This window comes from uncultured Comamonas sp. (genome assembly GCF_964277875.1).
Taxonomy (GTDB): domain Bacteria; phylum Pseudomonadota; class Gammaproteobacteria; order Burkholderiales; family Burkholderiaceae_C; genus Comamonas; species Comamonas sediminis.
This window is the reverse complement of record NZ_CAXYJV010000003.1, coordinates 54,715-96,639: the sequence shown is the minus strand read 5'-3', so window position 1 is coordinate 96,639 and position 41,925 is coordinate 54,715. Positions and strand designations below refer to the sequence as shown.

Annotated in this window: 39 protein-coding genes and 1 tRNA gene (1 of these 40 only partly in view); 31 read left to right on the top strand and 9 right to left on the bottom strand. The window is 63.5% G+C overall.

Going from position 1 to position 41,925, the window contains the following annotated elements; genetic code table 11:
- The first annotated feature begins 10 nt into the window (after positions 1 to 10).
- Positions 11 to 87, top strand: a tRNA-Asp gene (locus ACHWUQ_RS02295).
- Between the two features lie 143 nt (positions 88 to 230).
- Here the strand turns inward: ACHWUQ_RS02295 and ACHWUQ_RS02290 are convergent.
- The 3 genes from ACHWUQ_RS02290 to ACHWUQ_RS02280 form a co-directional block, all read right to left on the bottom strand.
- Positions 231 to 989, bottom strand: a complete 759-nt coding sequence (locus ACHWUQ_RS02290; RefSeq protein WP_239811683.1) for a 3-hydroxyacyl-CoA dehydrogenase — start codon at positions 987 to 989, stop codon at positions 231 to 233.
- Positions 990 to 1,095: 106 nt separating this feature from the next.
- On the bottom strand, positions 1,096 to 2,139 hold the full coding sequence (locus tag ACHWUQ_RS02285; RefSeq protein WP_239811684.1) for an extracellular solute-binding protein: 1,044 nt from the start codon (positions 2,137 to 2,139) through the stop codon (positions 1,096 to 1,098).
- A gap of 343 nt (positions 2,140 to 2,482) precedes the next feature.
- Positions 2,483 to 3,040 carry a phasin family protein gene (locus ACHWUQ_RS02280; RefSeq protein WP_239811685.1) on the bottom strand — a complete coding sequence of 186 codons (558 nt, stop codon included), beginning with the start codon at positions 3,038 to 3,040 and terminating at the stop codon, positions 2,483 to 2,485.
- Positions 3,041 to 3,797: 757 nt separating this feature from the next.
- Here ACHWUQ_RS02280 and ACHWUQ_RS02275 point away from each other — a divergent pair.
- The 13 genes from ACHWUQ_RS02275 to ACHWUQ_RS02215 all read left to right on the top strand — a co-directional run bounded on the left by ACHWUQ_RS02275 (position 3,798) and on the right by ACHWUQ_RS02215 (position 18,303).
- Positions 3,798 to 4,256 (top strand): thioesterase family protein, encoded by a 459-nt coding sequence (locus tag ACHWUQ_RS02275; protein WP_239811686.1) that lies wholly within the window; start codon positions 3,798 to 3,800, stop codon positions 4,254 to 4,256.
- A 177-nt stretch (positions 4,257 to 4,433) separates the two neighbouring features.
- Complete coding sequence (pncB, locus tag ACHWUQ_RS02270; RefSeq protein WP_239811687.1) at positions 4,434 to 5,687, top strand: nicotinate phosphoribosyltransferase; 1,254 nt, start codon at positions 4,434 to 4,436, stop codon at positions 5,685 to 5,687.
- A gap of 126 nt (positions 5,688 to 5,813) precedes the next feature.
- A complete protein-coding gene (locus tag ACHWUQ_RS02265) occupies positions 5,814 to 7,244 on the top strand; it encodes a sodium:proton antiporter (RefSeq protein ID WP_394680232.1) in 1,431 nt (476 codons plus the stop codon).
- An 18-nt stretch (positions 7,245 to 7,262) separates the two neighbouring features.
- Complete coding sequence (locus ACHWUQ_RS02260; protein ID WP_312462673.1) at positions 7,263 to 8,258, top strand: D-glycerate dehydrogenase; 996 nt, start codon at positions 7,263 to 7,265, stop codon at positions 8,256 to 8,258.
- A 179-nt stretch (positions 8,259 to 8,437) separates the two neighbouring features.
- On the top strand, positions 8,438 to 9,922 hold the full coding sequence (gene rmuC / locus ACHWUQ_RS02255) for a DNA recombination protein RmuC (RefSeq protein ID WP_312529936.1): 1,485 nt from the start codon (positions 8,438 to 8,440) through the stop codon (positions 9,920 to 9,922).
- A 53-nt stretch (positions 9,923 to 9,975) separates the two neighbouring features.
- On the top strand, positions 9,976 to 11,238 hold the full coding sequence (locus ACHWUQ_RS02250; protein ID WP_394680231.1) for an MFS transporter: 1,263 nt from the start codon (positions 9,976 to 9,978) through the stop codon (positions 11,236 to 11,238).
- 75 nt (positions 11,239 to 11,313) lie between these two features.
- Positions 11,314 to 11,664, top strand: a complete 351-nt coding sequence (locus ACHWUQ_RS02245; RefSeq protein WP_312408835.1) for a single-stranded DNA-binding protein — start codon at positions 11,314 to 11,316, stop codon at positions 11,662 to 11,664.
- A 42-nt stretch (positions 11,665 to 11,706) separates the two neighbouring features.
- Entirely contained in the window at positions 11,707 to 12,402 is a 696-nt protein-coding gene (gene tmk / locus ACHWUQ_RS02240; RefSeq protein WP_394680230.1) for a dTMP kinase, read from the top strand.
- A 1-nt stretch (position 12,403) separates the two neighbouring features.
- On the top strand, positions 12,404 to 13,447 hold the full coding sequence (locus tag ACHWUQ_RS02235) for a DNA polymerase III subunit delta' (RefSeq protein WP_394680229.1): 1,044 nt from the start codon (positions 12,404 to 12,406) through the stop codon (positions 13,445 to 13,447).
- Positions 13,448 to 13,543: 96 nt separating this feature from the next.
- Entirely contained in the window at positions 13,544 to 13,918 is a 375-nt protein-coding gene (locus ACHWUQ_RS02230) for a PilZ domain-containing protein (RefSeq protein ID WP_239811695.1), read from the top strand.
- Positions 13,919 to 14,074: 156 nt separating this feature from the next.
- A complete protein-coding gene (locus ACHWUQ_RS02225; protein WP_394680228.1) occupies positions 14,075 to 14,881 on the top strand; it encodes a TatD family hydrolase in 807 nt (268 codons plus the stop codon).
- Positions 14,878 to 15,684 carry an ankyrin repeat domain-containing protein gene (locus ACHWUQ_RS02220; RefSeq protein ID WP_394680227.1) on the top strand — a complete coding sequence of 269 codons (807 nt, stop codon included), beginning with the start codon at positions 14,878 to 14,880 and terminating at the stop codon, positions 15,682 to 15,684. Before ACHWUQ_RS02225 ends, ACHWUQ_RS02220 begins: the two co-directional genes overlap by 4 nt.
- A gap of 120 nt (positions 15,685 to 15,804) precedes the next feature.
- Positions 15,805 to 18,303: a heavy metal translocating P-type ATPase gene (locus ACHWUQ_RS02215; RefSeq protein ID WP_394680226.1), complete on the top strand. Its 2,499-nt coding sequence runs from the start codon at positions 15,805 to 15,807 to the stop codon at positions 18,301 to 18,303.
- 70 nt (positions 18,304 to 18,373) lie between these two features.
- On the opposite strand, the gene fabI is transcribed toward ACHWUQ_RS02215, so the two are convergent.
- Positions 18,374 to 19,174: an enoyl-ACP reductase FabI gene (fabI, locus tag ACHWUQ_RS02210; RefSeq protein ID WP_312529917.1), complete on the bottom strand. Its 801-nt coding sequence runs from the start codon at positions 19,172 to 19,174 to the stop codon at positions 18,374 to 18,376.
- Positions 19,175 to 19,294: 120 nt separating this feature from the next.
- Here fabI and ACHWUQ_RS02205 point away from each other — a divergent pair, with 120 nt between their 5' ends.
- Positions 19,295 to 21,133: an extracellular solute-binding protein gene (locus ACHWUQ_RS02205; protein ID WP_394680225.1), complete on the top strand. Its 1,839-nt coding sequence runs from the start codon at positions 19,295 to 19,297 to the stop codon at positions 21,131 to 21,133.
- 134 nt (positions 21,134 to 21,267) lie between these two features.
- Entirely contained in the window at positions 21,268 to 22,293 is a 1,026-nt protein-coding gene (locus tag ACHWUQ_RS02200; RefSeq protein ID WP_373450232.1) for a microcin C ABC transporter permease YejB, read from the top strand.
- 52 nt (positions 22,294 to 22,345) lie between these two features.
- Here the strand turns inward: ACHWUQ_RS02200 and ACHWUQ_RS02195 are convergent, their stop codons facing one another.
- Entirely contained in the window at positions 22,346 to 22,819 is a 474-nt protein-coding gene (locus ACHWUQ_RS02195) for a DUF2127 domain-containing protein (RefSeq protein WP_373450231.1), read from the bottom strand.
- Positions 22,820 to 22,983: 164 nt separating this feature from the next.
- Between ACHWUQ_RS02195 and ACHWUQ_RS02190 the strand changes: the two genes are divergently transcribed.
- The 4 genes from ACHWUQ_RS02190 to ACHWUQ_RS02175 all read left to right on the top strand — a co-directional run bounded on the left by ACHWUQ_RS02190 (position 22,984) and on the right by ACHWUQ_RS02175 (position 27,365).
- A complete protein-coding gene (locus tag ACHWUQ_RS02190; RefSeq protein WP_394680234.1) occupies positions 22,984 to 24,129 on the top strand; it encodes an ABC transporter permease in 1,146 nt (381 codons plus the stop codon).
- Positions 24,122 to 25,759: an ABC transporter ATP-binding protein gene (locus ACHWUQ_RS02185; protein ID WP_394680224.1), complete on the top strand. Its 1,638-nt coding sequence runs from the start codon at positions 24,122 to 24,124 to the stop codon at positions 25,757 to 25,759. Before ACHWUQ_RS02190 ends, ACHWUQ_RS02185 begins: the two co-directional genes overlap by 8 nt.
- Before the next feature lie 71 nt (positions 25,760 to 25,830).
- Positions 25,831 to 26,616: an ABC transporter ATP-binding protein gene (locus ACHWUQ_RS02180; protein WP_312408844.1), complete on the top strand. Its 786-nt coding sequence runs from the start codon at positions 25,831 to 25,833 to the stop codon at positions 26,614 to 26,616.
- A complete protein-coding gene (locus tag ACHWUQ_RS02175) occupies positions 26,613 to 27,365 on the top strand; it encodes an ABC transporter ATP-binding protein (RefSeq protein ID WP_394680223.1) in 753 nt (250 codons plus the stop codon). Before ACHWUQ_RS02180 ends, ACHWUQ_RS02175 begins: the two co-directional genes overlap by 4 nt.
- Positions 27,366 to 27,595: 230 nt before the next feature.
- On the opposite strand, the gene ACHWUQ_RS02170 is transcribed toward ACHWUQ_RS02175, so the two are convergent.
- Positions 27,596 to 28,198, bottom strand: a complete 603-nt coding sequence (locus ACHWUQ_RS02170; RefSeq protein WP_394680222.1) for a lipocalin family protein — start codon at positions 28,196 to 28,198, stop codon at positions 27,596 to 27,598.
- Positions 28,199 to 28,419: 221 nt separating this feature from the next.
- Between ACHWUQ_RS02170 and ACHWUQ_RS02165 the strand changes: the two genes are divergently transcribed.
- A complete protein-coding gene (locus ACHWUQ_RS02165; RefSeq protein WP_239811707.1) occupies positions 28,420 to 28,590 on the top strand; it encodes a hypothetical protein in 171 nt (56 codons plus the stop codon).
- Positions 28,591 to 28,718: 128 nt separating this feature from the next.
- Here ACHWUQ_RS02165 and ACHWUQ_RS02160 read toward each other — a convergent pair whose 3' ends face one another.
- Positions 28,719 to 29,039 carry a MerR family transcriptional regulator gene (locus tag ACHWUQ_RS02160; protein ID WP_394680221.1) on the bottom strand — a complete coding sequence of 107 codons (321 nt, stop codon included), beginning with the start codon at positions 29,037 to 29,039 and terminating at the stop codon, positions 28,719 to 28,721.
- A gap of 2 nt (positions 29,040 to 29,041) precedes the next feature.
- Positions 29,042 to 30,004, bottom strand: coding sequence for a DnaJ C-terminal domain-containing protein (locus ACHWUQ_RS02155; RefSeq protein WP_312834436.1), 963 nt, complete (start codon positions 30,002 to 30,004; stop codon positions 29,042 to 29,044).
- 187 nt (positions 30,005 to 30,191) lie between these two features.
- Between ACHWUQ_RS02155 and ACHWUQ_RS02150 the strand changes: the two genes are divergently transcribed.
- The 7 genes from ACHWUQ_RS02150 to typA all read left to right on the top strand — a co-directional run bounded on the left by ACHWUQ_RS02150 (position 30,192) and on the right by typA (position 39,005).
- Positions 30,192 to 30,566 (top strand): thioredoxin family protein, encoded by a 375-nt coding sequence (locus tag ACHWUQ_RS02150; protein ID WP_239811709.1) that lies wholly within the window; start codon positions 30,192 to 30,194, stop codon positions 30,564 to 30,566.
- Positions 30,567 to 30,762: 196 nt separating this feature from the next.
- Positions 30,763 to 31,362 carry a ribosome maturation factor RimP gene (gene rimP, locus ACHWUQ_RS02145; RefSeq protein WP_394680220.1) on the top strand — a complete coding sequence of 200 codons (600 nt, stop codon included), beginning with the start codon at positions 30,763 to 30,765 and terminating at the stop codon, positions 31,360 to 31,362.
- Positions 31,363 to 31,431: 69 nt separating this feature from the next.
- Complete coding sequence (nusA, locus tag ACHWUQ_RS02140) at positions 31,432 to 32,916, top strand: transcription termination factor NusA (protein ID WP_230776252.1); 1,485 nt, start codon at positions 31,432 to 31,434, stop codon at positions 32,914 to 32,916.
- Between the two features lie 23 nt (positions 32,917 to 32,939).
- Positions 32,940 to 35,798: a translation initiation factor IF-2 gene (infB, locus tag ACHWUQ_RS02135; protein ID WP_312529890.1), complete on the top strand. Its 2,859-nt coding sequence runs from the start codon at positions 32,940 to 32,942 to the stop codon at positions 35,796 to 35,798.
- A gap of 6 nt (positions 35,799 to 35,804) precedes the next feature.
- On the top strand, positions 35,805 to 36,182 hold the full coding sequence (gene rbfA / locus ACHWUQ_RS02130) for a 30S ribosome-binding factor RbfA (protein ID WP_021027862.1): 378 nt from the start codon (positions 35,805 to 35,807) through the stop codon (positions 36,180 to 36,182).
- 4 nt (positions 36,183 to 36,186) lie between these two features.
- Positions 36,187 to 37,179, top strand: a complete 993-nt coding sequence (gene truB, locus ACHWUQ_RS02125; protein ID WP_312408850.1) for a tRNA pseudouridine(55) synthase TruB — start codon at positions 36,187 to 36,189, stop codon at positions 37,177 to 37,179.
- Positions 37,176 to 39,005, top strand: a complete 1,830-nt coding sequence (typA, locus tag ACHWUQ_RS02120; RefSeq protein WP_394680219.1) for a translational GTPase TypA — start codon at positions 37,176 to 37,178, stop codon at positions 39,003 to 39,005. The genes truB and typA overlap by 4 nt, the downstream gene beginning before the upstream one ends.
- A gap of 68 nt (positions 39,006 to 39,073) precedes the next feature.
- On the opposite strand, the gene ACHWUQ_RS02115 is transcribed toward typA, so the two are convergent.
- On the bottom strand, positions 39,074 to 39,970 hold the full coding sequence (locus ACHWUQ_RS02115; protein WP_394680218.1) for a LysR family transcriptional regulator: 897 nt from the start codon (positions 39,968 to 39,970) through the stop codon (positions 39,074 to 39,076).
- Between the two features lie 106 nt (positions 39,971 to 40,076).
- Between ACHWUQ_RS02115 and ACHWUQ_RS02110 the strand changes: the two genes are divergently transcribed.
- From ACHWUQ_RS02110 to ACHWUQ_RS02100, 3 genes are all read left to right on the top strand, one after another.
- Positions 40,077 to 41,279: a CaiB/BaiF CoA transferase family protein gene (locus ACHWUQ_RS02110; protein WP_394680217.1), complete on the top strand. Its 1,203-nt coding sequence runs from the start codon at positions 40,077 to 40,079 to the stop codon at positions 41,277 to 41,279.
- A gap of 62 nt (positions 41,280 to 41,341) precedes the next feature.
- A complete protein-coding gene (locus ACHWUQ_RS02105; RefSeq protein ID WP_394680233.1) occupies positions 41,342 to 41,779 on the top strand; it encodes a MaoC family dehydratase in 438 nt (145 codons plus the stop codon).
- Between the two features lie 66 nt (positions 41,780 to 41,845).
- Positions 41,846 to 41,925: the 5' end (the start) of a tripartite tricarboxylate transporter substrate binding protein gene (locus ACHWUQ_RS02100; RefSeq protein ID WP_313329422.1), read on the top strand. Its footprint extends 898 nt past the window's final position; only the first 80 of its 978 coding nucleotides appear in the window; it begins with the start codon at positions 41,846 to 41,848; its stop codon lies off the right edge, out of view.

Sequence of the window (41,925 nt, the reverse complement as noted above, 5' to 3'; positions counted from 1 at the left end):
CTGTCTGCCAGGAGTGGTAGTTCAGTTGGTTAGAATACCGGCCTGTCACGCCGGGGGTCGCGGGTTCGAGTCCCGTCCACTCCGCCAGATTCCAAAAGCCTTCTTGTCCTGTGGCAAGAAGGCTTTTTTCCATCGCTGCTGCTGCCCGGGTGCAGCGTGCAAGAAAAAGCCGATCGCCGGGTTGCCCCGCAGATCGGCTTTTTGCATCGCAAGGCCCGCAGGCCTTGCTATTACTTGGGTGCCAGGCGGATGGCGCCATCAAGGCGGATCACTTCGCCATTGAGCATATCGTTCTCGATGATGTGCTTGACCAGCTTGGCGTAGTCCTCAGGGGTGCCCAGGCGGCTGGGGAAGGGCACGCCAGCGGCAAGCGCATCCTGCACCTCTTGGGGCATGCCAAAGAGCATGGGGGTGCCAAAGATGCCGGGGGCAATGGTCATGTTGCGGATGCCGCTGCGCGCCAGATCGCGGGCGATCGGCAAGGTCATGCCGACCACGCCGCCTTTGGAAGCCGCATAGGCCGCCTGGCCGATCTGGCCGTCATAGGCGGCCACGCTGGCCGTCGAGATCAGCACGCCGCGCTCGCCAGTGAGCTCGGGCGCATTCTGGGCCATCGCTTCGGCGCAGAGGCGGATCATGTTGAAGCTGCCAATCAGGTTGACCGTGATGGTTTTGCTGAACAACTCCAACGAATGCGCGCCTTTTTTGCCGACGGTCTTTTCAGCCGGGGCAATGCCTGCGCAGTTGACCAGGCCAAACAGCTTGCCCAGCGATACCGCCTTGTCCACGACGGCCTGGGCCTGTTCGGCATTCGACACATCGCATTGCACAAATGCGCCGCCCAGCTGCTGGGCCAGCGCCTGGCCTTTGTCTGCCTGCATGTCGGCGATGACGACGGTGGCGCCTTCATTGGTGAGCATGCGGGCCGTGCCTTCTCCCAGGCCTGACGCGCCGCCTGTGACGATAAATACCTTCTTGGCGATTTGCATCGCTATGTCTCCCGGTTGTTGGATCGGTGCATCTTAGCCGAGCCCAGCGCGGTGAGCAGTCACAAAAAAAGCCCGCGAGCGGGCTTTTCGTGACAGCGTGCGCGGCTTACTGGAAGCCGGCGCGGTCCAGCATCTGCTGCACCTTGGCCATGTTGCTGCCCACAGCGCTGATCGGGATGGTCTCGCTCTTGAACGGCTTGTCCTGCGTCATCGCCTTCAGCGCCGGGTTGTCGGTCTGCACGTTCTTGGCTGCAGGCCACTCGTTGTTGCCGTTGGCGAAGTAGGTCTGGGCTTCCGGGCTGGCCAGGTACTCCAGGAACTTGACCGCGTTGTCCTTGTTCTTGCTGTACTTGGCGACTGCGCCGCCAGCGATGTTCAGATGGGTGCCCCAGCTGCTCTGGTTCGGGAACACGACGCTCACCTTGTTGGTGATCGCGACATCGTCGGGATTGCTCGAACGCATCAGGCGAGCGAAGTAGTAGCTGTTGGTGACGGCGATATCGCATTCACCAGCGGCAACGGCCTTGATCTGGTCGGTGTCACCGCCTTTGGGTGGGCGTGCCAGATTGTCCTTGACACCTTGCAGCCATTGCTGGGCCTTGGCTTCACCGATGTGTTCGGTGACGGCGCCAAACAGGCTCAGGTTGTAGGGGTGCGAGGCCGAGCGGATGCAGATCTTGCCCTTGTTCTTGGGGTCGGCCAGCTTTTCATAGCTGTCAACATCCTCGAGCTTGACCTTGTCCTTGTTGTAGGCGATCACACGGGCACGGGTCGACAGACCGAACCAGGTGATGCCGCCATCGGCTTCGGGCTGGGCGCGCAGGTTGGCGGGGATCACGTCCTCCAGCTTGGCCGAGCGGATCGGCAGGAACAGGTTGTCCTTCTCGCCGCGGTAGAGGCGGGCGGCGTCCACCATCAACACCACATCGGCAGGGGAGGCGGCACCTTCTGCCTTGAGGCGGGCCACAATGCCTGCGTCGTCCGAGTCCACACGGTTGATCTTGATGCCGGTCGCTTTTGTGAAGTTGTTATAGAGCGCCTCATCCGTCGCGTAGTGGCGGGCAGAGTACAAGTTGACCACTTCCTGGGCTTGTGCAGCAGCACCTGCCGTGATGGCGCAAGCCAGTGCAAGGATTTTGAAAGAATGCATAGGGCAAAACGTCTCTGTAAAGTTGGAGACGCGATCTTAATTGAAACAAGAATTGTTTCTATTTAATCCAGTGCAGGGTCTGTGCTTATTCAGCTGCCATTAAGTGACGCATTGTTCATGGCGCGCCAGCCGTGCTGGCCGCCGGACAGACAAAAAAAAGCCCGGCAAGGCCGGGCTTTAAAAGGATCCAAGAAACCAGGTTTCGAAAAGATCCAAGGAGACAACTGGGTGCACCGACAAAGTCAGTGCGATCTATGTATTCTAGGGTTTACCCTTGGCTTTGTCCAGGGGCTGGCCCTTTGCCGGGCTCAGTTGTGGGTATTGGGCCACAACCGGCGTCCGTTCAGCGGCGCTTGGCGGTCGCTGCGCTGACGGTACCAGCAGCCTTGACGGCGTTGTTGGTGATCGTGTTGAAGTTGGTCTCGGCCACTTCACCGGCTTGCTTCACGGCCTTTTGCACGGAGTCGTAGGCGTTGTTGGCAGCGGCAACAGCGGTCTTCATCACGGCAACGGCGCTTTCAGAACCGGCTGGTGCGTTCTTGGCAGCAGTATCGACAAAGTCATTGAACTTCGACTGGGCTTCCACGGCCTTGTTTTCGAACGCCTTGCTGAATTCCAGGCTGGTGGCAGCGGCGATTTCATACAGATGGCGGCTGTAGGCAGCGGTCTTTTCGGCCATCGGTTGCAGCAGACCGCTTTGCACGCTCAGCAGATCCTGGGCGCTCTTGGCATCGAGCACGGCCGAGGTGTTGGCCGAGACATCGGACAGCGCAGCGCGGGTAGCGGCCACATTCAGTTCCACCAGCTTTTCCACGCCTTCAAAGGCCTTGTTGGTCAGGCCCAGCAGGGTTTCCAGATTTGCCTTGTGTGCAGCCAGGATTTGGTCAGGGGTCAATGCCATGTTCATACTCCGTCTCGTTAGAAGTGGTGAAAATACCGGTCCGGACACCCATTGTGTACCGGAGGCTTGTGCATTGCTTTGAATTTGCTGCACTGCACAATGACTCTATTGTTGGGCATCTGCGGGTGTTTTGCAAGCCTTTTTTTGTGCAGTGCAGCAAAAAATCTTTTGTTTTGATTTCAATCATTTACCTTTTGTTTAATTAGTTGATGGGGTAACGAATTAATCGCCTGGCAATTGGCTCAAACCTGCTTGTTCTGACGTTGTAGCCGCCGCATGTGACAGCACGATGGCAGCGTCTGTGCTGGTCTGTCTCCGACAGTGCCGCGCTGCGGTGACGGCGGGTTCGGGCACTCGAAGAACGTGTTTACGATCTCCTCGCGCCGCGACAGCGGTTTTGCGGGATGGGAGGCGAGGGGGCGCCCAGCCGCGCAACACCGCAGCCATAGTCGCACTATCGCGGGGATTTGCAACGACGCAGACCGCCCCTAGTCGGGCACCCCTGCCCGGGCGGCCCTAGTCGGGCACCCCTAGTCGGGCACCCCTAGTCGGGCACCCCTAGCCGGGCGCCCGCAAAGCCACTGTCCGAAGGGTTGGAGTGAAATCGGGCGATTTCTGCGCGCTGGCCCTTGCTTGCACCCCGGTGCAAGCTGCAGACCATCGCTTCGAACTCATCCCGATTGCACTCCAACGCGGCCGCGTAGAGATCGCAAACACGTTCTACAATGCCTGCGAACTTCGTGACCAGGATGGCCAGATGTCTTCTTCGCAGCAGCACGCCGAGCGTCCCCAGCCGCAGCCCCGGTCGGCCTATGCCGAGTTTGTGCGCATAACCACCCGTTGGGCGGATAACGATGCCTATGGGCATGTCAACAACGTCGTTTATTACAGTTGGTTCGACACGGCCGTGAACCGCTTGCTGATCGACAATGGGCTGCTCGATCTGGAAAAGAGCACCAGTATCGGCCTGGTGGTGGAGACCCAATGCCACTATTTTGCGCCAGTGTCCTATCCGCAGGATGTCGATGTTGGCGTGCGGGTCGCGCATCTGGGTAAAAGCAGTGTGCGTTATGAGCTGGCGATTTTTGTGGCCGGTGCATCGCAAAGCGCCGCTTGCGGGCATTTTGTCCATGTCTATGTGGACCGCAGCAGCCGGCGCCCGGTTGCGCTGCCAGACGCCACGCGCTTGGCGCTCGACAGACTGCGCCTGCGATAAGCCTCCGCGGGGTTGCCTTGCCCTGCCTCACAGCAGGGCGGCGGTCAATCGCCTACACTTGCCGCTGTTGCGACCTTATGAAATAGGCGCTGGGTTGTGGATACGAGACATGGCGTCTGCCTGTAGCAGCCACATAGGCCGCTGCACGTGTGGGCGCGCAACCCTGTGCTGCCAACCATGATTATCCAAAGTCTGCTGGACACCGACCTGTACAAGTTCACGATGATGCAGGTGGTGCTGCACCAGTTTCCGGGAGCCCAGGTGGAATACAAGTTCCGCTGCCGCAACCCCGGCGTGCAACTGGCGCCGTATGTGGACGAGATTCGCGCCGAAATCCAGCATCTGTGCAGCCTGCGCTTTGCCGATGACGAATTGGCCTATCTGCAGTCGCTGCGCTTCATCAAAAGCGATTTCATCGATTTTCTGCGGCTCTACCAGCTCAAGGAAAAATACATCAGCGTGATGCCGCTGCCCAGCGGTGAGATCGATATCACGATCACCGGCCCCTGGCTGCACACCGTGCTGTTCGAGATCCCGGTGCTCGCCATCGTCAACGAGGTCTACTTTCGCAACACCCAGCCTGAGCCCGATTGGGCGGAGGGGCGCAGGCGCCTGGCGGGCAAGATCGAGGCCATGCGTGGGCAGGGCCTGGAGGCGCTCAAGATCGCCGACTATGGCACGCGCCGGCGTTTCAGCCATCGCTGGCAGCGCGAGGTGCTAGGCAGCCTGGTGGGTGGCCTGGGCGTGGCCACACATCCAGCGATGCCGGGCGAGCGCCGGGGCCAACTGGCCGGCACCAGCAACACCTTGTTTGCCAAACAACTGGGCCTGACCCCGCTGGGCACGATGGCCCATGAATACCTGCAGGCCTGCCAGGCGCTGGGACCGCGCCTGCGCGAAAGCCAAATCTATGGCTTTGACATGTGGGCCAAGGAATACCGGGGCGATCTGGGCATTGCGCTGTCCGATGTCTATGGCATGGATGCCTTCCTGCGCGATTTCGACCTGTACTTCTGCAAGCTCTTTGACGGCGCGCGGCATGACAGCGGCGACCCGTTCAGCTGGGGTGAGCGGCTGATTGCCCATTACAAGCTGCACAAGGTCGATCCGCTGAGCAAGATCCTGATCTTCAGCGATGCGCTGACGATACCGCGCACCATTGCACTGTTCGAACGCTTCCAGGGGCGCTGCCAGCTGGCCTTCGGTGTGGGCACCAACCTGACCAATGACCTCGGCTACGAGCCGCTGCAGATCGTCATCAAGATGACCCGCTGCAATGGCCAGCCGGTCGCCAAGATATCGGACACGCCCGGCAAGAGCATGTGCGACGACGAAAAATACCTGGCCTATCTGCGCCAGGTGTTCAACCTGCCCCCCAGCCAGCACATGCCGCCGCAAGGGGTGGCACCAGCCCCCGCACGTGCGGGTTAATCGGGAGGGCAGCTGTCACCCGCAGCCGGTCCTGGCGCATGGCCGCTGACTAAAATCACCGGCTGCACCCGTCTGCCAAGCGCGCACGGCTGCATGGGGAATAAGCACAAACACAAGGAGCAGCTTATGGCGCAGGTGGGGCAGCGGTATGGGGCGTGGGGCAGGGCGGCCGTGGGGGCCGCGGTGCTGGTACCGGGCTGGGCCAGTGCGGCCACGATCAATGGGGCTGATCTTTCTGTTTTATGGGGCATCCCTTTTGCCGGCATTCTGCTGTCGATTGCGCTGATGCCGCTGTTTTTGCCCCACTTCTGGCACCACCATTTTGGCAAGGTCGCCGCTTTCTGGGCGCTGGCCTTTTTGCTGCCGTTTGCTGCCGTCTTCGGACCGGGGTTGGCCGCTGGCAGCCTGGCCCATGCGCTGGTGGCTGAATACATTCCCTTCGTCATTTTGCTCACCGCCTTGTTCACGGTCTCGGGCGGCATCTACATCCGTGGCAACCTGCATGGCTCACCGGGCTTGAACACTGCCATCCTGGCCATTGGGGCGGTGCTGGCCAGCTTCATGGGCACCACCGGGGCGTCGATGCTGCTGATCCGGCCGCTGATCCGCGCCAACGATGCCCGCCGCAGTTGCGCGCATGTGGTCGTGTTCTTCATCTTCATCGTCTCCAACGCCGGTGGCTCGCTCACGCCGCTGGGCGATCCGCCGCTGTTCCTGGGGTTTTTGAAGGGTGTGGACTTCTTCTGGACCGTGCGCCACATCTTTGCCGAGACCCTGTTTCTGGTCGGCGCGCTGCTGGTGATCTTCTACCTGCTGGACCGCTACATGCTGCGCTTTGACGCGCAAAAGCCCCGCACCGATCCGACGCCCGACACCCACAGCCTGGGCTTTGAGGGCAAGATCAATTTTGTGCTGCTGGGCGCCGTGGTGGCCCTGGTGCTGCTCAGCGGCTTCTGGAAGTCCGACCTGCAGTGGGACATTGCCGGTGTAGCCGTTGGTCTGCCATCCATCGTGCGTGATCTGGGCCTGATGGTGGTGGCCGTGCTGTCCTTCAAGCTCACGCCCGCGTCGGCCCATGCCGCCAACCAGTTCGACTGGGGCCCGATGCAGGAAGTGGCCAAGCTGTTCGCCGGCATTTTTCTGACCATCATCCCCGTCATTGCAATGCTGCAGGCTGGTGCCGACGGGCCTTTTGGTGCCGTGGTACGTGCGGTGACCCGGCCCGATGGCTCGCCGGACCCGGCGATGTACTTCTGGGCCGCCGGCCTGCTCAGCAGCTTTTTGGACAATGCGCCCACCTATTTGGTGTTCTTCAATACCGCCGGGGGCGATCCCCAGGTGCTGATGACCTCGATGGCAACCACGTTGGCCGCCATCTCGGCCGGTGCTGTTTTCATGGGTGCGAACACCTATATCGGCAACGCGCCCAATATGATGGTCAAGGCCATTGCCGAAAGCCGCGGGGTGCGCATGCCCAGCTTTTTTGGCTACATGGCCTGGTCCTGCGCCATTCTTGTGCCGCTGTTTATCGTGATGACTTTTATCTGGTTCCGCTGAACCCCGAGGAAACTGCCGATGTCCCGCCCGAAAATTCTGATTGCCCGCGCCATCTCCCCTGAAGTGGTCACTGTGCTGGAGCAGCACTTCGAGGTCCAGTCCAACCAGGACGATGTCGCCTGGTCGCCCACCGAGCTGGCCGAGCGCCTGCAGGGCATCGATGGCGTGCTGACCACCGGCTCGCAGCGCATCGATGCGGCTTTGCTGGCCGCCTGCCCGCAGTTGCAGATCTGCGCCAACATGGCCGTGGGCTACAACAACTTCGATGTGGCCGCGATGACGGCAGCCGGCGTGCAGGGCACCAATGCGCCCGATGTGCTGACCGAGACCACGGCCGATTTCGGCTTTGCGCTGATGATGGCGGCTGCCCGCCGCATCACCGAAAGCGAGCATTTTCTGCGCGCCGGACAGTGGAAGGACTGGCGCTATGATCTGTTGGCCGGTGCCGAGGTACATGGCAGCACCCTGGGCATTCTGGGCATGGGCCGCATCGGCCAGGCCATTGCGCGGCGTGGTGCCCATGGCTTTGGCATGCAGGTGGTCTACCACAACCGCTCGCGCCTGAGCCCCGAGCTGGAGGCCGATTGCAAGGCCCGCTATGTGAGCAAGCAGGAGCTGCTCAGCACCGCCGACCACCTGGTGCTGGTGCTGCCCTACACCCCTGAGGCCCACCACACGATCGGTGCGGCCGAGATCGCCAGCATGAAGCCCACGGCGACGCTGACCAATATTGCGCGCGGCGGCATTGTTGACGACGCGGCGCTGGCCAAGGCCCTGGCCAACAAGACCATTGCTGCCGCCGGCCTGGATGTGTTCGAGGGCGAGCCTGCGGTGCACCCGGATTTGCTGGCACTGTCCAATGTGGTGCTGACCCCGCATATCGCCAGCGCCACGATGGGCACGCGCCGGGCCATGGCCCAGCTGGCGGCCGACAACCTGATCGCCTACCTGGGAGGCCAGGAGCCGGTCACGCCCGTCAACCACCTGGAGCACAGCCGCCGCAGCGCTGCCTGAACGCAAAATATTTCAATAAACATGGCTGTTTGTGCCCACCAGGCGGGTGCAAGCAGCTATTATTTTTGAAGTCTTCTCAAACACGGGGAACGCTTGTGAATCTGGATCTGGATCGGTCGCTGCTCAGCCTGGTGCTGCTGGCCTTGGTGTTGTTGGCGGTGCTGGCCAATCTGCTGGTCATGCTGCTGCGCCGGCCCAAGGCCGATCTGGGTGAGGTCTGGCTGCAGCATCAGGAGCGCCAGGCCCGGGACCAGCAGCAGACGGTGCAGGCGCTGGCGCGCAGCGAAGGGGCGCTCAGCCACCTGTCGCAGCACCTGACTTTGCAGCTGCGCGAACTGAACCAGGGCAGCCAGGATGTGATGGGCGAGTTCCGCGAATCGCTGGAGGCGCGCATGGCGCAAAGCCTGGCCGAATCCCGCCTGGGGCGCCAGGAACTGGCCCAGGCACTGGCCGGGTTCGAGGCCCAGCTGGCGCAGCGCCTGGCCCACCTCGATGCCGCCGTCAACCAGCGCCTGTCGGTGCTCGATACCTCGCTGACCCAGCGCGTCGATGCACTCACCCGGGCCAACCACCACAGCCTGACCACGCTCAAGACCGATGTGCAGTCGCACCTGAGCGGCATGCAGGATGGGGTGGGACGCCAGCTGGCGCAGCTGCTGCAGGCCAACCAGCAGCAGGCTGAGCAGCTGCGCGGTACGCTCAATGAGCGGCTGGCCAGCATCCAGAGCGACAACGCCAGCAAGCTCGAAGAGATGCGCAAAACGGTGGACGAAAAACTGCATGCCACCTTGGAGCAGCGCCTGGGTGAATCCTTCAAGCTGGTCAGCGACCGGCTGGAGCAGGTGCACAAGGGCTTGGGCGAGATGCAGACCCTGGCCGGCAGCGTGGGCGACCTCAAGCGTGTGATGACCAATGTGAAATCGCGCGGCACCTGGGGCGAGCTGCAGCTGGGCATGATCATCGACAACGTGCTGACCGCCCAGCAGTACGCCAGGAACGTCAAGACTGTGCCGGGCAGTGACGAGATGGTGGAGTTCGCGATCCGCCTGCCGGGCCACAGCGACGACAGGCCGGTGTGGCTGCCCATCGATTCCAAATACCCGGTGGAGCACTACCAGCGCCTGATGGATGCGCAGGAAAGCATGGACAAGGCGGCGATCCAGTCGGCCAGCATCGGTTTTGAGAACTCGATCCGCCTGGAGGCCAAGAAGATTTACAGCAAGTACGTCTCGCCGCCCAACACCACCGATTTTGCGGTGCTCTACCTGCCCACCGAGGGCCTGTTTGCCGAGGTGATGCGCCGGCCCGGCCTGGTCGAGGCGGTGCAAAACGACTGCCGGGTCATGGTCTCGGGGCCCGCCAACCTGGCAGCGATGCTCAACAGCCTGCAAATGGGCTTCAAGACGCTGGCCATCGAAAAGCGCAGCTCCGAGGTCTGGGCGGTGCTGGGCCAGGTCAAGACCGAGTTCAACAAGTTTGGCGAGGTGGTCGAGGCCACGCGCAAGTCGCTGGACCAGGCAGCCAAGAAGTTCGAGCAGGTCGATGTGCGCACCCGGGCGATCAAAAAGCGCCTCTCGCATGTGCATGAGACGCCTGCAGCCGGTGAGTTGGGCCCTCTGACCTCGGATACGGACGAAGGCGACAGCGCGGCAAGCCTTTCTTAGCCGACAATGCAGGCCAAGCAAGCGCCAAGTGCCCAAGGTGCTGAAGGGAACGCGTGAATCGCGAGTTGATACGGCTGATCATCGGCCAGTTTTTCGTCCATACCTGTATGACAGGCACGCGTTTGGCAGCCCCGCTGCTGGCCCTGCGCGATGGCCACACCCCCGGCGCCGTGGGGTTCTTGCTCAGTCTGTTTGCGCTCACGCAGGTGTTTCTGGCGCTGCCGGCAGGCCGCTACGCCGACCGGCATGGCTTCATGAAGCCGATGCTCGCGGCGATTGCGCTGGCCTTTGTCGGTACTGCCATCGGCGTCGCCTTTCCCCGCTTTGAAGTCCTGTGCCTGTCGGCGCTGCTGACCGGCGCGGGTTGCGGCATCTCCATCATTGCGCTGCAGCGCCACGCCGGCCGCGTCGCGCATGAGGCCAGCGAATTGCGCCAGATCTTCAGCTGGCTGTCATTGGGCCCGGCGATTGCCAATTTTCTGGGCCCGATGGTGACGGGCCTGATCATCGACCACTCCACCGGCCAGGCGGGCAACAACCTGTCCTACCGCATCGCTTTTGCGGTGCTGGCGCTGTTCTCGGTGGTCGCCTGGTGGTGCGTGCGCAGCGCGCAGGAGATGGAGCCGGCGCCGCCCAAGAGCGATGGCCAGCCGCACCATGCCTGGGATTTGCTGCGCGAGCAGTCCTTCCGGCGCCTGCTGATCGTCAACTGGCTGGTGGCCTCCTGCTGGGATGTGCACACCTTTGTCGTGCCGTTGCTGGGCCATGACCGGGGTCTGTCGGCCTCCGAGATCGGCGCCGTGCTCGGCGTGTTCGCGCTGGCGGCCTTTGTGATCCGGGTGCTGCTGCCTGCCATCTCGCGCCATCTGCGTGAGATGACGGTGGTGATGGCCGCGATGGTGCTGACCGCCGCCATCTTCGCGGTCTATCCGCTGATGCCCAATGCCTGGGCGATGGCCTTTTGTTCAGCCTTGCTGGGCATCGGCCTGGGCAGCGTGCAGCCGATGGCCATGAGCATGCTGCACCAGATCACTCCGGAAGAGCGCCATGGCGAGGCGGTGGGCCTGCGGCTGATGCTGATCAACGGCTCCAGCGTCTGCATGCCGCTGATGTTCGGTGCGGCGGGGGCGGCGATCGGTGTCGGCGGGGTCTTCTGGGTGATGGGCGCGCTGGTAGGTGCGGGCTCGCGCATGGCCTGGGTGCTGGGGAAAACGCCGCTGCCGACTTTCAAGGTCATCGACAGCAGTCCTGCGGCGGGGCCCGCCGTCCATGCGCTGGGTGAGAAGCCGGTGGCTATGCCGCCACGCGAGCCCTGATCGGTGGGCCCGACTTGCATTTGGCTCTGGCCCGAGCGGCTAAACTGCAGGGCTTGAATGGGGGATGCAAGCATGATGGATGGATTGGTTTCCGGGCGCATACTGGGCCAGCCGGTCGAGCGCACCAGTAAAACCGGAAAGCCCTACGCGCTGGCCAAGGTGCGTGCCAATGCCGGTGCAGGCGATGGCGAGATGCTGATTGTCAACGTCATCGCTTTCGACGATGCCCCGGTCGCCGCATTGCTGGGCCTGGGCGATGGCGACAGCATCTGCCTGTCGGGCAGCCTGACGCCCAAGGTCTGGGTGGACCGCGATGGCGTCGCCCGCCCCAGTGTCGATATGGTGGCCCACCAGGTGCTGACCGCCTACGCGGTGGCGCGCAAGCGCGGTGTGGCGGGCGACACGGACCTGGATCCTGCGGGCTGATCCCGTCCGGATGGCTGGCTGGCACGTACAATCTGCCGCAGCATGACTCCATCTTCTCCCATATCTTCCCCGGCTGCCTCGCTCGGTCTGTTCATCAGCTTTGAAGGCATTGACGGCGCTGGCAAATCCTCGCATATCCAGGGCCTGCACGACGCCTTTTTGGCCGCCGGCCGCCGGGTGGTGAGCACGCGGGAGCCCGGGGGCACGCCGCTGGCCGAGAAGCTGCGCGCGCTGTTCCTGCAGGAGCCCATGGATGCCCTGACCGAGGCCTTGCTGGTATTTGCCGGCCGGCGCGACCACCTGCAGCAGGTGATCGAGCCCGCGCTGGCCCGTGGCGACGTGGTGTTGTGCGACCGCTTTACCGATGCCACCTTTGCCTACCAGGGCGCAGGGCGTGGTTTTGACCTGCAGGTGCTGTCGGTGCTGGAGCACATGGTGCAGGCCCGGCCCGAGCTGGGCGAGGGCGCACTGCGCCAGCCCGACCTGACGATATGGTTTGACCTGCCCACCGAGGTGGCCGCCGAGCGCCTGGCAGGCGCGCGTGCCCCGGACCGTTTTGAGGCCGAACCCCAGCAGTTTTTTGCCCGCGTGGCCGCCGGTTATGCCGAGCGCGCGCTCGCGCAACCTGGCAGGTTTGCACGCATCGATTCTCACCAGCCCAAGCCGGCGGTGTGGCAGACAGTGCGCCAGGCCGTCGAGGCCCGGGGCTGGCTGAGCGCCAGCCGGGAGGAGGGCTGAGATGGCCACCGCCAAGAACACCACTGCGGCTGAGGCTGTCTCCGCCGCCCCCGCTCCTCTGGCACCTTGGATCGCCCAGCAGCGCGACCTGCTGCTGGCCCAGCGCGGCCATGCCTGGTTACTGCAAGGCCCCTCGGGTCTGGGCCAGTTTTCGCTTGCAATGGCCATGGTACGTGCCTGGCTCTGCGATGCGCCGACGCCGCAAGGGGCCTGCGGCCACTGCGCCAGCTGCCATGCCATTGATGTGCATGCCCATACCGACCTGTGTGTGCTGATGCCCGAGACCGAGATGCTGGCGCTGGGCTGGCCGTTGCCGGAAAAGGCCCAGGCGGACATTGACGACAAGAAGCGCAAGCCCAGCCAGGAGATCCGGGTGGATGCCATGCGCGATGCGGTGGAATTCACCCAGCGCACCTCCGGCCGGGGCAAGGGCAAGGCGGTCCTGGTGTACCCGGCAGAAAAGATGAATGCCGTCACCGCCAACGCGCTGCTCAAAACCTTGGAAGAGCCGCCAGGCGATGCCCGCTTTGTGCTGGCGACCGAGGCTGCGCACCAGCTGCTGCCGACGATACGCAGCCGCTGTCTGGCGCACACCATGCAGTGGCCTGATACGGCGTCGGCGCGCAACTGGCTGGTCGCGCAGGATGTACCGGCCGACCAGGTCGATGCGCTGCTGCAGGCTGCGGGTGGCCGCCCTGATGATGCACTGGCGCAGATGGAGGCCGGCCGCTCGCCCCAGGTCTGGAAGAAGCTGCCCAAGGACCTAGCCAATGGCCAGCCCGGCGCGCTGTCCAGCCTGTCCGCACCCGAGGTGGTCGATGCCTTGCAAAAGCTCTGCCATGATTTGCTGATGCTGCGTGTGGGGGCTACGCCACGGTTTTTTGAGGCGGCTGATCTTCCGGCCCCTCCGACACTGGCCGTATTGGCGCGCTGGAGCAAGGCGTTGACGCAGTCGATGCGCACGGCGTCACACCCTTTCAACCAGGGGTTGATGCTGGAGGCACTGGTGGCGCAGGCGGCCAGCGTGCTGCAGTCCCGCCGCTGAGCGGGGCCCGCCAGCGGTATAACAGCGCCGCTTTCTGTCCGCTCTTTGCGCTGGCATATGGGATGAGCTTGCAAAATTTGGTTATCCTTGCAATCTATGAACAGTCCCACTCCCGCAACAGGCACAGCGAGCGCGCGCCCCAGTGTGCTGCAACTGGCCATCAAGGAAAAAGCCGCGCTGTACGCCGCCTACATCCCCTTGTTCAAGGAAGGCGGCATCTTCGTACCGACGCCCAAGGACTATGCGCTGGGCGATGATGTCTACCTGTTGCTGACCTTGCCGCAGGACCCGCAGCGCTACCCCATTGCCGGCAAGGTCGGCTGGGTGACCCCGGCAGGCGCCAGCGGCAACCGCACCCAGGGCATCGGGGTACGCTTTCCCAAGGACCCCAAAACCGACGAATTGCGTTACAAGATTGAACAGATCTTGGGCACCGCCTTGCAGGCCGACCGCGCGACGCAGACGATCTAAGCACGCAGCTTCGACCCTGTCCCACCCGCATTTCTTAGCCGGGCTGACAGGGTTTTACGGTGGCAGGCACCGGCCACGGGGCCGGAGCGCGGACAATGGCAGCAGTTGTTTGTATTTGGACTGCGGCGCTCCGTTCGTCTGCAGCGTTGACGATTGATGTTCACCGACTCCCACTGCCACCTCAATTTTCCCGAGCTCGCCCAGGACCTGCCGGCCATCCGTGCCAAGATGGACGAGGCCCGGGTGACCCGCGCGCTGTGCATCAGCTGCACGATGGAAGAGTTTCCCGACGTGCATGCGCTGGCGATGCGCTATGACAACTTCTGGTGCAGCGTGGGCGTGCACCCGGATACCGAAGGGCTGACCGAGCCCAGCGTGCAGGACCTGGTCGAGCGCGCCGCGCTGCCCCGGGTGGTGGCGATTGGCGAGACCGGCCTGGATTACTACGGCATGGAAGACCGCAAGGGCGGCCGCACGATTGCCGATCTGGAATGGCAGCGTGAGCGCTTTCGCACCCATATCCGTGCGGCCCAGCAGGTGCGCAAGCCTTTGGTGATACACACCCGCAGCGCTTCGGAAGACACCTTGCGCCTGCTGCGTGAAGAGGGCGAAACCGGCGGCGCTGATGCTGCAGGGGGCGTGTTCCACTGCTTCACCGAGAGCATGGAGGTGGCGCGCGCAGCGCTGGATCTGGGCTTCTATATCTCGTTCTCCGGCATCATCACCTTTAAGAAGGCCCAGGATCTGCGCGATGTCGCGGCCTTTGTGCCGGAGGACCGCCTGCTGATCGAGACCGACAGCCCTTATCTGGCCCCGGTTCCGTTTCGCGGCAAGACCAATATCCCTGCCTACGTGCCCCATGTGGCCGCGCAGATTGCCGAGGTGCGCGGCATCAGCGTGGAAGCGGTGGCCGAGGCCACCAACCGCAATTTCGACCGATTGTTCAGCGGAGTGCTGTCATGAAGCCCAAGTCTCGTTCCCTGTCTGCGCTGCGTGCGGCCTGTGCCGCAGCCTTGTCGCTCGCCTGTGCAGTCGCGCAAGCGGGCTCCTACGACGATTTCTTCACCCGCATCATCCGCGACGATGCCAAGGGCATCGAGGCGCTGGTGCAGCGCGGCTTTGACCCCAACACCGTGAGCGAGAAGGGCGAGACGGGGCTGACCCAGGCGTTCAAGCTCGATTCCTACCGCGCAGCCAAGGGCATGATTGCGCTGCCGGCAACCAACGTGAACCTGGCCAATGCCAAGGGCGAAACACCGCTGATGATGGCCGCCATCAAGGGCCAGGTCGATCTGGCCAAGGCCTTGATTGCCCGGGGTGCCGATGTGAACCGCGAGGGCTGGACGCCGCTGCACTATGCCGTATCGGCTCCCAGTGAAGACGGCTCCGACCTGCAGATGGTGGCGCTGCTGCTGGAGCACCATGCCTATATCGATGCCGCATCACCCAATGGCACCACGCCGTTGATGATGGCCGCGCAGTATGGCACGCGCAGCGCCGTGCAACTGCTGATCAAGGAGGGGGCCGACCCCAAGCTGAAAAACCAGCAAGGTCTGACCGCCAGCGACTTTGCCTCCCGTGCCGACCGCTCGGAAGTGGTGACCTGGCTGACCCAGGCCGGCGCCGCTGCACCAGGCTCGGGTGCGCGCGCAGGCGCAGCAGCGGCGGGCAGCCAGGCCGCGCCCCAGCCGCAGCCTGGCGGCTATGTGCCGCAAAAGCCCGCGTTCCCGCAGGAAAGCCGGCGCAAGATCCAGAGCAACTGGTAAGGGGGCGGGCGGCGCTGCCCGCGCTGCCCCCGCTGCGTTTTCACCCGCTGTTGGCAGGGGCTTGACATTCACACCATGGCAATCTTTAAAGTGGCTGCCATGGATAGAAAGACAACCGCCATGACTGCCCCCACCATCTCCTCTGCTACCCCACTGCTGCAACTGCCGATCGAGGGCATGACCTGCGCATCCTGCGTCGGCCGTGTCGAGCGTGCGCTCCAGGCCGTACCTGGCGTGCTGAGCGCCCATGTCAACCTGGCCACCGAGCAGGCCAGCCTGCAACTGGGCGATCAGGCCCCCGCCGCCCAACTGCTGGAACAGGCCGTGGCAGCGGTGCACAAAGCGGGCTACAAGGTGCCTGCGCATGCGCTGGAGCTGGAGATCGAGGGCATGACCTGCGCCTCTTGCGTAGGCCGGGTCGAGCGGGCGCTGAAGGCTGTACCTGGCGTGCAGACCGCAGCCGTGAACCTGGCCACCGAGCGCGCGATGGTGCAGCTGACGGCGGGCGTGCAGGCCGAGCAACTGCTGGCCGCCGTGGCCAAGGCCGGCTATACCGCCCGCAGCCTGCCGCAGGTGGCAGACGCTGGCGGGGCAGCCGATGCCCATGATGCGCAAACCCAGCGCCAACAGCAGGCGCAGCAAGGCCTGTGGCGTGATCTGTGGCTGGCGGCCGTGCTGGCCGCGCCGGTGTTTGTGCTGGAGATGGGTGGCCACATGCTGCCGGGCTTTCACCACTGGGTAGGCCAATGGCTGCCGCAGCAGAGCAACTGGCTGCTGCAATGGGTGCTGACCAGCCTGGTGCTGGCAGGGCCGGGCCGCCGCTTTTACCGCCTGGGGCTGCCCGCGCTCGTGCGTGCAGCGCCGGATATGAATTCGCTGGTGGCAGTGGGCACCTTGTCGGCCTACCTCTACTCGCTGGTGGCCACCTTTGCGCCCGGCGTTTTGCCGGCCGGCACTGTGCATGTCTATTTCGAGGCGGCAGCGGTGATCGTGGTGCTGATTCTGCTGGGCCGCTGGATGGAGGCGCGCGCCAAAGGCAACACCTCGGCGGCGATCAAGCGCCTGGTGCAGCTGCAAGCCAAGACCGCCTGGGTGCTGCGTGATGGCGATTGGCAGTCGCTGGCCATTGACGCGGTGCAGCCCGGGGACACGGTGCAGGTGCGCCCTGGCGAGCGCGTTCCGGTCGATGGCCGGGTGACCGGGGGCGAGAGCTATGTCGATGAATCGATGATCAGCGGCGAGCCCGTGCCAGTGCACAAGACCCATGGCGCCCAGGTGGTGGGCGGCACCATCAACCAAAAGGGCGCGTTGACGCTGGAGGCCACCGAGGTGGGGGGCAATACCGTGCTGGCGCAGATCATCCGCATGGTCGAGCAGGCCCAGGGCGGCAAGCTGCCGATCCAGGCGGTGGTGGACAAGGTGACCATGTGGTTTGTGCCCGCCGTGATGGCCGCCGCCGTGCTGACCTTTGTGCTCTGGCTGCTGCTGGGCCCGTCGCCGGCGCTGAGCCTGGCCCTCGTCAATGCGGTGGCCGTGCTGATCATTGCCTGCCCCTGTGCAATGGGCCTGGCCACGCCCACTTCCATCATGGTGGCCACCGGCCGCGCCGCCCAGCTGGGCGTGCTGTTCCGCAAGGGCGAAGCCTTGCAGCTGCTGAAAGACGCCCGGGTGGTGGCTGTCGACAAGACCGGCACCTTGACCGAAGGCCGGCCCGCGCTGACCGACCTGGTGCTGGCCCCCGGTTTTGAGCGCGCCGCCGTGCTGGCGGCGGTGGCAGCCGTCGAGAGCCAGTCCGAGCACCCGATTGCGCAGGCCATTGTGCAGGCCGCGCAGGCAGAAGGCCTGCAACTGCCACCGCTGTCCGGCTTTGAATCGGTGACCGGATTTGGCGTGCGTGCCCAAGTGGGTAGCGCGCGGGTGGAAGTCGGCGCAGACCGCATGATGCAGCAGCTGGGCGCCGGTGTGGCGGTGTTTGCCGACGAGGCGGCCCGCCTGGGCGCCGAAGGCAAGACGCCGTTGTATGCGGCCATCGATGGCCAGTTGGCGGCCATGATTGCCGTGGCCGACCCGATCAAGCCGACGACACGGGCCGCCATTGAGGGCCTGCATGCGATGGGGCTGAAGGTGGCGATGATCACCGGCGACAACCGCCGCACCGGCGAGGCGATTGCCCAGCAGCTGGGCATTGACGAGGTGGTGGCCGAGGTGCTGCCCGATGGCAAGGTCGAGGCGGTCAAACGCCTGCGGACCGCACATGGTGCGCTGGCCTATGTGGGCGATGGCATCAACGATGCGCCCGCGCTGGCCGAGGCCGATGTGGGCATTGCCGTGGGCTCGGGCACCGATATCGCCATCGAGTCGGCCGATGTGGTGCTGATGGGCGGCGGCCTGCGCGGCGTCGTGACCGCCATCGGGCTCTCGCGCGCCGCCATGCGCAATATCCACCAGAACCTGTTCTGGGCCTTTGCCTACAACGTAGCGCTGATCCCGGTGGCCGCGGGCTTGCTGTACCCGATCAATGGCACCTTGCTGTCGCCGGTGTTTGCGGCGGGGGCGATGGCGCTGTCGAGTGTGTTTGTGCTGGCCAATGCGTTGCGGCTGCGCCGTTTTAGCGTCTAGACAATGCGGCTGGACATGAAAAAGCCCTGCAGGCTCCCAGCCTGCAGGGCTTTTGTTCAAGCGGAAGGGCTTAGACCTGGTCGGCCGACAGGCCTGCCGTCTGGCTGAAGCCTCCGTCCACATAGGTGATCTCGGCAGTCACGCCCGAGGCCAGATCGCTCAGCAGGAAGGCGGCGACATTGCCCACGTCTTCGATGGTCACGTTGCGGCGCAGCGGAGCGGCGTCGGCCACGCGGCCCAGCAGCTTGCCGAAGTCCTTGATGCCCGAAGCGGCCAGGGTCTTGATCGGGCCGGCGGAGATGCCGTTGGCGCGGATCGCGCGGCCGTCTTCGGTGCGGCCCACGGCCTCGGCCAGGTAGCGCACGGAGGCTTCGAGCGATGCCTTGGCCAGGCCCATGGTGTTGTAGTTCGGGATGGAGCGCAGGGCACCCAGGTAGGACAGGGTCAGCAGCGACGACTTGTCGTTCAGGTAGGGCAGTGCGGCCTTGGCCAGCGCCGGGAAGCTGTAGGCGCTGATGTCATGCGCAATGCGGAAGCCTTCGCGCGACAGACCCTCCAGGAAGTTGCCGGCAATCGCTTCGCGCGGTGCAAAGCCGATCGAGTGCACAAAGCCGTCGAACTTGCCCCAGGTGCCCGCCAGGTCGGCAAACATCTTCTCGATCTGGGCGTCATCGGCCACATCGCAATCGAACACCAGCGTGGAGTCGAACTCGGCAGCGAATTCGCTGATACGGTCCTTGAAGCGTTCACCCACGTAGCTGAAAGCCAGCTCGGCGCCTTGCTGGTGGCAGGCCTTGGCGATGCCGTAAGCGATGGAGCGGTTGGACAGCACGCCCGTGATCAGCAGTTTCTTGCCGGTCAGAAATCCCATTGTTCTTCTCCTGATGAGTTCCAGGCCATGAGGCATGGCCAAAAAAGACCTGGCACCGGGGCAGAGCGTTTCTCGGGGGTAAACGCTTGCACAGGTGGCCAGCTAGGGCAGAATTGTCGCATGCGATTCTGCCTTCCGCTGATTTTGTGGGCTGCTGCGGCAGCACCTGCCTGGGCCAACCATGCCTACGCCCTCTGGGGCGAGCCGCGCTACGGGGCGGATTTCAAGCATTTTGCCTATGCCAATCCTGATGCGCCCAAGGGCGGAGAGTTGCGGCTGGTCAGCGCGTTGCGCTACTCCACGTTTGACAAGTACAACCCCTTCACGATCAAAGGTTCGCCCCCGGCCTATCTGACCGAGATGCTGTTTGACAGCCTGCTGATCGCCAGCCTGGACGAGACGACGACCGGCTACGGGCTGCTGGCCGAGGACATCGATGTGGCAGCCGATGGCCTGTCCGCCACGTTCAAGATGCGCAGGGCGGCGCGCTTTCACGATGGCAAACCGGTGCTGGCGCAGGACGTGAAGCACAGCTACGAGGCACTGATCAGCCAGTACGCCGCGCCCGGCTACAAGACCTTGCTGGCCGATGTGGAAGGCTGCGATGTCATCGATGACCGCACGGTGCGCTTTCGCTTCAAGAAGCCCAACCGCGATCTGCCGCTGACCGTGGGCAGCCTGCCGGTCTTCAGCCGCGACTGGGGCCTGGGCGCCGATGGCAAGCCCAAGCGCTTTGACCAGATCGTGACCGATATGCCAATCGGCAGCGGCCCCTACAAGATCGGCCCGGTGGTGTTTGGCCGTGACATCACCTATGTGCGCGACCCCGGCTACTGGGCCAAGGACCTGCCGGTGCGCGTGGGCAGCGCCAATTTTGACCGGATCACGATCAAGATCTACAAGGACAACACCGCCAAGCTGGAGGCGCTCAAGGCCGGTGAATTCGATGTGATGCGTTTTTTCAGCGCCGGTGACTGGGCGCGGCGCCTGTATGGCAAGCGCTTTGACCGGGGCGAGCTGCGCAAGGGGGACTTTGCCAACAAGCTGCCATCCGGTTTTCAGAGCTATTTTCTGAACCTGCGCCGCCCGGTGCTGCAGGATGTGCGCGTGCGCGAGGCGCTGGGCCTGGCCTTTGACTACGAGTGGATGCAACGCCAGCTGTTCTACGGTGCCTACGAGCGCGTGCATGGCCTGTTTGGCAATACCGTGTGTGAGACCCACGGCAGCCCGAGCGACGCCGAGCTGGCCCTGCTCAAGCCTTTTGAGAAGGACCTGCCCGCCGGCACCTTGGGCCCGATACAAAGTCCACCACGTACCGACCAGGGCAGCAGCCTGCGCGACAACCTGCGCAAGGCGCAGGCGCTGTTGGCCGAAGCTGGCTGGAAGGTAGACGCCAACGGCGTGCTGCGCAATGCCAACGGCGAGGCGCTGGAGCTGGAGTTTCTGGACAGCAACGAAGGCGGCTTGCGCACCGTCTCGACCTGGATGCGCAACCTGGAAAAGCTCGGCATCAAGCTGCGGCTGCGGGTGGCCGATTACGCGCTCTACCAGCAGCGGGTCGACAAGTTCGACTATGACCTGATATCGGTCAACATCCCGGGCACCAATATCCCAGGCCAGGAATATGCCGAATTGTTTGGCAGCGCGGCGGCGGACCAGGAAAGCTCGGGCAACTTCATTGGCCTTAAAAGCCCGGCCGTCGACGCGATGATTGCCAAGATGGCCAGCGCCAAGAGCGAGCAGGAGCTGCTGCCCGCCTGCCATGCGCTGGAGCGCATCATCGTGGCGGGCCACTACCTCATCCCGCAGTGGTATGCGGCGAGCCACCGGGTGGTGTATGACGCCTGGCGCCTGGTGGAGCCGCCGCAGGTGCCCGCCTATGTGCCGGGCGAGACCTGGGTGATGTACTACTGGTGGGCGCGCATGCCGCCGATCACCGCTGACACGGCCAAGCCATGACCCGGTCTGAGGCAGGGCCCAGCCGTTATATGATCCCTCTCACCGCCCCGGCGCGCCTGCCGCGCTGCCCAGGCCTTTTCTGCCACAGTGCCACGGCGTTTGCCCGCCCGTGCTGACATTGGAGCCCGCACCGCATGTTTGCCTACATCCTCAAACGTCTGCTGCTGATGATTCCCACGTTGTTCGGGGTCCTGCTGCTGACCTTTGTGGTGATCCAGTTCGTGCCGGGCGGCCCGGTCGAGCAGTACCTGGCGGAGGCCAAGGCCGGTAACCGGGGGGCTGAAGGCGCAAGCATGGGCTACCGGGGCGCGCAGGGCATTGACCCCAAACGGCTCGAAGAGATCAAGGCCTTGTACGGCTTCGACAAGCCGCCCGTCGAGCGCTTTGTGCAGATGCTGGGCCAGTTCGCCCGCTTTGATCTGGGCAACAGCTTTTTCCAGAACAAGAGCGTCTGGCAGCTGATCAAGGACAAGCTGCCGGTCTCCATCAGCCTGGGGCTGTGGACCTTTTTCATCAGCTACCTGATTGCAGTGCCGCTGGGCATTGCCAAGGCGGTGCGCGCGGGCAGCCGTTTCGACATGGTCACCACGGTGATCGTGCTGGTGGGCTATGCGATACCCGGCTTTGTGCTGGGCGTGGCGCTGCTGGTGATCTTTGGCGGGCAGTTGCAGTGGTTTCCGCTGCGCGGCCTCACCTCCTCGGGCTGGGAAGAGATGGGCTGGGCCGCCAGGCTGGTGGACTATCTCTGGCACATCACCTTGCCGGTGACCGCCATGGTGGCTGGCAGCTTTGCGGTGACGGCCATGCTCACGAAGAACGCCTTTCTTGAAGAAATCCGCAAGCAGTATGTGATCACCGCCAAGGCCAAGGGCCTGAGCGAGCGCCAGGTGCTGTGGCGCCATGTGTTCCGCAATGCCTTGCTGCCCATTGTCACGGGCTTTCCGGCGGCCTTCATCGGGGCTTTCTTCACCGGTTCGCTGTTGATCGAAACCTTGTTCTCGCTCGATGGTCTGGGCCTGCTCAGCTACGAGAGCGTGCTGCGGCGCGACTACCCCGTCGTGCTGGGCACTCTCTATCTGTTTACCTTGATCGGCCTGCTCACCAAGCTGGTGAGCGACCTGTGCTATGTCTGGGTGGATCCGCGTGTCAAGTTTGACTGAGGCGCGCATGCCCGCATTGGCCACCCCAACCGCTGCAGCCTGCCGCCGCGCCTCAGTGCTTGCGCCGCAGGTAGAGGCGCCGCAGCAGCACGGCCACCACCACGATGTTGAGCAGCAGCACCACCGCCCCTTGCCAGTGGCGGTGCGCCAGCAGGTGCTGTATTTCCAGGGGAATGTACAGCCCCGAGGACAGCGCGCCCAGCCATTCGCCCCAGGCCTTGTCATGCCACAGGCCCCAGGCCTCCAGCCAGCGCAGCGCGATATAGGCCGCGCCCAGCAGTACCAGCGTATGGATGGAGGTGGCATTGACCTTGTCCACCCAGCCGATCAGTACGGCCGGGTAGCGTGCGTTAGGCGAGAGGCCGAAGTGCCCGATCAGCTCCAGCGCCAGGCGGTGCAGATCGTGGTGCAGCAGGCTCAGCAGCCCCAACAGGCCCAGCAGCGCGGCGAGGCCTTTGAGCGCTTCAAAAATGGCAATGCTTTTGAGCGCGGTGCGCAAGGCTGGGGGGCTGGTGCTGGCTGGCATGGCGCAGAGCATGGCCGATGGCGCGCCGTTTGGCTGTCGGCCAACAGCGACAACGCGGCTGCCAGTGCCATCGCCGCCACAGTTGTTACAGTCGCCCCCCAAGGCCCCAGGCCCCCCTATTCAGTGACAGGAGGGGGATGGTGCCCACACCGCCTCTGCAGACCATGACGATGACCGAGCCTGTTTCCCCACTCCCGCCGGGCCGCTCGCCCGCTGCCCGCGCCTGGCGCCGTTTCAGGTCCAACAAGCTGGGCTTTTACAGCCTGCTGCTGTTTGTGGTGCTGGTGGTGCTCAGCCTGTTTGCCGAGCTGATCAGCAACGACAAGCCGCTCGTCGTGCGCTACGAGGGGCAGACCTATTTTCCGCTGGCCAAGGACTACCCCGAGACCACGTTTGGCGGCGATTTCCACACCGCCACCGACTACCTGGACCCCTTCATCCAGCAGCAACTGGGCAAGGATGGCAACTGGGCGCTCTTTCCGCTCAACCGTTATGGCCCCAACACCATCAACTACTTTGCCAAGTCACCCACGCCGTCGGCACCATCGGCCGACAACTGGCTGGGCACCGATGACCGGGGGCGTGACCTGCTGGCCCAGCTGATCTATGGCTTTCGGGTCAGCGTGCTGTTTGGCCTGGCGCTGACGGCAGTGGGCACGGTGATCGGCGTGCTGACAGGTGCCATACAGGGCTTTTTTGGCGGCAAGGTGGACCTGATGTTCCAGCGCTTTACCGAGATATGGGGCGCCATGCCGGTGCTGTACCTGCTGATCATCTTCAGTGCCGTGCTGGCCCCCAGCGCTGCGCTGCTGCTGGTGCTGCTGGCGCTGTTCGGCTGGATGGCGCTGTCCGACTATGTGCGGGTGGAGTTTCTGCGCAACCGCCAGATGGACTATGTGAAATCGGCGCGGGCGCTGGGCGTGCCCAGTTGGAAGATCATGTGGCGCCACATTCTGCCCAACAGCATGACGCCGGTGGTCACGTTCTTGCCGTTCCAGATGAGCGCCTCGATTCTGACCCTGACCTCGCTGGATTTCCTGGGCTTGGGTGTGCCGCCCGGCACCCCCAGCCTGGGCGAGTTGCTGAGCCAGGGCAAGAACAGCATCGATGCGTGGTGGATATCGCTGGCCACCTTTGCGGTGCTGGTGGGCTCCTTGCTGCTGCTGACCTTTATGGGCGATGCGCTGCGGGATGCGCTGGACCCGCGCAAGCAGCTCAATGCGCCCCGTGCGGGCGCAGCGCCGGTGGCAGTGCCGGCCCAGCCAGCCGCACCAGCCGGCGCAGATGCCAAGGAGGCCCGCCATGCTTGAGCCAACACAAGCCCCGGTGGCGATGCCCGCGCCGCTATTGCAGGTCAACCACCTCCATGTGGGCTTTGGCGGCCAGGATGTGGTCAAGGACCTGAGTTTTTGCATCCAGGCTGGCGAGAAGCTGGCGCTGGTCGGAGAGTCCGGCTCGGGCAAGACGATCACAGCGCTGTCGCTGCTGCGCCTGGTGGGTGAGGCCCAGCTGCGCGGCGAAGCGCTGATGGGCGGGCGCAATCTGCTGCAGATTTCCGAGCGCGAGATTCAAGCAGTGCGGGGCGACGAGATTGCGGTGATCTTTCAGGAGCCGATGACGGCGCTGAACCCGCTGATGACCATGGGCGCGCAGATTGCCGAGGTGCTGCAGCTCAAGCAGGGCCTGGGCGACAAGGCGGCCTGGGAGCAGGCCGTGCAGCTGTTGGCGACCACCGGCATTACCGAGCCGCAGCGCCGCTCCGGCAGCTATCCGCACCAGCTCAGCGGTGGCCAGCGCCAGCGCGCGATGATTGCGATGGCGCTGGCCTGCCGGCCCAAGCTGCTGATCGCCGATGAACCCACCACCGCGCTCGATGTGAGCCTGCGCGGCCAGATCCTGGAGCTGTTGAGCGACCTGCAGCGGCAGACCGGCATGGCCGTGCTGATGATTACCCATGACCTGCCGCTGGTGCGCCATTTCGCCGACCGGGTCGCCGTGATGGAGAAGGGCCGGTTGGTCGAGCAGGGCGCCGTGGCCGAGGTGTTTGCCGCGCCCCAGCATGCCTATACCCAAAAGCTGCTGGCCAGCACGCCCCAGCGCCAGGTCGTGGCCCGCCAGCCCGACGCGCCGGCGGTGCTGCAGGCACGTGACCTGCATGTGGCCTATGCGACGCCGCTGCCGGGTTTTGCCGGTTGGTTCCGCAAGGGCCGGTTTGAGGCGGTGCGCGGCGCCAGTCTTCGCCTGGCCCGGGGCCAGACCCTGGGCGTGATTGGCGAATCGGGCTCGGGCAAATCCACCCTGGCCCAGGCGATCCTGGGTCTGCTGCCCAGCGAGGGTGAGCTGCGCATTGGCGAACAGGCCTGGCAGTTGCCGGCGCAGCGCAACAGTGCCGCCAACCAGCAACTGCGCCGCCAGGTGCAGGTGGTGTTCCAGGACCCGTTCTCGTCGTTGTCGCCACGCATGACGGTGCAGGAGATTGTGGGCGAAGGCCTGCAACTGGCGCAGCCCCACCTGGCCGCTGCCGGGCTGCAGCAGCAGGTGCGGGCGCTGCTGCAGGAGGTGGGCATGACCGAGGCCCAATTCCCGGGCCTGCTCGACCGCTATCCGCATGAGTTCTCGGGTGGCCAGCGCCAGCGCCTGGCCATTGCCCGCGCGCTGATCGTAGACCCTGACATTCTGGTGCTGGACGAGCCTACCAGCGCGCTGGATGTCACCATCCAGCAGCAGGTGCTGGCCTTGCTGCAGCGCCTGCAGCGTGAACGCGGCCTGAGCTATGTGCTGATCACGCACGATGTGGCGGTGATCCGCGCCATGGCGCATGAGGTGCTGGTGATGAAGGATGGCGAAGTGGTCGAGAGCGGCGAGGTCATGCAGGTGCTGGACGCACCCCGCCAGCCCTACACACAGCGGCTGATGGCGGCGAGCCTGGAGCTGGGCTGAACCGGCCCGAACGACACAGATTGACGTATCTGCAGGCGGCTCAAGGCGCCTGTGGTATTCCTTGGAAATCCATGACAGAACTACTGCAAGTGACCGGTTTGGGCAAGCGCTTTGGCGGCGTGCAGGCCGTGGCGGACGTGGGCTTTACGCTGCGCCGCGGCGAGGTGCTGGCGCTGATAGGCCCCAATGGCGCGGGCAAGACGACCACCTTCAACATGCTGGGCGGGCAGCTGGTGCCCGATGCCGGCAGCATGCTGCTCAATGGCACCGCCCTGGGCGGCAAGCGGCCCCGTGAGATCTGGCGCCTCGGAGTAGGGCGCACCTTCCAGATTGCCGAGACCTTCGCCTCACTGACGGTGGCCGAGAATGTGCAGATGGCCTTGCTGTCTGCTGCGGGCCGCACTTTTGGCCTGTGGCAGAAGGCTGCCGGCTTTCAGCGTGACGAAGCACTGGCGTTGCTGGCGCTGGTGGGCATGCAGGACCAGGCCGACCGCGCCTGCAATGCGCTGGCCTATGGCGATGTGAAGCGGGTGGAGCTGGCGCTGGCGATGGCCCACAAGCCGGTGCTGCTGCTGATGGACGAGCCCACGGCCGGCATGGCGCAGGCCGAACGCCTGCAGCTGATGGCGCTGACCCGGCAACTGGCCCGCGAGCGCGACATGGCCGTGCTGTTTACCGAGCACAGCATGGATGTCGTCTTTGCCTATGCCGACCGCATCATTGTGCTGGCGCGGGGCCGGCTGATTGCCGAGGGCCAACCGGAGGACGTGCGGCGCAACCCCGAGGTCCAGGCGGTGTACCTGGGCAAGGGCAGCACTTACGACAGTGACGGCATGCGCCAGGAGCCCGCCTTATGAACACGCAGACCCCCGATGCAACGGCTGAACTGCTGCTGCAGGTGAGCCGGCTCAACGCCTGGTACGGCGAGGCGCATATCCTGTTTGATGTGGGCCTGGAGGTGCGGCGTGGCGAGGTCGTGGCCCTGATGGGCCGCAATGGTGCGGGCAAGTCCACCACGCTCAAGGCCATCATGGGCCTGGTGGAGCGGCGCAAGGGCAGCGTACAGTTCATGGGCCAGAACATTGCGCAGGCCGACTCCTGGCGCATTGCGCGCCTGGGGCTGGGCTATGTGCCCGAAGAGCGCCGCATCTTCAGCGGTCTGACGGTGCTGGAAAACCTGGAGGTGGGCCGCCAGCCTGCCCGCCGCTGGGCCGATGGCAGCCAGGCCAGTGCGTGGACGGTCGACGACTTGCTGGCGTTCTTTCCCAATCTGGCGGCCATGCCGCAGCGGCCAGGAGGGCAGATGAGTGGCGGCGAGCAGCAGATGCTCACCGTTGCCCGTACGCTCATGGGCAATCCCTACATGGTGCTGCTCGACGAGCCCTCCGAGGGCGTGGCGCCTGTCATCGTCGAGCAGATGGCACAGATGATCCTGCAGCTCAAGCAGCGCGGCGTGAGCATTCTGCTGTGTGAGCAAAACCTGCACTTTGCGCGCCTGGTGAGCGACCGGGCCTATGTGCTGGAGAAGGGCGCGATCCAGTTTGCCGGCAGCATGCAGGCGCTGATCGACGAGGAGCGTGCTGGCGCCAAGCGGATCGGCGTCTGAAACGCCAACCGGCAAAGCAAAGCCTGCACGCGGCACGTGCAGGCTTGGGTGCCGCTGCAGCGATTGAAGGGGGCTGCGGCCGGAGCCGCTAACACGACCCAGCAAACCGAAGGTTTGCGATCGAAGCGGGGCGCCCCGACAAGGCGTCGAGCCGCAGGCAGTACACCAGTACGACCAGGCTTGGCGCGGCCGGCGAGGCAACGACGTGTCAAGGCTTGTGTTGGCGGCGCTTACCAGTGGCCCGTGGGATTGACGCCGTCCTGCATCACCCAATGGATGCGTGAGGTGTCCACGCCCATCAGTGCGGCCTGGTGCACCAGCATGTCGGTGGTCTTGCCGTCGAGCACGGGCTTGCGCGAGAGCAGCTTGAAGGAGTCGGTGGTGTCGCCCATCAGCATGGCCCAGCGGTACTCGGGATCGATCGCGACCACATGGTAGCCCTCGTGGAAGGGTCCCATGAACGAAGCTTTCATCGCGCCAAAGTGGGGCGCGCCGACAAAGCGGGCAATGCCATGGCCTTCCACCCAGCGGTGGGTGCCTGCATGAAAGCCCCGGGTGGTGATGCCCAGGCTGCCGTCGCTCAGCAGTTCGTATTCGACGCGTGAACGTGTCAGCGGCTTGCCCAGACCGCGTTCGATGCGGGCGATCTCATACCAGTCGCCGACAAAGCGCTCAACATCAAAGTCGGCCACCGGCTCAATCAGGTCGACCGGCACGACTTTGCGGGAGCGCTTGCTGGTCCACCAGTAAACGGCCAACGCTGCAACACCCGCTGCTACGGGGAGCCAGAGGGAGCGCTGCTGCGGTCGTTGTTGATGATCGAGCTCGTGCATAAGCAAATATTCCTTGTTTTGTTTTATGAATGCTAACCAGATGGCCGTAATTTACAAGCTGGTAGAGCGGGCCAAATGTAAGCAAAGCGCCTGATTTGCGGGCTCCGCTTGCGGCGTGCATGCCTAATTTCGCACCCAGCCATCGGAATTAGCAGGTATTTTTATCTGCTCGCCTGGCATCTGTGGCCTAATGTCGGTTTTGTTTATCGCGAGGTCCCAGGATGGGCAACAAAATCGTTACGGAAGCTGACCGCAAGTTCACCCCCCAACCGGCCCTGCCTAACGGCAAGAGCCTGCCTACCGCTGGCCGTGGCCAACAGGTCAGCCGTGCCCGTGGCACCGCTACCCGTTCCAAGAAGAACCCAGGCAAGCGTACGCACAAGGGCGGTTGATACCGCATACCGGTTTTGCCCCGTCCGCATGCCGCGCTTGCCACGATCAGGCGCGGCATGCGGATGGTGCCTTTTCGGTAAGAAAGAGCCCGCTTTGGCGGGCTTTTTTGCGTCTGTGCAAAGGGACTTCAGCGCTGCAGGCGGCGGCGCAGCTCCAGCACCTCTTCCATCAGGTCGACGGTCAATGCGGCCAATTGCGGGTCGGCGTCATAGGTGTGCTCCAGCATCGCAACGCGACGCGCGCGAACGATGCAGGTGGCGGCAAAGCGCCAGCTGGTGACCGCATCGGGGTTGCGCGTGCCCGCGCTGGGCGTCAGCACGCCATCGACGACACGGGCCTGCACCCAGTCCAGATTGCGTTGGCAGGCCTGCGCCAGGCTGGCGGCATCCAGGCTGTCGTCGTCGATGATCTGCACGGTGGTGGTGTGTACGGTGGTGGTGTGGGGCATGGTTACGCTCCTTGGCGAGGCTGGAACTGGGGAAAGGCCTGGGCAAAGGCGGTATAGGCGGCGCGTTCCTCCTCGGTGGTTGCTGGCGGGATGTGCAGCTGCAGCTCCAGGTACAGGTCGCCAGGTGTGGCAGCGGGCAGGCCCTTGCCCTTGATGCGCAGCTTGCGCCCGGCCGACCAGCCCGCCGGAATGCGCACCTCCAGCGTGCCTGCGGGGGTGTGCACCTCGGCGCTACCGCCCAGTGCCGCTTCCCAGGGGCTGACGGCCATCGGCATATAGACATCCTTGCCTTCGGCGCGCCAGCGCTTGTCAGCGCGAAAGTGCACTTCCAGCAGCAGATCGCCCGCCGGGCCACCCTGGTACCCGGGTCCGCCCTGACCGGCCAGACGAATCATCTGCCCTTCGCGCACGCCTGCGGGGATCTTCACCTGCAGCTGGCGTTCCTGGCTGCGCACCTCGCCCTCGCCGGTGATCTCCTGGCCGTGCAGGGTCAGCATGCGCTCGCTGCCGCGGTAGCTGTCCGTCAGGTCCAGCTCGATACTGGCATGCTGGTCTTCGCCCCGCATGGCGGCACGCGGCCCGCCCGCAGCGCCGCCGCGTTGCCCCCGTGCAGCGTCGCCAAACATCTGGCGAAAGAAATCGCTGTAATCCGCATCCCCGCCCATGCTTTGGCGGCGAAACTGGAAATCACCGCTGTCAAAGCCCTCGGCACCCCGGAAGGGGTTGCCCGCGCCGGACGCAAAACCGCGCGGAGCGTCGAGCATCGCGTCGTACTCAGCGCGCTTTTCCGCATCCGACAGCACGGCATTGGCCTCGTTGACTGCGGCCATGCGCTGCTGGGCGTCTTTTTCCTTGCTCAGGTCCGGGTGGTATTTGCGCGCCAGCTTGCGAAATGCCTTTTTGATCTCGTCTGCGCTGGCCTTTTTATCCACGCCCAGAACCTCGTAGTAGTTTTTGGAATCCATGCCTGCTCCCGAAGATGTGGCAGTTTGCCGTTGTACCGGCAACTGCCCATTGGTCAATCACTTTCTAGAACTTAGTTGCTTTTGACGCTGATGCAAGTCAGAGAAGCGCGTATTCACAAAGACGTTGGGCCCGTCGGATACCGCAATGGTGGTAAAAATACGCCTTTGTTTGCGGGATGGGCTTGGTATGACCGACGCTGCGAATGCGCGCTGGCTGGTGGTGTGTTTATGCGCGCAGTGGTGTGGTACCTGCAGCCAGTACCAGCCGGTGTTCGATGCGCTGGCCAAGGCGTGGCCCGGAATGGACTTTGTCTGGCTCGACGTGGAGGACGAGGAAGAGGCGTTGGGCGAGTTGGACATCACGACGTTTCCCACCGTCCTGCTGGGCCGCGGCTCCGACGCGCTGTTTCTGGGCCCGGTCCTGCCCCAGGCCGGTGTGCTCCAGCGCATGCTCGAGCGCTTTTCGCAGGGCGATGCGCCCGCATTGCCCGGCGGCGATGAGGCCCATGCGCTGCTGCACCGAACCCTGGCCATTGTGCAGGCCCGCAGCGCGCAGGCTTGATCGCCACTGCACCTAAAAGCCACCTTGCCTCATTGCATCGATACTGGTTTGCCCCTATAATTGATGTCTACACGACCAACTGGGCGGTGCCAACCGCCCATTTTTTTTTGGTCGCATGTTTTTCAGCTCGATGCTGCGGAATGTGTAACATTCCGTGGTTCTCGGGTTTTTTGTATTTGCGGGATAAATAGCACACGTGAGCTTGCAAGAAACCACCCTACAAACGGTGAGCGGCCTGGGCTACGACTTGGTGGAGATCGAACGCTCTGCCAGCGGCCTTTTGCGCATCACCATCGACCTGCCTTGGAGTGCGGATGACGTCCGCCCGGAAGGCGTGCCAGAACAGTTTGTCACGGTGGAGGATTGCGAGAAAGTCACCCGCCAGCTGCAGTTTGCGCTGGAAGTCGATGGCGTGGAGTACAAGCGCCTCGAAGTGTCCTCGCCCGGTATCGACCGCCCATTGCGCCATGAGCAGGATTTCATCCGCTTCACCGGCACGGTGGTGGACCTGACGCTGAAGGAGTCCATCGGTGCCGCTGCCGAAGGCACGACCATCAGCGCCAATCGCAAGAAGTTTCGCGGCACGCTCGAGCGTACCGAGGCCGGTGGCTGGCAGATCGTCTGGAGCGATGCGCCACCCGTCAAGCCTGGTGCCCGCGTGAGCAAGAAGCGCCCGCCCGCACCGCTGCAAAGCCTGGGCTTTACGCTCGATGAATTGCGTGAAGCGCGTCTGGCCCCCATCGTGAGCTTCAAGGGCAGGGCGGCGGCAGAGGCCGCCGACGATACCCAGGCCTGATTGGCCCCGCACATGGTGGCGCTGCTGATGCTGCCTTCTGGTTAAAGATTGAAATAGGAGAGTCGTCGCATGAATCGCGAATTGTTGATGCTGGTGGATGCCATCGCGCGCGAAAAGAACGTAGAGCGCGATGTGGTGTTTGGCGCCGTGGAATCTGCCCTGGCCCAGGCCACGAAAAAGCTGTATCCCGGCGAAGTGGATGTGCGTGTGGCTATCGATCTCGATACCGGCGATTACGACACTTTCCGCCGCTGGTTGGTGGTGCCCGATGATGCGGGCCTGCAAAACCCAGACGCCGAAGAAATGCTGATGGACGCGGTTGACCGCAAGGAAGATGTGCAGGTCGGCGATTACATCGAAGAGCAGATCGAATCCGTGCCTATCGGCCGTATCGGTGCGATGGCGGCCAAGCAGGTCATTTTGCAAAAGATCCGTGATGCCGAGCGCGAAATGCTGCTCAACGACTTCATGGCGCGCGGCGACAAGATCTTCAACGGCACCGTCAAGCGCATGGACAAGGGCGACATCATCGTCGAGTCCGGCCGCGTCGAAGGCCGCCTGAAGCGCGGTGAAATGATTCCGAAGGAAAATCTGCGCAATGGTGACCGTGTCCGCGCCATGATCATGGACGTGGACCTGACCCTGCGCGGCGCGCCGATCCTGCTGTCGCGCTCTGCGCCCGAGTTCATGGTCGAGCTGTTCCGCAACGAAGTGCCCGAAATCGAGCAAGGCCTGCTGGAGATCAAGAGCTGCGCCCGTGACCCAGGCAGCCGCGCCAAAATTGCCGTGCTCAGCCACGACAAGCGCATTGACCCGATCGGCACCTGCGTGGGTGTACGCGGCAGCCGCGTGAACGTGGTGACCAATGAGCTCGCCGGCGAGCGCGTGGACATCGTGCTGTGGTCCGAGGATCCCGCCCAGTTCGTCATCGGTGCACTGGCTCCGGCCAATGTGTCCTCGATCGTCGTGGACGAAGAAAAGCACGCCATGGATGTGGTGGTGGACGAGGAAAACCTCGCGATCGCCATCGGCCGTGGCGGTCAGAATGTGCGTCTTGCCTCCGATCTGACGGGGTGGAAGATCAACATCATGGACGCGGCCGAATCGGCCCAGAAGCAGGAAGAGGAAACCAGCACTTCCCGCAAGCTGTTCATGGAAAAGCTGGATGTGGATGAAGAAATCGCTGACATCCTGATCGAAGAAGGTTTCTCCAGCCTGGAAGAAGTGGCCTATGTGCCGCTGCAGGAAATGCTGGAAATCGAGAGCTTCGATGAAGAGACCGTCAATGAGCTCCGCACGCGCGCCAAGGATGCGCTGCTGACGATGGAAATCGTCCACGAAGAGAGTGTTGCCCGTGTTTCCCAAGAGTTGCGTGATCTGGAAGGGATGACGCCTGAGTTGGTAGCCCAGCTGGAAGCTGGTGGAATCCACACGCGTGACGACCTGGCCGATTTGGCCATTGATGAATTGACCGAGCTGACCGGACAGTCTGCCGATGACGCAAAAGCCTTGATCATGAAGGCCCGCGAACATTGGTTTGATGGACAGGAATAAGGTCAGGAGGCACGGAACAAGATATGTCGAGTAATACTGTCGCCGAGTTCGCTGTTGAACTCAAGAAATCACCGGATACATTGCTGGAACAACTGCAAGCTGCAGGTGTGTCCAAGCAAAATGCATCCGATGCACTGACCGAATCGGACAAACAAGCGCTGTTGTCCCATCTGCAGGCCGCCCACGGCGCTGCCGACCGCAAGAAGATCACATTGACCAAGAAATCTACCAGCGAGATCAAACAAGCCGACGCCACCGGCAGGGCACGCACCATTCAGGTGGAAGTGCGCAAGAAGCGTACCTTCGTCAAACGTGACGAAGTTGCCGAGCCCGATTCCGAAGAAGCGCTCAAGCACGCCGAAGCCAAGCAAAAGGAAGCCGAACACAAGGCTGAGCTGGTCAAGCGCGAAGAGGAAGCCCGCCGCGAAGCTGAGCTGATCAGCAAGCAGGAAGCGGACCTGGTGCAGCAGCGTGCCGATCGCACCGAACGCGAAGACCGCGAGCGCAAGGAGCGCGAGGCCGAGGAGCGCGCCGCTGCCTATGCGGCCAAGACGCAGGAGCGCAAGGCCCAGGAAGCTGCTGAGCAGGAAGAAGCTGCGCGCCGCCATGCCCAGGAGCTGGCTGCCCGCAACGAAGCGCAGGCTGAAGCCAAGAAAAAGGCTGAAGACGAATCCAAGGCCCGTGAGGCGGAGGAAACCGCGCGCGCTGTCGATCTGGACGAGCGCCGCCGCAAGGCCCTGGCCGAAGCGGAAGCCATTCGCGCGATGATGAACGCGCCCAAGAAGGTGCTGGTGGCCAAGAAGCCTTCGGAAGAGAAGAAGGATGTCAAGGCCGCTGATGCCAAGAAGGGCACCTTGCACAAGCCTGCCACCACCGGAACTGGCGCTGCCAAGCCTGCCGCTGGCGCAGCGCCTGGCAACAAGGAAGTCAAGTCGGCCAAGCTGTCGTCGAGCTGGAGCAACCAGAACGACAGCAATGGCAAGAAGAAAGAGCTCAAGACCCGTGGAGATTCCTCGGGTGGCGTGGCTGGCCGTGGCAACAACTGGCGCTCCGGCCCTCGTGGCCGCCGTGGCAACGATCGCAATGACAACCGTGGCGCGCAATCGGCTGCGCCGGTGGAAGCGCGCGTGCTCGACGTCTATGTGCCCGAGACCATCACCGTGTCCGAGCTGGCCCACAAGATGGCCATCAAGGCCTCCGAGGTGATCAAGTCGCTGATGAAGATGGGCCAGATGGTCACCATCAACCAGCCGCTGGACCAGGACACCGCGATGATCGTCGTGGAAGAAATGGGCCACAAGGCGCACATTGCTGCGCTGGATGATCCGGAAGCGTTCACCGCCGAAGAGGAATCCCAAGCCGAATCCGAAGCGCTGCCACGCGCTCCGGTGGTGACCGTGATGGGTCACGTCGACCACGGCAAGACCTCGCTGCTGGACTACATCCGCCGCAGCAAGGTGGCTGCGGGCGAAGCCGGCGGCATTACGCAGCACATTGGTGCCTACCACGTGGAAACGCCACGCGGCATGATCACCTTCCTGGACACCCCCGGTCACGAGGCTTTCACGGCCATGCGTGCCCGTGGTGCACAGTCGACCGACATCGTGATTCTGGTGGCCGCTGCCGACGACGGCGTGATGCCCCAGACCAAGGAAGCCATCAAGCACGCCAAGGCGGCTGGTGTTCCTATCGTGGTGGCCATCACCAAGGCGGACAAGCCCGATGCCAACCCCGAACGCGTCAAGCAGGAGCTGGTGGTCGAGCAAGTGGTGCCTGAAGAGTACGGTGGTGACTCGCCCTTCGTGGCCGTGTCGTCCAAGACCGGCCAAGGCATTGACGAGCTGCTCGAACAAGTGCTGCTGCAGGCCGAAGTGCTGGAACTCAAGGCACCGGTGGAAGCCAATGCCAAGGGTCTGGTGATCGAAGCCCAGCTGGACAAGGGCCGCGGCCCAGTGGCCACGGTGCTGGTGCAGTCCGGTACCCTGAAGGTCGGCGATATCGTGCTGGCAGGTCAAACCTATGGCCGCGTGCGCGCCATGGTCGACGAAGACGGCAAGGTCGCCAAGGAAGCGGGCCCATCGCTGCCCGTGGAAATCCAGGGTCTGTCGGATGTGCCGCAAGCCGGTGATGACTTCATGGTGCTGCCCGATGAGCGCCGCGCCCGTGAAATCGCCACCTACCGTGCAGGCAAGTTCCGCAACACCAAGCTGGCCAAGCAGCAGGCTGCCAAGCTGGAGAACATGTTCGCCGAAATGGGTGCAGGCAACGTGCAATCGTTGCCGATCATCATCAAGGCCGACACCCAGGGTTCGCAGGAAGCATTGGCTGCCTCTCTGCTCAAGCTGTCGACCGACGAAGTCAAGGTGCAGATGGTCTACACCGGCGTGGGTGGTATCAGCGAGTCGGATGTGAATCTGGCGCTGGCCTCCAAGGCGATCGTGATTGGTTTCAACGTGCGTGCCGATGCGCAGGCGCGCAAGACCGCCGAGAGCAACGATGTCGATATCCGCTACTACAACATCATTTACGACGCTGTCGATGAGTTGAAGGCAGCCATGTCCGGCATGCTGGCTCCCGAGCAACGCGAAGAGATCATCGGTATGGCCGAGATCCGCACCGTGTTCGTGGCTTCGAAGATCGGTACCGTGGCAGGTTCGTACATCACCCAGGGTCACGTTACCCGCAATGCACACTTCCGTCTGCTGCGCGACAACGTGGTCATCTACACGGGTGAGATCGACTCGCTGCGCCGTATGAAGGACGACGTCAAGGAAGTCAAGGAAGGCTTCGAGTGCGGTATCAAGCTCAAGAACTACAACGACATCAAAGAAGGTGATATGTTGGAAGTCTTTGAGATCAAGGAAATCGCTCGTACGCTGTAATTTCCGATGGCAACTCGCAAGAAAACTGCTGCGCCCAACCGCAGCTTCAAAGTCTCCGACCAGATCCAGCGCGATCTGTCGGAGCTGATCGCCCGTGAGTTGAAGGACCCACGTGTGGGCATGGTGACCCTGCAAGCCGTTGAGGTGACGCCGGACTATGCCCACGCCAAGGTCTATTTCAGCTTGCTGATCGGTGACCCTGACCAGACCCAGGACGCATTGAACCAGGCTGCTGGCTTTTTGCGCAATGGCCTGTTCAAGCGCCTGCACATCCACACCGTGCCGACCTTGCACTTCATCTACGACCGCACCACCGAGCGTGCAGCCGACATGAATGCCTTGATCGCCAAGGCAGTGGCATCGCGCGGTCCCGAGGAAGGCTGACCCGATGAATGCCTCTCGCACACGGGTGCAGCGGCGCCCTGTGCACGGGGTGTTTCTGCTTGATAAACCCATTGGCCTGTCCAGCAACGACGCTTTGCAAAAAGTGAAGTGGCTGCTGCGCGCCGAAAAAGCGGGCCATACCGGCACGCTCGACCCTTTGGCCACCGGTGTGCTGCCGCTGTGTTTTGGCGCGGCCACCAAGTTCAGCCAATTGCAGTTGGATGCCCCCAAGACCTATGAGGCCCTGGTGCACCTGGGCGCTACCACCACCACCGGCGATGCCGAGGGTGAGGTGCTGCAGACCTGGGAAGTGGACACACAGGCGCTGACCTCCGAAAACCTGGCTGCTGTGGCGGCCCGGTTCACCGGCCCCATCAGCCAGGTGCCACCGATGTACAGCGCGCTCAAGCGCGATGGCAAGGCCCTCTACGAATACGCCCGTGCCGGCATCACGCTCGAGCGTGAGCCGCGCGCCGTGACCATCTTGCATCTGACGCTCTCCCGCGTTGAAGAAGAGCAGGCGTATGTCGCGCTCAAGATGACGGTGCGCTGCAGCAAGGGCACTTATGTGCGTACGCTGGCCGAGGACATCGGCCAGGCGCTTGGCTATGGCGCGCATCTGCGCAGCCTGCGCCGCATAGAGACCGGCGGGATCGATCTGTCCCGCTGCATCAGCCTGCAAACCCTGGAAGCGACGCCCGACGCCGAGCGCCTGCAGACCGTGTTGCCCGTCGACACGTTGCTTGCAGCGCACACCCGTGTCACGCTCGATGGTGATAATGCAGGCAGATTTTTGTCCGGCTTGCGCCGGCGGGGTGAATGGGCCGATGCCGATGCAGTGGCCGTTTATGGAGAAGAGCCTCCTGCGCTTTTGGGTGTGGCACACATCCGGGCGCGCGAGCTCATTCCCGACCGCCTCCTGAGCCCCGTCGAGATTCAACAAATTTTGGAAGGAACGCCGCGCCCACAAGCCAGCGGCATTTTGGAAACATCATGAGCAAACAAATCCGCAATATTGCGATCATCGCCCACGTTGACCATGGCAAGACGACCATGGTGGACCAGCTGCTGCGCCAGTCTGGTACCTTCGCCGAACACGAAAAAGTCGTGGACACCGTGATGGACAACCACGCCATCGAGCGTGAGCGCGGCATTACCATTCTGGCCAAGAACTGCGCCGTGTCCTGGAACGGCACCCACATCAACATTCTCGACACCCCCGGTCACGCGGACTTCGGTGGTGAAGTGGAACGCGCGCTGTCCATGGTGGACGGTGTGGTGCTGCTGATCGACGCGCAAGAAGGCCCCATGCCCCAAACGCGTTTCGTGACCAAGAAGGCACTGGCCCTGGGTCTGAAGCCCATCGTCGTGGTGAACAAGGTCGACAAGCCCGGTGCCAACCCCGACAAGGTTGTCAACGCTGCGTTCGACCTGTTCGACAAGCTGGGCGCGACCGATGAACAGCTGGACTTCCCCGTGGTGTACGCCTCGGGCATCAACGGCTGGTCGTCGAAGGAAGAAGGCGAGCCAGGCGCGCAATGGGGTCCCGACATGTCGGCCCTGTTCGAAACCATTCTGGAACACGTGCCATCGGTGCAAGGCGATGCGACTGCACCGCTGCAGATGCAAGTCTCCGCACTGGACTACTCCACCTTTGTGGGCCGTATCGGCGTGGGCCGTATCACCCAGGGCACCCTCAAGCCCGGTCAGCAAGTGGCCGTGATGGCCGGCCTGGACGGCAAGAGCTACACCGGCAAGATCAACCAGGTCCACACCTTCCAAGGTATTGACCGCGTGCAAGCGAGCGAAGCTGGTCCTTCCGAAATCGTGCTGATCAGCGGTATCGAAAACATCGGTATCGGTGAAACCGTGACCGACCCGGCCAATCCACAGCCTCTGCCGATGCTGAAGATTGACGAGCCTACGCTGACGATGAACTTCTGCGTGAACACCTCGCCACTGGCAGGTCGTGAAGGCAAGTACGTGACCAGCCGCCAGATCTGGGACCGCCTGCAAAAGGAACTGCGCTCCAACGTGGCCCTGCGCGTCAAGGAAACCGACGAAGACGGTATCTTTGAAGTGGCTGGCCGTGGTGAACTGCACCTGACCATTCTGCTGGAAGAAATGCGCCGCGAAGGCTATGAGCTGGCCGTGTCCAAGCCACGCGTCGTGATGCAGATGATCGACGGCGTCAAGCACGAGCCTATCGAGCTGGTGACGGCCGACATCGAAGAAGGCCACCAAGGCGGCGTGATGCAAGCGCTGGGCGAGCGCAAGGGCGAGCTGGTGAACATGGAACCCGATGGCCGCGGCCGCGTCCGTCTGGAATACCGCATTCCGGCCCGTGGCCTGATCGGTTTCACCAACGAATTCCTGAACCTGACCCGTGGTTCCGGCCTGATCGCCAACATCTTCGACAGCTACGAGCCGCACAAGGGCGAAATCGGCGGCCGCAAGAATGGCGTGCTGATCTCGATGGACGACGGTGAAATCTTCACCTACGCGCTGGGCAAGCTGGACGACCGTGGCCGCATGTTCGTCAAGCCCAACGACCCCGTGTACGAAGGCATGATCGTCGGTATCCACAGCCGTGACAACGACCTGGTCGTGAACGCCACCCGTACCAAGCAGCTGACCAACTTCCGCGTGAGCGGCAAGGAAGACGCGATCAAGATCACGCCTCCTATCGAGCTGTCGCTGGAATACGGTGTCGAGTTCATCGAAGAAGACGAACTGCTGGAAATCACCCCCACCAGCCTGCGCGTGCGCAAGCGCCACCTGAAGGAACACGACCGCAAGCGCGCATCGCGCGAAAACGCATAACCTGCGTTGCGACGTGATCCCACACCAGCAAAGGCCGCATCTGCGGCCTTTTTTGCGTATTGGAGGCGTCAGCCCATAGGCTGGAGCTTGAGCAGCAGTTCCTTCAAACGCTGCGCCGTGGCCACCGGCTGGCGCTGGTTCAACGCCAGCGCAATGCCGATCTGGGGCAGGTGTTGGGTGTCGGTCAGTTCGCGGAAGACGACGCCTGGCGTGGCGGCCTTGGCGACGACGGCGGGCACCAAGGCGACGCCCAGGCCCGCGCCCACCAGGCTTACCAAGGTCTGTGCCTGCACGGCATGCTGCTTGATCTTCGGCATGAAGCCGGCGTTCTGGCAGGCCAGCACCACCAGCGCATGCAGGCCTGGCACCTCGCTGGGGCGGTAGTTCACAAAGGGTTGGTCGGCCAGGTCGATCAGTTGCAGGCTCTCCTTGATCTGCAGCGGGTTGCCAGCGGGCAGCGCGGCAATCAGGCGGTCGGGCTCGACCGGGGTGATGGACAGCTCGGTGGCCTGTGTCACCGGGTAGCGCAGCAGGCCGGCATCGAAATCGCCGCTGGCGACCTGGGCGCAAATCTCGCGCGTGGTCGATTCGGTCAGCACCAGGTCGATCGCAGGGTAGGCGGCCCGGAAGGCCTGCACCAGTTTGGGAATCAGCGAGAACGTGGCCGAGCCGATAAAGCCGATGTGCAGGCGCCCCAGCTCGCCGCTGGCAGTGGCCTGTGATACCGCCTGCACCTGGCGCGCATGGTAGAGCGCGAGCTTGGCGCTCTCCAGCGCAGCCCGGCCCGCGCCCGACAGCACGGTGCCGCGCCGGTCACGCTCGAACAGCTGCACGCCCAGGTCGTCTTCGAGCTTGCGGATCGACTGCGACAGCGGCGGCTGCGACATGTGCAGCTGCTCGGCCGCCTGGCGGTAGTTCAGGGTGTGCGCCAGGGTGACAAAGTGGCGCAGTTGGCGCAAGTCCATTGATATCTCCTGTGTATCAGTACCTGTCAATTGCGACATAGACACAGTTGTGAAACATATCAAATAATGCCATTCATCGCTATCACCACAAAGACGGAGACAAGCCTTGAGTGCATTGACAGGCCTGCGGGTGCTGGACCTATCCAGCGTGATTTTCGGGCCGCTGGCCAGCCAGGTGCTGGCCGATTACGGCGCCGAGGTGATCAAGATCGAGCCGCCCGGCGGCGACTCCACGCGCTACACCGGGCCGGCCGCCGAGGCCGGCATGTCGGCGCTGTTCATGGGCTCCAACCGCAGCAAGAAAAGCGTGGTGCTGGACCTGAAGTCGCCCGAGGCCCAGGAGGCGCTGCATGCGCTGCTCAAGACTACCGATGTCTTCATGCACAGCATGCGCCCGCAAAAACTGGCCAAGCTGGGGCTGGACCCGGTGCGGCTGCGCAGCCAGTACCCGCGCCTGGTCTACGTGGGCCTGCATGGCTTTGGCGAGGATGGCCCCTATGCCGGCCTGCCCGCCTATGACGATGTGATCCAGGGCATGAGCGGCCTGGCCGATCTGATGGAGCGCCAAACCGGCGAGGCCCGCTACCTGCCGACCATTGCCGCTGACAAGACCTGTGGCCTGGTGGCAGCGCATGCGGTGATGGCGGCCCTGTTCCAGCGTGAACGCACCGGAGAGGGCAGCTTTGTCGAGGTGCCGATGTACGAGACCATGGTGGGCTTCAACCTGGTCGAGCATTTCTATGGCATGCATTTTGAGCCGGCACTCAGCGGTGCCGGCTACCCGCGCGTGATGGCGCCCTGGCGCAAGCCCTATAAAACCCTGGATGGCCATGTCTGCATGATGCCCTACACCGATGGCCACTGGCGCCGCTTCTTTGCCGCCGTGGGCCAGCCAGAGCTGGCGCAGGACGAGCGCTTTGCCACCCAGGCCCAGCGCACCCGCCATATCGCGACCTTGCTGGAGACCATGAGCAGCTATGTCGCGCAAAAGGACACCGCCTACTGGCTGCAGACCTGCGAAGCGCTGGAGATTCCCGCCGCCCCCGTCGCGCGCATGGACGACCTGCCGTGCGACCCGCACCTGCAGGCCACCGGCTTTTTTGTCGAAAAGCACGATCCCGCCATGGGCACGGTGCGTTTTCCGCGCTCCTCGGTGCGCATCGATGGGGCGCAGGCTCCCATCGGCATGCCGCCACGCCTGGGTGAGCACACGCAGCAGCTGCTGCGCGAAGCCGGGTGGGGCGATGCCCGCATTGCCGCTTTGCAGCCCTCCGTGGCTGATGAACCGCTGAAAGAAAAAACGCCATGACCGCCCCTAACTGGATTTCTTCGACCGAGAACCGCGCCGCCACGCTGGCCGGCACCGCACGCATGGGCCAGGGCTTTGTCTGGCAGGACCTGCAGGTTGGCCAGCAGCTGCGCACCTTTCGCCGCACGGTGACGGAGACCGACCTGGTCAACTTCATCAACACCACCGGCATGCTCGAAGCCATCTTTATCGAGGACGGCTACGACGGCGGCGCGATCCGGGGCCGGCCGGTACCCGGTGCGCTCACCTACACCTTGATCGAAGGCTTCATCCTGCAAAGCATGATCCAGGGTACGGGCCTGGCCATGCTGGAGCTGCACCAGAAGATTCTGGGCCCGGTGGTGGTCGGCGACACGATCGAGGCGCTGGTGGAGGTAACCGATATCAGGCCCACCAGCAAAGGTGGCCGGGCGGTGGTGACCTCGCGCATCGAGGTCTACAACCAGCGCCAGGAGCAGGTGATGGTCTACACCGCCGTGCGCCTGCTGGCCGGGCGCTAGCGCGGCCTCCCGTTAGGTGGCCGCCATGGCCTGCGTCAGATGAGAGAACCAATACAGGAGACAAAGATGCAATATGGTTTTGTACGTCGTTCGGCCCTGCTCGCGTTGGCGCTGGTGGCTGTGTGTGGGGCTGCGCAGGCGCAGGA

Bases quoted from the DNA above. Each gene is read 5' to 3' on its own strand.
- ACHWUQ_RS02290 (WP_239811683.1), bottom strand. From the start codon at position 989: ATGCAAATCGCCAAGAAGGTATTTATCGTCACAGGCGGCGCGTCAGGC.
- ACHWUQ_RS02285 (WP_239811684.1), bottom strand. From the start codon at position 2,139: ATGCATTCTTTCAAAATCCTTGCACTGGCTTGCGCCATCACGGCAGGT.
- ACHWUQ_RS02280 (WP_239811685.1), bottom strand. From the start codon at position 3,040: ATGGCATTGACCCCTGACCAAATCCTGGCTGCACACAAGGCAAATCTG.
- ACHWUQ_RS02275 (WP_239811686.1), top strand. From the start codon at position 3,798: ATGTCTTCTTCGCAGCAGCACGCCGAGCGTCCCCAGCCGCAGCCCCGG.
- pncB (WP_239811687.1), top strand. From the start codon at position 4,434: ATGATTATCCAAAGTCTGCTGGACACCGACCTGTACAAGTTCACGATG.
- ACHWUQ_RS02265 (WP_394680232.1), top strand. From the start codon at position 5,814: ATGGCGCAGGTGGGGCAGCGGTATGGGGCGTGGGGCAGGGCGGCCGTG.
- ACHWUQ_RS02260 (WP_312462673.1), top strand. From the start codon at position 7,263: ATGTCCCGCCCGAAAATTCTGATTGCCCGCGCCATCTCCCCTGAAGTG.
- rmuC (WP_312529936.1), top strand. From the start codon at position 8,438: ATGCTGCTGCGCCGGCCCAAGGCCGATCTGGGTGAGGTCTGGCTGCAG.
- ACHWUQ_RS02245 (WP_312408835.1), top strand. From the start codon at position 11,314: ATGGATGGATTGGTTTCCGGGCGCATACTGGGCCAGCCGGTCGAGCGC.
- tmk (WP_394680230.1), top strand. From the start codon at position 11,707: ATGACTCCATCTTCTCCCATATCTTCCCCGGCTGCCTCGCTCGGTCTG.
- ACHWUQ_RS02235 (WP_394680229.1), top strand. From the start codon at position 12,404: ATGGCCACCGCCAAGAACACCACTGCGGCTGAGGCTGTCTCCGCCGCC.
- ACHWUQ_RS02230 (WP_239811695.1), top strand. From the start codon at position 13,544: ATGAACAGTCCCACTCCCGCAACAGGCACAGCGAGCGCGCGCCCCAGT.
- ACHWUQ_RS02225 (WP_394680228.1), top strand. From the start codon at position 14,075: ATGTTCACCGACTCCCACTGCCACCTCAATTTTCCCGAGCTCGCCCAG.
- ACHWUQ_RS02220 (WP_394680227.1), top strand. From the start codon at position 14,878: ATGAAGCCCAAGTCTCGTTCCCTGTCTGCGCTGCGTGCGGCCTGTGCC.
- ACHWUQ_RS02215 (WP_394680226.1), top strand. From the start codon at position 15,805: ATGACTGCCCCCACCATCTCCTCTGCTACCCCACTGCTGCAACTGCCG.
- fabI (WP_312529917.1), bottom strand. From the start codon at position 19,174: ATGGGATTTCTGACCGGCAAGAAACTGCTGATCACGGGCGTGCTGTCC.
- ACHWUQ_RS02205 (WP_394680225.1), top strand. From the start codon at position 19,295: ATGCGATTCTGCCTTCCGCTGATTTTGTGGGCTGCTGCGGCAGCACCT.
- ACHWUQ_RS02200 (WP_373450232.1), top strand. From the start codon at position 21,268: ATGTTTGCCTACATCCTCAAACGTCTGCTGCTGATGATTCCCACGTTG.
- ACHWUQ_RS02195 (WP_373450231.1), bottom strand. From the start codon at position 22,819: ATGCCAGCCAGCACCAGCCCCCCAGCCTTGCGCACCGCGCTCAAAAGC.
- ACHWUQ_RS02190 (WP_394680234.1), top strand. From the start codon at position 22,984: ATGACGATGACCGAGCCTGTTTCCCCACTCCCGCCGGGCCGCTCGCCC.
- ACHWUQ_RS02185 (WP_394680224.1), top strand. From the start codon at position 24,122: ATGCTTGAGCCAACACAAGCCCCGGTGGCGATGCCCGCGCCGCTATTG.
- ACHWUQ_RS02180 (WP_312408844.1), top strand. From the start codon at position 25,831: ATGACAGAACTACTGCAAGTGACCGGTTTGGGCAAGCGCTTTGGCGGC.
- ACHWUQ_RS02175 (WP_394680223.1), top strand. From the start codon at position 26,613: ATGAACACGCAGACCCCCGATGCAACGGCTGAACTGCTGCTGCAGGTG.
- ACHWUQ_RS02170 (WP_394680222.1), bottom strand. From the start codon at position 28,198: ATGCACGAGCTCGATCATCAACAACGACCGCAGCAGCGCTCCCTCTGG.
- ACHWUQ_RS02165 (WP_239811707.1), top strand. From the start codon at position 28,420: ATGGGCAACAAAATCGTTACGGAAGCTGACCGCAAGTTCACCCCCCAA.
- ACHWUQ_RS02160 (WP_394680221.1), bottom strand. From the start codon at position 29,039: ATGCCCCACACCACCACCGTACACACCACCACCGTGCAGATCATCGAC.
- ACHWUQ_RS02155 (WP_312834436.1), bottom strand. From the start codon at position 30,004: ATGGATTCCAAAAACTACTACGAGGTTCTGGGCGTGGATAAAAAGGCC.
- ACHWUQ_RS02150 (WP_239811709.1), top strand. From the start codon at position 30,192: ATGACCGACGCTGCGAATGCGCGCTGGCTGGTGGTGTGTTTATGCGCG.
- nusA (WP_230776252.1), top strand. From the start codon at position 31,432: ATGAATCGCGAATTGTTGATGCTGGTGGATGCCATCGCGCGCGAAAAG.
- infB (WP_312529890.1), top strand. From the start codon at position 32,940: ATGTCGAGTAATACTGTCGCCGAGTTCGCTGTTGAACTCAAGAAATCA.
- rbfA (WP_021027862.1), top strand. From the start codon at position 35,805: ATGGCAACTCGCAAGAAAACTGCTGCGCCCAACCGCAGCTTCAAAGTC.
- truB (WP_312408850.1), top strand. From the start codon at position 36,187: ATGAATGCCTCTCGCACACGGGTGCAGCGGCGCCCTGTGCACGGGGTG.
- typA (WP_394680219.1), top strand. From the start codon at position 37,176: ATGAGCAAACAAATCCGCAATATTGCGATCATCGCCCACGTTGACCAT.
- ACHWUQ_RS02115 (WP_394680218.1), bottom strand. From the start codon at position 39,970: ATGGACTTGCGCCAACTGCGCCACTTTGTCACCCTGGCGCACACCCTG.
- ACHWUQ_RS02105 (WP_394680233.1), top strand. From the start codon at position 41,342: ATGGGCCAGGGCTTTGTCTGGCAGGACCTGCAGGTTGGCCAGCAGCTG.